General features: G+C 65.2%; 52 protein-coding genes and 1 pseudogene (1 of these 53 running past the window's edge). 37 read left to right on the top strand and 16 right to left on the bottom strand.

Translation table 11 applies throughout. The annotated features are described in order from the left end of the window. The 3 genes from M3I53_RS00265 to M3I53_RS00255 form a co-directional block, all read right to left on the bottom strand. Positions 1 to 262: the start of a septation protein A gene (locus M3I53_RS00265; protein ID WP_254314010.1), read on the bottom strand. The gene continues 272 nt to the left of window position 1, outside the view; 262 of the gene's 534 nt are visible here — the first part of the coding sequence; it begins with the start codon at positions 260 to 262; its stop codon lies off the left edge, out of view. 104 nt (positions 263 to 366) lie between these two features. Next, positions 367 to 786: a peptide-methionine (R)-S-oxide reductase MsrB gene (gene msrB / locus M3I53_RS00260; RefSeq protein WP_042269481.1), complete on the bottom strand. Its 420-nt coding sequence runs from the start codon at positions 784 to 786 to the stop codon at positions 367 to 369. Between the two features lie 50 nt (positions 787 to 836). Beyond that, positions 837 to 2,435 (bottom strand): YdiU family protein, encoded by a 1,599-nt coding sequence (locus M3I53_RS00255; RefSeq protein ID WP_254314009.1) that lies wholly within the window; start codon positions 2,433 to 2,435, stop codon positions 837 to 839. Positions 2,436 to 2,588: 153 nt separating this feature from the next. Between M3I53_RS00255 and M3I53_RS00250 the strand changes: the two genes are divergently transcribed. The 8 genes from M3I53_RS00250 (at position 2,589) to M3I53_RS00215 (ending at position 11,605) form a co-directional block, all read left to right on the top strand. Next, positions 2,589 to 4,277 (top strand): 3-(methylthio)propionyl-CoA ligase, encoded by a 1,689-nt coding sequence (locus tag M3I53_RS00250; protein ID WP_254314008.1) that lies wholly within the window; start codon positions 2,589 to 2,591, stop codon positions 4,275 to 4,277. A gap of 245 nt (positions 4,278 to 4,522) precedes the next feature. After that, on the top strand, positions 4,523 to 6,604 hold the full coding sequence (locus tag M3I53_RS00245) for a 3-hydroxyacyl-CoA dehydrogenase NAD-binding domain-containing protein (RefSeq protein WP_254314007.1): 2,082 nt from the start codon (positions 4,523 to 4,525) through the stop codon (positions 6,602 to 6,604). A 43-nt stretch (positions 6,605 to 6,647) separates the two neighbouring features. Beyond that, the gene (gene pncA, locus M3I53_RS00240) at positions 6,648 to 7,283 is read left to right on the top strand and encodes a bifunctional nicotinamidase/pyrazinamidase (RefSeq protein ID WP_254314006.1); all 636 of its coding nucleotides are present in this window, start codon (positions 6,648 to 6,650) and stop codon (positions 7,281 to 7,283) included. Positions 7,284 to 7,336: 53 nt separating this feature from the next. Beyond that, on the top strand, positions 7,337 to 8,515 hold the full coding sequence (locus M3I53_RS00235; protein WP_254314004.1) for an acetyl-CoA C-acyltransferase: 1,179 nt from the start codon (positions 7,337 to 7,339) through the stop codon (positions 8,513 to 8,515). A gap of 172 nt (positions 8,516 to 8,687) precedes the next feature. Then, positions 8,688 to 8,990, top strand: a complete 303-nt coding sequence (locus tag M3I53_RS00230) for a Dabb family protein (RefSeq protein ID WP_254314368.1) — start codon at positions 8,688 to 8,690, stop codon at positions 8,988 to 8,990. Positions 8,991 to 8,998: 8 nt separating this feature from the next. After that, positions 8,999 to 9,526: a PaaI family thioesterase gene (locus M3I53_RS00225; protein ID WP_302057505.1), complete on the top strand. Its 528-nt coding sequence runs from the start codon at positions 8,999 to 9,001 to the stop codon at positions 9,524 to 9,526. A gap of 110 nt (positions 9,527 to 9,636) precedes the next feature. Further along, positions 9,637 to 10,635 (top strand): NADP-dependent oxidoreductase, encoded by a 999-nt coding sequence (locus M3I53_RS00220; RefSeq protein WP_254314003.1) that lies wholly within the window; start codon positions 9,637 to 9,639, stop codon positions 10,633 to 10,635. Positions 10,636 to 10,723: 88 nt separating this feature from the next. Then, the gene (locus M3I53_RS00215; protein ID WP_254314002.1) at positions 10,724 to 11,605 is read left to right on the top strand and encodes an SDR family oxidoreductase; all 882 of its coding nucleotides are present in this window, start codon (positions 10,724 to 10,726) and stop codon (positions 11,603 to 11,605) included. Between the two features lie 159 nt (positions 11,606 to 11,764). On the opposite strand, the gene M3I53_RS00210 is transcribed toward M3I53_RS00215, so the two are convergent. After that, positions 11,765 to 12,619: an NRDE family protein gene (locus M3I53_RS00210; RefSeq protein ID WP_254314001.1), complete on the bottom strand. Its 855-nt coding sequence runs from the start codon at positions 12,617 to 12,619 to the stop codon at positions 11,765 to 11,767. 91 nt (positions 12,620 to 12,710) lie between these two features. Next, the gene (locus M3I53_RS00205) at positions 12,711 to 13,730 is read right to left on the bottom strand and encodes a folate-binding protein YgfZ (protein ID WP_254314000.1); all 1,020 of its coding nucleotides are present in this window, start codon (positions 13,728 to 13,730) and stop codon (positions 12,711 to 12,713) included. A 77-nt stretch (positions 13,731 to 13,807) separates the two neighbouring features. On the opposite strand from M3I53_RS00205, the gene mltG reads away from it, so the two are divergent. The 9 genes from mltG (at position 13,808) to M3I53_RS00160 (ending at position 23,001) form a co-directional block, all read left to right on the top strand. Further along, positions 13,808 to 14,818, top strand: coding sequence for an endolytic transglycosylase MltG (gene mltG, locus M3I53_RS00200; RefSeq protein WP_254314367.1), 1,011 nt, complete (start codon positions 13,808 to 13,810; stop codon positions 14,816 to 14,818). Next, positions 14,819 to 15,439, top strand: coding sequence for a dTMP kinase (gene tmk, locus M3I53_RS00195; RefSeq protein ID WP_254313999.1), 621 nt, complete (start codon positions 14,819 to 14,821; stop codon positions 15,437 to 15,439). An 88-nt stretch (positions 15,440 to 15,527) separates the two neighbouring features. Next, entirely contained in the window at positions 15,528 to 16,571 is a 1,044-nt protein-coding gene (locus M3I53_RS00190; protein WP_254313998.1) for a DNA polymerase III subunit delta', read from the top strand. A 51-nt stretch (positions 16,572 to 16,622) separates the two neighbouring features. Continuing rightward, complete coding sequence (locus tag M3I53_RS00185) at positions 16,623 to 17,408, top strand: TatD family hydrolase (protein ID WP_254313997.1); 786 nt, start codon at positions 16,623 to 16,625, stop codon at positions 17,406 to 17,408. Positions 17,409 to 17,475: 67 nt separating this feature from the next. Next, complete coding sequence (locus M3I53_RS00180) at positions 17,476 to 18,201, top strand: ankyrin repeat domain-containing protein (protein WP_254313996.1); 726 nt, start codon at positions 17,476 to 17,478, stop codon at positions 18,199 to 18,201. Between the two features lie 85 nt (positions 18,202 to 18,286). Then, entirely contained in the window at positions 18,287 to 18,649 is a 363-nt protein-coding gene (locus M3I53_RS00175; protein ID WP_091995200.1) for a Rap1a/Tai family immunity protein, read from the top strand. 207 nt (positions 18,650 to 18,856) lie between these two features. Continuing rightward, positions 18,857 to 20,194, top strand: a complete 1,338-nt coding sequence (locus M3I53_RS00170) for a mechanosensitive ion channel family protein (protein ID WP_254313995.1) — start codon at positions 18,857 to 18,859, stop codon at positions 20,192 to 20,194. A 45-nt stretch (positions 20,195 to 20,239) separates the two neighbouring features. Then, positions 20,240 to 21,646 (top strand): alpha,alpha-trehalose-phosphate synthase (UDP-forming), encoded by a 1,407-nt coding sequence (gene otsA / locus M3I53_RS00165; RefSeq protein WP_254313994.1) that lies wholly within the window; start codon positions 20,240 to 20,242, stop codon positions 21,644 to 21,646. Between the two features lie 287 nt (positions 21,647 to 21,933). After that, positions 21,934 to 23,001 carry a glycosyltransferase family 4 protein gene (locus M3I53_RS00160; RefSeq protein WP_254313993.1) on the top strand — a complete coding sequence of 356 codons (1,068 nt, stop codon included), beginning with the start codon at positions 21,934 to 21,936 and terminating at the stop codon, positions 22,999 to 23,001. A gap of 23 nt (positions 23,002 to 23,024) precedes the next feature. Here the strand turns inward: M3I53_RS00160 and M3I53_RS00155 are convergent, their stop codons facing one another. The 3 genes from M3I53_RS00155 to M3I53_RS00145 form a co-directional block, all read right to left on the bottom strand. Beyond that, on the bottom strand, positions 23,025 to 23,612 hold the full coding sequence (locus M3I53_RS00155; protein WP_254313991.1) for a YSC84-related protein: 588 nt from the start codon (positions 23,610 to 23,612) through the stop codon (positions 23,025 to 23,027). A gap of 127 nt (positions 23,613 to 23,739) precedes the next feature. Continuing rightward, entirely contained in the window at positions 23,740 to 24,183 is a 444-nt protein-coding gene (locus M3I53_RS00150; protein WP_254313990.1) for a hypothetical protein, read from the bottom strand. Positions 24,184 to 24,490: 307 nt separating this feature from the next. Next, on the bottom strand, positions 24,491 to 24,811 hold the full coding sequence (locus tag M3I53_RS00145) for a PsiF family protein (RefSeq protein ID WP_254313989.1): 321 nt from the start codon (positions 24,809 to 24,811) through the stop codon (positions 24,491 to 24,493). Positions 24,812 to 25,015: 204 nt separating this feature from the next. Between M3I53_RS00145 and M3I53_RS00140 the strand changes: the two genes are divergently transcribed. Beyond that, on the top strand, positions 25,016 to 25,312 hold the full coding sequence (locus tag M3I53_RS00140; protein ID WP_254313988.1) for a YciI-like protein: 297 nt from the start codon (positions 25,016 to 25,018) through the stop codon (positions 25,310 to 25,312). A 52-nt stretch (positions 25,313 to 25,364) separates the two neighbouring features. On the opposite strand, the gene M3I53_RS00135 is transcribed toward M3I53_RS00140, so the two are convergent. Further along, complete coding sequence (locus tag M3I53_RS00135; protein ID WP_254313987.1) at positions 25,365 to 26,030, bottom strand: phosphoribosyltransferase; 666 nt, start codon at positions 26,028 to 26,030, stop codon at positions 25,365 to 25,367. Between the two features lie 260 nt (positions 26,031 to 26,290). Here M3I53_RS00135 and M3I53_RS00130 point away from each other — a divergent pair, with 260 nt between their 5' ends. Then, positions 26,291 to 26,512: a hypothetical protein gene (locus tag M3I53_RS00130; protein ID WP_254313986.1), complete on the top strand. Its 222-nt coding sequence runs from the start codon at positions 26,291 to 26,293 to the stop codon at positions 26,510 to 26,512. 15 nt (positions 26,513 to 26,527) lie between these two features. Here M3I53_RS00130 and M3I53_RS00125 read toward each other — a convergent pair whose 3' ends face one another. Next, positions 26,528 to 27,385 (bottom strand): LysR substrate-binding domain-containing protein, encoded by an 858-nt coding sequence (locus M3I53_RS00125; protein ID WP_254313985.1) that lies wholly within the window; start codon positions 27,383 to 27,385, stop codon positions 26,528 to 26,530. 138 nt (positions 27,386 to 27,523) lie between these two features. Between M3I53_RS00125 and M3I53_RS00120 the strand changes: the two genes are divergently transcribed. Together M3I53_RS00120 and phnX are read left to right on the top strand one after the other, a co-directional pair. Then, positions 27,524 to 28,684, top strand: a complete 1,161-nt coding sequence (locus M3I53_RS00120) for a 2-aminoethylphosphonate--pyruvate transaminase (protein ID WP_254313984.1) — start codon at positions 27,524 to 27,526, stop codon at positions 28,682 to 28,684. A 54-nt stretch (positions 28,685 to 28,738) separates the two neighbouring features. Further along, positions 28,739 to 29,542 carry a phosphonoacetaldehyde hydrolase gene (gene phnX, locus M3I53_RS00115; RefSeq protein ID WP_254313983.1) on the top strand — a complete coding sequence of 268 codons (804 nt, stop codon included), beginning with the start codon at positions 28,739 to 28,741 and terminating at the stop codon, positions 29,540 to 29,542. Positions 29,543 to 29,651: 109 nt separating this feature from the next. On the opposite strand, the gene M3I53_RS00110 is transcribed toward phnX, so the two are convergent. Further along, positions 29,652 to 30,095 (bottom strand): thioesterase family protein, encoded by a 444-nt coding sequence (locus tag M3I53_RS00110; protein ID WP_254313982.1) that lies wholly within the window; start codon positions 30,093 to 30,095, stop codon positions 29,652 to 29,654. A gap of 577 nt (positions 30,096 to 30,672) precedes the next feature. Between M3I53_RS00110 and M3I53_RS00105 the strand changes: the two genes are divergently transcribed. The 5 genes from M3I53_RS00105 to M3I53_RS00085 all read left to right on the top strand — a co-directional run bounded on the left by M3I53_RS00105 (position 30,673) and on the right by M3I53_RS00085 (position 33,431). After that, positions 30,673 to 31,035, top strand: a complete 363-nt coding sequence (locus M3I53_RS00105; protein WP_254313981.1) for a hypothetical protein — start codon at positions 30,673 to 30,675, stop codon at positions 31,033 to 31,035. A gap of 4 nt (positions 31,036 to 31,039) precedes the next feature. Further along, positions 31,040 to 31,612 carry a cupin domain-containing protein gene (locus tag M3I53_RS00100; protein WP_254313980.1) on the top strand — a complete coding sequence of 191 codons (573 nt, stop codon included), beginning with the start codon at positions 31,040 to 31,042 and terminating at the stop codon, positions 31,610 to 31,612. A gap of 70 nt (positions 31,613 to 31,682) precedes the next feature. Next, positions 31,683 to 32,126, top strand: a complete 444-nt coding sequence (locus tag M3I53_RS00095; RefSeq protein WP_254313979.1) for a PRC-barrel domain-containing protein — start codon at positions 31,683 to 31,685, stop codon at positions 32,124 to 32,126. A gap of 138 nt (positions 32,127 to 32,264) precedes the next feature. Further along, complete coding sequence (ppk2, locus tag M3I53_RS00090) at positions 32,265 to 33,086, top strand: polyphosphate kinase 2 (protein WP_254313977.1); 822 nt, start codon at positions 32,265 to 32,267, stop codon at positions 33,084 to 33,086. A gap of 90 nt (positions 33,087 to 33,176) precedes the next feature. Next, positions 33,177 to 33,431 (top strand): RNA-binding protein, encoded by a 255-nt coding sequence (locus M3I53_RS00085; RefSeq protein WP_254313976.1) that lies wholly within the window; start codon positions 33,177 to 33,179, stop codon positions 33,429 to 33,431. A 109-nt stretch (positions 33,432 to 33,540) separates the two neighbouring features. Here the strand turns inward: M3I53_RS00085 and arcC are convergent, their stop codons facing one another. The 4 genes from arcC to arcD all read right to left on the bottom strand — a co-directional run bounded on the left by arcC (position 33,541) and on the right by arcD (position 38,278). Next, on the bottom strand, positions 33,541 to 34,470 hold the full coding sequence (gene arcC / locus M3I53_RS00080; RefSeq protein WP_254313975.1) for a carbamate kinase: 930 nt from the start codon (positions 34,468 to 34,470) through the stop codon (positions 33,541 to 33,543). Between the two features lie 106 nt (positions 34,471 to 34,576). After that, positions 34,577 to 35,587, bottom strand: coding sequence for an ornithine carbamoyltransferase (locus M3I53_RS00075; protein ID WP_254313974.1), 1,011 nt, complete (start codon positions 35,585 to 35,587; stop codon positions 34,577 to 34,579). A 50-nt stretch (positions 35,588 to 35,637) separates the two neighbouring features. Then, complete coding sequence (gene arcA / locus M3I53_RS00070; RefSeq protein WP_375542441.1) at positions 35,638 to 36,897, bottom strand: arginine deiminase; 1,260 nt, start codon at positions 36,895 to 36,897, stop codon at positions 35,638 to 35,640. A 13-nt stretch (positions 36,898 to 36,910) separates the two neighbouring features. Continuing rightward, a complete protein-coding gene (arcD, locus tag M3I53_RS00065; protein WP_254314365.1) occupies positions 36,911 to 38,278 on the bottom strand; it encodes an arginine-ornithine antiporter in 1,368 nt (455 codons plus the stop codon). Positions 38,279 to 38,999: 721 nt separating this feature from the next. Here arcD and M3I53_RS00060 point away from each other — a divergent pair. From M3I53_RS00060 to M3I53_RS00010, 11 genes are all read left to right on the top strand, one after another. Next, positions 39,000 to 40,994, top strand: a complete 1,995-nt coding sequence (locus M3I53_RS00060) for an acetoacetate--CoA ligase (RefSeq protein WP_254313972.1) — start codon at positions 39,000 to 39,002, stop codon at positions 40,992 to 40,994. Between the two features lie 80 nt (positions 40,995 to 41,074). Beyond that, positions 41,075 to 42,079 (top strand): AraC family transcriptional regulator, encoded by a 1,005-nt coding sequence (locus M3I53_RS00055; RefSeq protein WP_254313971.1) that lies wholly within the window; start codon positions 41,075 to 41,077, stop codon positions 42,077 to 42,079. A 218-nt stretch (positions 42,080 to 42,297) separates the two neighbouring features. Then, entirely contained in the window at positions 42,298 to 44,088 is a 1,791-nt protein-coding gene (locus M3I53_RS00050; RefSeq protein ID WP_254313970.1) for an acyl-CoA dehydrogenase, read from the top strand. Positions 44,089 to 44,131: 43 nt separating this feature from the next. Continuing rightward, on the top strand, positions 44,132 to 45,802 hold the full coding sequence (locus M3I53_RS00045; protein ID WP_254313969.1) for an electron transfer flavoprotein-ubiquinone oxidoreductase: 1,671 nt from the start codon (positions 44,132 to 44,134) through the stop codon (positions 45,800 to 45,802). Between the two features lie 807 nt (positions 45,803 to 46,609). Then, the gene (locus M3I53_RS00040; protein ID WP_254313968.1) at positions 46,610 to 46,834 is read left to right on the top strand and encodes a hypothetical protein; all 225 of its coding nucleotides are present in this window, start codon (positions 46,610 to 46,612) and stop codon (positions 46,832 to 46,834) included. A gap of 749 nt (positions 46,835 to 47,583) precedes the next feature. Next, positions 47,584 to 49,056 (top strand): TolC family protein, encoded by a 1,473-nt coding sequence (locus M3I53_RS00035; protein ID WP_254313967.1) that lies wholly within the window; start codon positions 47,584 to 47,586, stop codon positions 49,054 to 49,056. Positions 49,057 to 49,061: 5 nt separating this feature from the next. Continuing rightward, on the top strand, positions 49,062 to 50,201 hold the full coding sequence (locus M3I53_RS00030; protein WP_254313966.1) for an efflux RND transporter periplasmic adaptor subunit: 1,140 nt from the start codon (positions 49,062 to 49,064) through the stop codon (positions 50,199 to 50,201). Beyond that, a complete protein-coding gene (locus tag M3I53_RS00025; protein WP_254313965.1) occupies positions 50,198 to 53,251 on the top strand; it encodes an efflux RND transporter permease subunit in 3,054 nt (1,017 codons plus the stop codon). Before M3I53_RS00030 ends, M3I53_RS00025 begins: the two co-directional genes overlap by 4 nt. Positions 53,252 to 53,556: 305 nt before the next feature. After that, complete coding sequence (locus M3I53_RS00020; protein WP_254313964.1) at positions 53,557 to 54,099, top strand: hypothetical protein; 543 nt, start codon at positions 53,557 to 53,559, stop codon at positions 54,097 to 54,099. A gap of 54 nt (positions 54,100 to 54,153) precedes the next feature. Further along, complete coding sequence (locus M3I53_RS00015; protein WP_302057504.1) at positions 54,154 to 55,278, top strand: porin; 1,125 nt, start codon at positions 54,154 to 54,156, stop codon at positions 55,276 to 55,278. A 244-nt stretch (positions 55,279 to 55,522) separates the two neighbouring features. Continuing rightward, entirely contained in the window at positions 55,523 to 56,563 is a 1,041-nt protein-coding gene (locus M3I53_RS00010; RefSeq protein WP_254313962.1) for a zinc-dependent alcohol dehydrogenase family protein, read from the top strand. Positions 56,564 to 56,684: 121 nt separating this feature from the next. Here M3I53_RS00010 and M3I53_RS00005 read toward each other — a convergent pair. Further along, a pseudogene (locus tag M3I53_RS00005) lies at positions 56,685 to 56,876 on the bottom strand (ISNCY family transposase); the annotation flags it as partial.

The raw sequence follows: 56,876 nt of genomic DNA, 5'->3' as shown, positions 1-56,876 counted from the left end.
CGACCGAGAACGCCCAGTAGAGCACGGTCGGTTTCCACTTGATGAAGGTTTCGTCGTGCAGCATCAGCGTGGCGCCGCCGAACACGACGACGATGCACAGCGAAAGCCACAGCATCGGGTCGACCTTGCGGTGACGGAACGCGACCCAAGCGATCTGCACGAGCGTAGCTCCAATCGCCACGGCCGTAGCCGTAAAGATGCCCCACAGCTTGAAGGCGACGAAAAAGAGGATGATCGGGAACAGATCAAACAGGAATTTCATTATCGGCCTGAGAGTTGACGAATTGAGCCCGGCAAAAGAGGAGGGCACGACGTTGTCAAGGCCGCATTGGGCCCCGCGCGGGGCGCGGGGCTGCCTTGCCAACGTCACTTGGGCTCGAATTGTAGCGCAGCCGAATTGATGCAATACCGAAGGCCCGTCGGGGCCGGACCATCCTCGAACACATGGCCCAGGTGCGCGCCGCAGTTCTTGCAGCGCACCTCGATGCGCAGCATGCCGTGCGTGCGGTCGGTTTTCTCTTCGATCACCTCGCCGTTGATCGGGCGGAAGTAGCTAGGCCAGCCACAGCCCGCGTCGAATTTCGTGTCGGACTCGAAGAGCGGTGTGCCGCAACACACACAGTCATACACGCCGCGATCGAAATGATCCCAGTATTTGCCCGTGAAGGCGCGCTCGGTGGCGGCATGGCGCGTGACCTGATACTGGCCTTCGTCGAGCTGCTCGCGCCATTGCTCGTCGGACTTGTAGCCGGGGTAGGAAGGGGAGTTGTGGTCGTCCTGGCTCATGTCGGGTTCCTGTCGGGTGGGAAACAAGGATCACATAGATGGGGGCGCGCTCAAGAAGAGCAACTGACTTCGAGCGAACTCGCCCAGTCGGGCGGCAGCCCCGCGTACGACGCGTTTTCGGGCTGCTCGTCGAATGGCCGCTCCAGCACCTTGGCGAGCCGCTCCACTTCGCTGAAGTCCTTTTGCGCGGCACGCTCGATCGCCGTTTGCGCGAGGTGATTGCGCAGCACGTATTTCGGATTGGTGCGGTTCATCGCCTCGGCGCGCGCGGCGTCGTCGCGTGTTTCGTCCGTGAGGCGCGCGCGGTAGTCGGCGGCCCACGCGTCGAACGCGGCGCGATCGAGAAAGAGATCGCGCACCGGCGTGTCGCCGCTCGCGTCATGCTTCGAAACGCGCGCGAGATTTCGATACGTGAGCGTGAAATCGGCCCGGTTGGCATGCATGATTTCGAACAGCTTGTTCGCGAGCGCGTCGTCGCCTTCGCGCTCGTGTTCGAGGCCGAGCTTCGCGCGCATGCGCGCTTCGAGCGCGGGCGCGAAGTGCCCCTTGAAGCGTTCGAGCACGCCTTGCGCGTCGGCCACCACACGTTCGCCGCGCTTCTTTTCGTCGGCGATGTCGTAGTGCGCGCCGAACAGCGGCACGAGCGCCTGCGCGAGGCAGAAGAGATTCCAGTACGCGATCTGCGGCTGCATGCGGTACGCGTAGCGGCCCTGCGAATCCGAATGATTGCAGATGTGGTTGGCGTCGAAGCCGTCCATGAAGCCGAACGGACCGTAATCGATCGTGAGGCCGAGGATCGACATGTTGTCGGTATTCATCACGCCGTGGCAGAAGCCCACGGCTTGCCACTCGACCATCAGCGCTGCCGTGGTGCGCACCGCTTCGTCGAGCAGGGCGAGGTATGGGTCGTCGGCTTCGCGCAGTTGCGGATAGAAGCGCGCAATCACGTGGTCGGCGAGCGCGCGCAGCGCGTCCACGTCGTCGTGGGAATAGAAGTGCTCGAAGTGGCCGAAGCGCACGAAGCTCGGCGACACGCGCGTGACGACCGCAGCCGTTTCCATGTCTTCCCGGCGCACGGGCTGGTCGGAGCCGGTCACCGTGAGGGCGCGCGTGGTCGGAATGCCGAGATGATGCATGGCCTCCGAGCACAGGAATTCGCGGATCGACGAGCGCAGCACCGCGCGGCCGTCGCCCATGCGCGAGTAGGGCGTGCGGCCCGCGCCTTTGAGCTGGATCTCGTTGCGCCTGCCCTCGTGCTCGACCTCGCCGAGCGTGAGGGCGCGGCCGTCGCCGAGCTGGCCCGCCCATACGCCGAACTGGTGGCCGGAGTAGACCGTTGCGTACGACATGGCCGAAGGCGAGCGCTCGCGCGTGAAATTCCCGCTGAAGAACGCGGCGAACGCAGGGTCGGCAACGGCGGATGCATCGAGCCCGAGTTGCGCGGCCATGGCCTGCGAGAAGCCGACAACGTAAGGCGCAGGCAGCGGCGCGCCGGGCAGACGCGTGTAAAAGCGTGCGCCGAGCGCGGCGAAGGCGTCTTCGCGCGGCACAATCAGTGCGCGTTCGAAGTCGGCGAGCGGACCGGTGGCGGGCGGGTGCGTAGCGGACGAGCCGCCTTGGGAGTCGGGAGTGCCTGGTGAAAACGACATATTGAGGGCCTGTTGAATAGTCGATATTGTAAGTCCGCACCCGCCGGCGTGCTGGGGCACGTTCGAAGCTTGCCGGCGAGCCAGCCCGATGCGCCAAACACAACGCCAGACAACGCCAGACAAAGCCGATCAAACGCGAGGAGACCGCCACCGATGACTGCGCCGCTGCTGGGACAGATGATGGATGTGCCGCTCACGCTCCCGTCGTTGATTGCGCATGCGGCGCGCCACCATGGCAGCGCGCAGATCGTCTCGCGCCGCGTCGAGGGCGACATTCACCGCTACACCTACCGCGAATGCGAGGTGCGCTCGAAGCAGCTTGCCCAGGCGCTCATTGCGCTGGGCGTGGCGCCGGGCGAGCGCGTCGGCACGCTGGCCTGGAACGGTTACCGGCACCTCGAAGCCTATTTCGGTGTGACCGGATTCGGCGCCGTGTGCCACACCATCAATCCGCGGCTCTTTCCCGAGCAGATCGCGTGGATCGTCAATCACGCCGAAGACCGCTACGTGCTGTTCGACATCACGTTTGCCGCGCTCGTCGACACGCTCGCGCCGCAATGCCCGAGCGTGCGCGGCTGGATCGCGTTGTGCGACGAGTCGCACCGGCCGGCAATGCGCACGGAAGTGCTCTGCTACGAAACGCTGCTCGCCGCGCAGGATGGCCACTTCGCGTGGCCGGAACTCGACGAGCGCAGCGCCTCGAACCTTTGCTACACGTCCGGCACCACGGGCAACCCGAAAGGCGCGCTGTACACGCATCGCTCGTCGGTGCTGCATGCCTATGGCGCGTCGCTGCCCGACGCCATGGGGCTCTGCGCGCGCGATGCGATCTTGCCCGTCGTGCCGATGTTCCATGTGAACGCATGGGGCATTCCGCATGCGGCGCCGCTCACGGGTGCGAAGCTCGTCATGCCCGGCAAGGATCTCGACGGCAAGTCGCTTTACGAACTCATGGAAGCGGAAGGGGTCACCGCTTCGGCCGGCGTGCCCACGGTCTGGCTCGGCTTGCTGGCGTATGTGCGTGCAGCGGGCGTGCGTTTTACCACGCTCCGGCGCACCGTGGTCGGCGGCTCGGCCTGCCCGCCGGCGATCCAACGCGCCTTCGAGGACGACTACGGCGTGCAGACCATCCACGCATGGGGCATGACGGAGATGTCGCCGCTCGGCACGCTCTCGAGGCTCAACTGGGAACAGTCGGAGCGTCCGCGCGAAGCGCAGCAGGCACTGCTCGAAAAGCAGGGGCGCGTGATTTTCGGCGTGGACATGAAGATCGTGGGCGAAGACGGGCGGGAATTGCCGTGGGATGGCGTGACGTTCGGCGACCTGCACGTGCGCGGGCCGTGGGTGATCGACCGTTATTTCCGCCAGGAAAGCGGCTCGCCGCTCGTGGACGGTTGGTTCCCCACGGGCGACGTCGCCACGATCGACCCCGACGGCTTCCTGCACATCACTGATCGCAGCAAGGACGTGATCAAGTCGGGCGGCGAGTGGATCAGCTCGATCGACCTCGAAAACATCGCAGTGGCGCATCCGGCCATCGCGGAGGCCGCGTGCATTGCCTGCGCGCATCCGCGCTGGACCGAGCGCCCGCTCATCGTTGCGGTGAAGAAGCCCGGCGCCGCGGTCACGCGTGAAGAACTGCTCGCATACTTCGAAGGCAAGGTCGCGAAATGGTGGCTGCCCGACGACGCCGTGTTCGTCGACGAATTGCCCCATACGGCGACGGGCAAGCTGCAAAAGCTAAAGCTGCGCGAGCAGTTCCGCGCCTACGTGTTGCCGACCGCGCTCGCCGCGCAGGGCTGTCCGCTCGATCCGGCGCAAGACGCCGCGAAGCGCGGATAAGCCGCCCCGAGCCGCCCGCGCAGCCGCGCAAGGTTCTCCGGCGCAGCCATTTGGCTGCGTTTTTTTTCTTCCGACTTTTACCCTCCGATCCGCCGGATTCGAGTGTTCAGTACAAACCCTGGCGTCCGCAGCGCAGCAAAAAATTGAACGAACGTTCTTTTTTGGGTATTCTGCCTGCTGACCGGGAATGTCGGACAATGAAACCGACGACGCACATCGCGGCCCGCAAGCATGGAGGCAGGCAAATGGCAGTGGACTACACGACTCGCGACGGCGTCGCCGTCATCACGCTCAATAATCCGCCCGTCAACGGCCTCGGGCATTCGACCCGCGCAGGCATTGTCGAGGGCCTCGCGCGCGCCGCTAGCGATCCGGCCGTTGCGGCCATCGTGATCACGGGCGCCGGCAAGGCGTTCTCGGGCGGCGCGGACATCACCGAATTCAACACGCCCAAGGCGATGCAGGAGCCCACGCTCCACACGGTCATCAAGGAAGTCGAAAAGAGCGCGAAGCCGGTCGTGGCCGCGATCCATAGCGTGGCCATGGGCGGCGGTCTCGAACTGGCGCTCGGCGCGCACTACCGTATCGCTGCTCCCGGCGCGCAGATCGCGCTGCCCGAGGTGAAGCTCGGCATTCTGCCGGGCGCGGGGGGCACGCAGCGTCTGCCGCGTGCGATCGGCCTTGAAGCCGCGCTCAACATGATCGTTACGGGCGCGCCGGTGATGAGCGAAAAGCTAGCGAATTCGGGGCTCTTCGACGCCATGGCGCAAGGCGATCTGCTCGACGAGGCAATCGCATTCGCGCGCAAGGCGGCCGACAAGGCGGCCCCGCATCCGCTCGTGCGCAATCGCAAGATCGAACACGCGAACGCCGAAGGCTTCCTGCAGTTCTCGCGCAACACCGTGGGCGCGATGGCGAAGAACTATCCCGCGCCGGTGAAGTGCGTCGACGCCATTGCGGCGGGTGTGAAGCAGGGCTTCGAAAAGGGCCTCGCCTTTGAGCGCGAATGCTTCCTCGAGCTCGTGCAGACGCCGGAAAGCCGCGCGCTGCGCCACGCGTTCTTCGGCGAGCGTGCTGCCAGCAAGACTCCCGATGTGCCGTCGAGCACGCCCACGCGCGACATCCAGAAGGTCGCGGTGATCGGCGCGGGCACGATGGGCGGCGGCATCACGATGAACTTCCTCAACGCGGGCGTGCCGGTCACGCTGCTGGAAACGAAGCAGGAAGCGCTCGATCGCGGCCTCGCCACGATCCGCAAGAACTACGAAGCGCAGGTCAAGAAGGGCAAGCTCACGCAGGAGAAGGTGGAAGCGCGCATGGCGCTCATCAGCCCGACGCTCTCCTACGACGACCTCAAGCAAGCCGATCTCATCATCGAAGCGGTGTTCGAAGAACTCGGCGTGAAGGAGCAGGTATTCAAGCGCCTCGACGAAGTCGCCAAGGCTGGCGCGATACTCGCCTCGAATACCTCGACGCTCGACGTCGACAAGATCGCGGCGTTCACGAAGCGTCCGCAGGACGTGGTGGGTCTGCACTTCTTTAGTCCTGCCAACGTGATGAAGCTGCTCGAAGTCGTGCGCGGCAAGGAAACGGCCAAAGACGTGCTCGCCACCGTCATGCAGGTCGCCAAGAAGATCCGCAAGACGGCCGTGGTTTCGGGCGTGTGCGACGGCTTCATCGGCAACCGCATGATCGAGCAGTACGTGCGTCAGGCGCTCTACATGCTCGAAGAAGGCGCGCTGCCCGCGCAAGTGGACCGGGCAGTCGAGAAGTTCGGCTTCGCGATGGGGCCGTTCCGCATGAGCGACCTGGCCGGCAACGATATCGGCTGGGCCATTCGCAAGCGCCGCTATCAGGAACACCCGGACATGAAGTACTCGAAGATTGCCGATCGTCTCTGCGAGACCGGCCGCTTCGGGCAGAAGACCGGCGCGGGCTGGTACGACTACAAGGCGGGCGAGCGCAACGCCCTGCCTTCGAAGCTCGTCGACGAGATGATCGTGGCGTACTCGAAGGAAGCCGGTGTGGAACGCCGCAAGATCAGCGACGAGGAAATCGTCGAGCGTCTCGTGTTCTCGCTCGTCAACGAAGGCGCGAAGATTCTCGAAGAAGGCATCGCTTCGAAGGCGTCGGACATCGACATGGTCTATCTCACGGGCTACGGCTTCCCGCTGTGGCGTGGCGGCCCGATGCTGTATGCCGACACGGTCGGCCTCTACAACGTCGAGCGCGCGATTCGCCGCTATGCGCAGCAGCGCAATGGCGAGGCGTGGGAAGTCGCGCCTTCGATCGTCGAGCTCGCTGCCACTGGCGGTACGTTCAACTAAGCATCACTTACGGACGCAAGGCGGACGAACAGGCGGACGAACAATGAGAAGCGCAGACGACGTGCTCCTGCTGATCGACCTGCAATACGACTTCATGCCCGGCGGCGCGCTTGCTGTCGCGCGCGGCGATGAAGTCGTGCCGGTTGCGAACCGGCTCGCGCAGGGCTTCAGCCACGTGGTGCTCACGCAGGACTGGCACCCGGCGCAGCACGTATCGTTTGCGGCCAACCACGCGGGGCGGGCGCCGTTCGAGACGACGGCGCTTCCCTACGGTGAGCAGGTGCTGTGGCCCGTGCACTGCGTGCAGGGCACCGAAGGCGCGGCGCTGCATCGCGACCTGGACGTGCCGCATGCGCGCGCGGTGATCCGCAAGGGCCATCACGCCGACGTGGACAGCTACTCCGCGTTTCTCGAAGCCGACCGCAAGACGCCCACGGGCCTCGCGGGTTATCTGCGCGACGTGGGTGTGAAGCGCGTGTACTGCTGCGGCCTCGCGACCGACTATTGCGTGGCGTGGTCCGCGCTCGACGCGCGCGCCGCGGGCTTCGAAACCGTGCTGATCGAAGACGCCTCGCGCGCCATCGACCTGAACGGCTCGCTTGCCGCCGCGTGGCAGCAGTTGCTCGCCGCCGGTGTACAGCGCGCGCAATCGGCCGAGGTGCTGGCACTGTCCGCCTGAACGTCCAATCAAAGACATCCTCTGGATTCAACATTCGTAGTGGGAGACATCGCATGACTGACGCCGTAATCGTATCGACCGCCCGCACGGGCCTCGCCAAATCCTGGAAGGGCGGCTTCAACATGACGCACGGCGCCACGCTCGGCGGCCATGTGACGCAAGCCGCCGTCGAGCGCGCGAAGATCGACCCCGCGCGCGTGGAAGACGTGATCATGGGCTGCGCGAACCCCGAAGGCGCCACGGGCGCGAATATCGCGCGCCAGATCGCGCTGCGTGCGGGCCTGCCCGTGAGCGTGGCGGGCATGACGGTGAACCGCTTCTGTTCTTCCGGACTCCAGACGATCGCGCTTGCCGCGCAACGCGTGATCGCGGGCGAAGGCGACGTGTTCGTCGCGGGCGGGGTGGAATCGATCTCGTGCGTGCAGAACGAGATGAACCGCCACATGGTGGCCGAAGGCTGGCTCAACCAGCACAAGCCCGAAATCTACTGGAGCATGCTGCAAACGGCCGAGAACGTCGCGAAACGCTATGAAATCCCGAAGGATCGCCAGGACGAGTACGGCGTGCAGTCGCAACTGCGCGCGGCGGCCGCGCAGGCAGCCGGTCTCTTCAACGACGAAATCGTGCCGATGACGGTGCTCGCCGGGGTGGCCGACAAGGCCACTGGGCAGCTCGTCACGAAGGAAGTAACGATCGCCGCCGACGAAGGCATTCGCGCCGACACGACGCTCGAAGGCGTTGCGAAGATCCGCACGGCGATGCCGGGCGGCGTCATCACGGCCGGCAACGCGAGCCAGTTCTCGGACGGCGCGAGCGCCTGCGTCGTGATGAACGCGAAAGTCGCGGAACGCGAAGGCCTGCAGCCGCTCGGCATTTTCCGCGGCTTCGCCGTGGCGGGCTGCGAGCCGGACGAGATGGGCATCGGTCCTGTGTTCGCCGTGCCCAAACTGCTCAAGCAGACGGGCCTGAAGGTCGAGGACATCGATCTGTGGGAGCTGAACGAAGCATTCGCGGTGCAGGTGCTGTATTGCCGCGACAAGCTCGGCATTCCCGCCGACCGCCTGAACGTGAACGGCGGCGCGATTGCGGTCGGTCACCCGTATGGCGTGTCGGGCGCGCGCCTCACGGGCCACGCGCTCATCGAAGGCAAGCGCCGCGGCGCGAAGTTCGTCGTGGTGACGATGTGCATCGGCGGCGGGCAGGGTGCTGCCGGCCTCTTCGAAGTCGTCTGACGCCAGGGCGCGGCAGTGGACAGCCGCTGCCGCACTCACCATTTCATCGCTTTCCCGCTGCTCCACGCCCGCCGGGCCGCCCTCGCGCCCGAGCCGCTGCGGGTATCATGACGGCAGTCGGCGCGCGCACAATGCGGCGCCTGTTCCCATGCAGACTGAAAGAGGTGAGTTCGTGATTCGTCATATCGTGATGTGGAAGCTCAAGGAATCGGCCGAAGGCGCGACGCGCGCCGAGAACGTCGTGAAGTTCAAGGCGCTGCTCGAAGGCTGCCGCGATCTCGTCCCTGGCACGCTGCACCTGGAAGTCGGCGTCGCCGGGCCGGGCCTCGCTTCCACGTACGACCTCGTACTCGTTTCCGACTTCGCCGATCAGGCCGCGCTCGACGGCTATCAGGACCACCCCAAACATCTCGTCGTGAAGCAGTTCGCGAAGCTCGTGGTCGAATCGCGCCAGTGCGTGGATTACGCGGTCTGAAACGCATCATGACCGGTACCGCAGATCAACCGCACGGCGGCGGCGCGCCAAAAAGCGAAGACGCTCAAGAACCGCAAACGTCGCTTACGATCATCGAGAGTCCCTTCGTCGAGCATCTCGGCGCGCAACTCGTGAGCGCGCGTGACGGCGCGAGCGAAGTCGTGCTGCCGCTTGCCGAACGGCATCTGAATACATGGGACGTCGCGCACGGCGGCGTCACGATGACGCTCGCCGACATCGCGCTCGCCATGGCGGCGCGCAGCGTCGCCGCCGACGGCGTGGGCGTTGTGACCGTCGAAATGAAAGTGAACTTCATGCAGCCCGGGCGCGGCGAATTGCGCGCCACGGGCCGCGTGCTGCACCGTTCCACCACCATGGCCTATTGCGAAGGCGAGATTCGCGACAGCGAAGGCCATTTCGTCGCCAAGGCGCTCGGCACCTTCAAGTACATGCGCCGGCTTGCGGTGGGCCGCGACGTGACGCGTCAGCGTCTGCGCAGCGACCCCAGCGCACGGCCGGGCCCAAGCGACGGTTAAACGCGCAATCGGGCGCGTGCGAGGGCTTTGCTCGTGCGCACCCGGTTGCTGTTCTCTCGCGCGGCACGCGTGCAACGCCTCGCCGCGCCCAACGAAGCAACACGGACGCCATGACCCAGACCAATCGCCAGATCCTGCTCGCTTCGCGCCCGGAAGGCGCCGCGAGCGTCGATAACTTCCGCCTCGTCAAAACGCCGCTCGCACCGCTCGAAGAGGGTCAGCTGCGCGTGCGCAACCACTACCTCTCGCTCGATCCGTACATGCGCGGGCGCATGAACGACAGCAAGTCTTACGCGGCGCCGCAGCCGCTCGACTCGGTGATGATCGGCGGCACGGTGGGCGAGGTGGTCGAGTCGCGCAACGCGAAGTTCAAAGTCGGCGACAAGGTCGTGGGCATGTTCGGCTGGCAGGAGTTCGGCACCTCGAACGGCAGCGACCTGCATGTCGTCGATACGACGCATGTGCCGCTTTCCGCGTACCTCGGGCCGGTCGGCATGCCGGGCGTCACCGCGTGGTACGGCCTGAATCGCATCATCGAGCCGAAGGCGGGGCAAACCGTCGTCGTGAGCGCGGCGAGCGGCGCGGTGGGCAGCGTGGTCGGCCAGCTTGCGAAGCGCGCGGGCTGCCGCGCGGTAGGTATCGCAGGCGGCGCGGACAAATGCCGCTATGTCGTGGACACGCTCGGTTTCGACGCATGCGTCGATTACAAGGCCGGCAATCTCTATGAGGACCTCAAGGCCGCGACGCCGGACGGCGTCGACGGCTACTTCGAGAACGTCGGCGGCGCGGTGCTCGACGCTACGCTCGCGCGCATGAACGCCTTCGGCCGCATCGCGCTGTGCGGGATGATCGCCGGTTACGACGGCGAGCCGATGCCGCTCAAGTACCCGCAGCTGATGCTCACGCAGCGCCTGCTCGTGCAGGGCTTCATCGTGAGCGAGCACATGGAAGTGTGGCCGCAGGCGCTGACGGAGCTGGGTACGCTGGTCGCGAAGCAGCAGCTCGCGTATCGCGAGACCGTGGCCGACGGGCTCGAGAACGCGCCCAGCGCGTTCCTCGGCATGCTCAAGGGCCAGAACTTCGGCAAGCAGCTCGTCAAGCTGATCTAACTATCCGAACGTGAGCGCAAGCGCCCGGAAAGGGCGCTTCGCTTTTCCGTGCGCAGTATTCACCGCAACCTTCACCGCAGGATTCGCAATGTCCGAACCGTTTGAGTTCGACGGCCGCGTGGCCGTCATCACGGGCGCGGCAAGCGGCTTTGGCCGCGCGTTCGCGCAGCAGGCCGCAGCGCTCGGCATGAAGCTCGTGCTCGCCGATGTCGATCAGACACTGCTCGACGAAACCGTCAATGCATTGCGCGAAGGCGGCGCGCAGGCCATCGGCGTGCGCACCGACGTGCGCGACGCCGCGCAGGTCGACGCACTCGCTAAGGCCGCGCTCGACGCCTATGGCAAGGTCCATCTGCTCTTCAACAACGCGGGTGTCGGCACCGGCGGCTTCGTGTGGGAAAGCAGCGCGAAGGACTGGGACTGGGTGTTCAGCGTGAACGTGATGGGCGTCGCCAATGGCGTGCGCAGCTTCACGCCAGCAATGCTCGCGCAGGGCGAGCGCGCGCATATCGTCAACACCGCTTCGGTGGCGGGGCTGCTTTCGCCGCCCGCCATGGGCGTGTACAACGCGTCCAAGCATGCCGTGGTCTCGCTCACCGAAACGCTCTATCACGACCTGAAGAATGTGACCGACAAGGTGAGCTGCTCGCTGCTGTGTCCGGCCTTCGTGTCGACCGGCATTGCGAACGCCGAGCGCAGCCGCCCCGACGATCTGCGCAACGAAGCGCCGCTCACGCGCTCGCAGCAGGCCGCCGATTTGCAGTTGCAGCGCGCGGTGCGTTCCGGCAAGCTCACGCCCGACGACGTCGCGAAGGCGACATTCGAAGCAGTGCGGGAAGGGCGCTTCTATATCCTCACGCATCCGCAGATTCTTCCATCGGTGAAGCTGCGTCATGAGGACATCGAAACATTGCGCAACCCGACCGATCCGCTCTCGCTCAAACCAGAAGTCAAGAAAGCGCCGCAATAAACGCGGCGCACGGGGGCCGTGCGATGCCACTCACCGCGAAGATCGCAGTCGTGCTCGCGGTAGGGCGCGCGGCCCGTTCGGGTAACCATGTGGGCGCGCGCAGCAATAGGCCGCTCACACGCTGCGCGTGGCGTTCGTCACGGGCGACTGAAAGGCTGCTCAGCCTCGTTCGATCGTAAAGGTCTCGCGGCGCTCGAAAGCGCCCGGGCGGACGACGCGATGCGCGCCGTCGTCGTCGCTGCGCTCCAGTGCTTCCACGTCCAGTAGCGCGCCGCGCAGCGTGACGCGCAGTGCCGTGGTGCCGCGCGTCCCGTAGTCGGGCGTTTCGATGAATGCCGCGGAAAGCGCGCGTTCGCGTTCCAGCGAAATGCCCGTGGCGGGCAACTCTCGGTCGGGCGCGACCTGCGGATCGCGCATCATGTCAACTAGCCGCGCGAGTGGGACTTGCGCGTCGCCGGTGGCGAGCTGCGCGAGTTCCGCGCGCTTGCGTACGAGCTTGGGCCACGGCGTGTCGAGCACGGCATTCGAAATGCCGTGCGTGCCTTCGGGCAGCAAGGCAGGCGCGCGGTCCGCGCGATTGCAGTACCACGCCAGCTCGCGCCGCGTCCACTCGCCGACGATCAGATTGAAGCCGTTGTAGAGATCGCCCGAGCGCGCGATCTCCTCGAGATAGCCGAGCGGCGTATCGGGCAGGCCTTGCGCGCCGGTGAGCCAGCGCGAGACTAGCGTGCCGCGCGTGGGCGCGTCGGGGCGCATGTCGTTCGGCGCGCGATAGTTCGTGAGCGCGGCGAAGCGGCCGCTGCGCGTCATGCCGAGCCACGTGCCGCCGCCGACGAGATCGCGGCCCGCCAGCACGTCCGTTGCCGAGCTGCCAGGCGAGGTGACCTCGTCCGAGGCGTTCCACCAGTGCAGCGGGTCGGCGGTCCGGCGCAGGAACTCGTCGCGGTTGGCCGCTAGCGTGAAAAGCGCGCCGACGCTCGCGCGTGGACGCCAGTCGAAGACGATCAGGCACATGAAACTGGCCCTTGCAGGGTCGGGTCTGGGGCCACGCCCGGGCAACGCGAGGCGCCAGGCGCCTCACGTGAGATGGACGCGGTGCGCAGCGTCAAATTTCGGCCGGCAACGCGTACGGCAGCGGCAACACGCGCAGCGCGGGGCCGTCCGCAGCGCCGAGATGCACGCTGCCCGTTTCGAGCGCGGCAAGCTTGATCTCGGCGAGCAGATCGACGCCGCCCTCGGGCGCGGCGGCGGCGTTCACGACCATTCCGCAGGGCTGGCTCGGGTCGTCCGAATGGAAGAGTTCGGCGCCCGCATGCGCGGCGCCCAGACTCGCGGCCACATTGGCGAGCGCGGTGCGGCGCTTGATCGTGCCGCGATACTGGCTGCGCGCGACGATTTCCTGGCCAGGGTAGCAGCCCTTGCGGAAGTTCACGCCGCCGAGCACGTCGTAGTTGACCATCTGCGGCACGAACTGCTCGCTCACGGCCTGCGTGATCCGCGGCTCGCCCGCGCGAATGTCGAGCCAGTCCCACACCGCCGGCGACACGCGCTTGACCAAACCCTCGAGCTTCGCGAGACGCTCCTGCACCGCTTCCTTCGGGCCGACCCACAGATAACGCAGCACGCCGGCCGCGTCGGGCACCCGGATCAGCGTGCCTGTGGGGTCGTCCACCTTCACGTGCACGCCGTCGGGCAGCGCGTCGAACACGCTCGCGAGCGCGCCGCGTACGTCGCCTGCGAGGCCGACCACGAGCAGCTTGTCGCTGTCGTCGGTGAGCTTGGCCTTCGCGCGCAGCACGAACATCGACAGCCGTTTTTGCACCGGCGCTTGCACGTCCTTCGAAATCAGGAGACGGATCGTGTCGCCGGTCTTCCAGGTGAGGAACGAGGCGAGCAGACGGCCCTTGGGCGAGCAGTAGCCCGCGAGGCGCGCGCCGGCCACGTCGAGATGCTGGACGTCGTTGGTGAGCTGGCTGTGCAGGAAGGTCGCGGCGTCGTCGCCAGTGGCGTCGATCACGCCGAACTGCGGCAGGATCGCGTAGGCGCCGCCTTTCAGAACGGCGTCGAAGTCGGCCGTGGATTCAGGAGCGGAAAGCGTGGAAGCGGGATCGAGCGGTGAGTTCATGGATTCGGGGAACAGTCAATCCTGACTTTAGCGAGGGCAAGCAGTTATTATATGAGGTCCCCCTGAGTCGTGTTTCCATGTCCCTTCTGAAGAAATGCCTTGTTGCCGGCGCCGCGCTAGTCGTGATTGGCGCCGCCGCGGCAGGCGGCGTATGGCGCTGGGCCACCACGCCGCTCGAACTGGCCGCCCCACAGCTCGACGTCACCATCAAGCCGCACAGCACCGTGCGCAGCGTCACCCTGCAATTGCGGCGCGGCGGCGTCCCTGTGCAGACGCAACTTTTCGTGCTCATGACGCGCGTGCTCGGCTTGCAAAGCCAGCTCAAATCGGGCAACTACGAATTCAAGGCGGGCGTTACGCCCTATGAGGTGCTGCAAAAGATGGCGCTCGGCGACGTGAACGAGTCCGCCGCCACCATCATCGAAGGCTGGACCTTCAAGCACATGCGCGCCGAACTCGACGCCAACCCCGCGCTGCGCCACGACACGGCCGGGATGAGCGATGCCGAACTGCTCGCGGCGATCGGCGCGCCGCCCGCGCCGAACGGCAGCGGCGAGGGGCTGTTTTTCCCCGACACCTATCTGTTCGACAAGGGCTCGAGCGACCTCGACGTCTATCGCCGTGCGTACCACCTGATGCAGACGCGCCTGAACGAAGCATGGACCGCGCGCGCGCCTGGCTTGCCGCTGAAGTCGCCCTACGAGGCGCTGACGCTCGCGTCGCTGGTCGAAAAGGAGACGGGACGCGCCGCCGACCGCGCGCTCGTGGCGGCCGTGTTCTCGAACCGCCTGAAAGTGGGCATGCCGCTGCAGACCGATCCGGCCGTGATCTACGGTCTGGGCGACAACTACGCGGGCCATTTGCGCAAGCGCGATCTGCAGTCGGACACTCTTTACAATACCTACCTGCGCCTCGGGTTGCCGCCAACGCCCATTGCGCTGCCGGGCGTCGCGGCGCTCCAGGCGGCGCTCAATCCGGCATCGACGGCTGCGCTGTACTTCGTGGCGCGCGGCGACGGCAGCAGCGTCTTTTCTGACAATCTTGTCGACCACAACAAGGCCGTCGACAAATACATCCGGGGAAATTAAATGGCGCGGGGCCGATTCATCACGTTCGAGGGCATCGACGGCGCGGGCAAGACCACGCATCTCGCCTGGTTTTGCGATCAGCTCGCCCAGAAACTCGCGCCGACGGGCCGTACCGTCGTCATGACGCGCGAGCCCGGCGGCACGCCGCTGGGCGAGTCGATCCGGGAACTCGTGCTGCATCAGCCGATGGACCTCGAAACCGAGGCGCTCCTGATGTTCGCGGCGCGCCGCGAACATCTCGCCAAGGTGATCGAGCCCGCGCTCGCGCGCGGCGACTGGGTGCTGTCCGACCGTTTCAGCGACGCCACCTTCGCCTATCAGGGCGGCGGCCGCGGGCTGCCGCGCGACAAGCTCGAAACGCTGGAGCGCTGGGTGCAGGGCGGTTTCCAGCCCGACCTGACGGTGTTGTTCGACCTGCCGCCCGACACGGCGAGCGAGCGGCGCGGCGCGGCGCGCGAACCCGATCGCTTCGAAAGCGAATCCGACGCGTTCTTCAAGCGCACGCGCACCGAATACCTGCGCCGTGCGGAAGAGGCGCCGTATCGTTTCGCGATCGTCGATTCGTCGCAGGGCATCGAGGCGATTCGCAAAAAACTCGAGGATGTGATCGCAGCGCTTTAATTTCAAGGCGGTATTTGGCGTTCTTTTCAGGACTGCGCGATCTCCATGTGAATCTTGCTAGAGATCGCTTAACCCATTGATTCCGAAGATGATCTATCCCTGGCAAAGCGACGACTGGCAACGCCTGCAGCAACTGCGCAGCCACTGGCCGCATGCGCTCCTGCTGCATGGCCAGGCGGGCATCGGCAAGCTGCAGTTTGCGCAGCATCTGGCGAAGGGGCTGCTCTGCGAAGCGCCTCTGGCGGGCGGCGAGCCGTGCGGCGCCTGTGCAGCGTGCAAATGGTTCGTCCAGGGCAATCATCCGGATTACCGCATCGTCGTGCCCGAGGCATTGGCGGGCGAAATCGGCCCGCCCGGCGACGATGACGCCAAAGCCGACAAGGCTGACAAGGCCGACGGCGAAGAGGGCAAGAAGGGCCGTGCGCCCAGCAAGGAAATTCGCATCGAGCAGGTGCGGGCGCTGCTCGACTTCACGGGCGTGGGCTCGCATCGCGGCGGCCTGCGCGTGGTCGTGCTGTATCCGGCCGAGGCGCTCAACGTCGCCGCCGCCAACGCGCTGCTGAAGACGCTAGAAGAGCCGCCCGCGGGCGTGGTGTTCCTCGTGGTGTCGGCGCGCATCGACCGCCTGCTGCCGACGATCATCAGCCGCTGCCGCCAGTGGCCCATGGGCACGCCCGCGCCCGAAGCTGCCGCGGCCTGGCTCGCGCAGCAGGGCGTGGACGACGCGCCGGCGCTGCTCGCCGAAGCCGGTGGCGCGCCCCTCGCGGCGCTTGCGCTCGCGCACGACGAAAACCGTACGCTGCGCGACTGGACCCTGGCCCAGCTCGCGGCGGGCCCCGCCTGCGACGCCTTCGCGTGCGGCGAGACGCTGCAGAAGCTGCCGGTGCCGCTCGTGCTCGGCTGGCTGCAGCGCTGGGTCTACGATCTGCTTGCCCAACGCACGGCGGGCCGCCCGCGCTACTTCCCGCAGGCCGCCGGCGGCCTCGCGCGCTGCGCCGCGAAGCTCGACGCTGCGGCGCTGGCGCGCTACCTGAAGACGGTCACACGCCAGCGCGCCGTGGAAAACCATCCGCTGAATGCGCGCCTCGTGTTCGAGGAACTCTTTCTCGGCTATCGTGAACTGTTCGCCTGACGGGCGCTGACGCACCCGATCAGGCCTGAATCTTCCATCGCAGGACCACTCATGTTTGTCGATTCACATTGCCACATCAATTTCGAGGGCCTCGGCGACCGCCTCCCGCAGGTGCTCGAGAACATGCGCGAGAACGCCGTCACCCACGCGCTGTGCGTCTCGGTGGACCTCGAAACGCTGCCTTCGGTGCTCGACATCGCGAGCCGCTACGAGAACGTCTACGCGTCGGTGGGCGTGCATCCCGATCACGAGCACATGCGCGAGCCGAGCGTGGCCGAACTGGTCGAGCTGGCCGGGCACCCGAAGGTGGTGGCGATCGGTGAAACGGGGCTCGATTACTATCGCCTGGGCGAGCGGACGATCGCCGACATGGAATGGCAGCGCGAGCGCTTTCGCACGCACATTCGAGCGGCGCACGCCACGGGCAAGCCGCTCATCGTCCATACGCGAGCCGCTTCGGACGATACCCTGCGCATCATGGAAGAAGAGCGCGCGGGCGAGCCGGGCGGCGTGATGCATTGTTTCACGGAGCCGTGGGCGATAGCCGAGCGCGCGCTCGCGCAGAATTTTTACATCTCGCTTTCGGGCATTGTGACGTTCAAGAGCGCAACCGACGTGCAGGAAGTGTCGCGCCGTGTGCCGATCGAGCGCCTTTTGATCGAAACCGATTCGCCATACCTCGCGCCGGTGCCATTTCGTGGCAAACCCAATGAACCTGCGTACGTGAGCCATGTCGGAAGATTCATTGCGCAGCAACGCGGACTGCCGGACGCCGAACTTGGCGCTGTCACCACGCAGAATTTTTTCCGGCTCTTCAAGATCCAGCCACCGGCCTGAATCGCGAACCGCATGCTGTCAATTGTATTGAATATCAACGAGATAGCAGATAACGTTAAGGCTTGACATGAACTTGAAACCGCTTCCGCACGCCACAAACCCTGTCCGCCGTACTGCCGCCGCGCTCGTGCTCGGCGTCGCCGCCACCTTGTTCGGCGCCGCGGCGCACGCCGCGCCGCTCGACTCGCTCATCAAGAGCGTCAAGTTCGACGACGACAAGGGCGTGCAAAAAGCGCTCGCGCAGGGCATGGACCCGAACGCCACCGACGACCAAGGCATGCCGCTCCTCGTGCTGGCCGCGCGCGAGAAGTCCGACAAGGTCGGGGCGCTGCTGCTCGACAACCCGAAGACGAACATCGCCGCCGAAGACCGCGCAGGCGAAAACGCGCTGATGCTTGCCTCGCTCAACGGCGACGTGGACTTCGTGAAGCTCCTGATCACCAAGGGCGCCGAGGTCAACAAGAAGGGCTGGACGCCGCTGCACTACGCCGCCGCGAACGGCAATGACGACGTCGCGAAGCTGCTGATCGGCTATTCGGCCGACGTCAACGCGCTGTCGCCCAACGGTACGACGCCGCTCATGATGGCCGCGCGCGGCGACCATCTCACTACTCTCCAGATGCTGCTCGAGCACGGCGCGACGCTTGGCGCGAAGAACCAGATCGGCATGACGGCGCTCGATTTCGCGCGCCAGTACAAGGCGCCGGACGCGATCAAGGACCTCACGGCGCGCATGACCCAGGCCGGCCTCTCCACGGCGAGCCCGGCAGCGCCGCAAAACAGTGCAAAATAATGGGGATAAAGACGGCCGCACTGGACCAACGCGGCCGCCCGGCGGCGCTCGATGCGCCGCTCCCCATGACAATTCAAGGAGAACCATGCTGCGGGTTCTGATCTGTGCGGGCGCGATGGCGTTGCCGCTCTCCGCTTTCGCATTCACGGCAAGCGACCTCAACCGGCTCTGCACCAAGACCGATGTGGCTTCGCGCAGCGCGTGCGCTGCCTATATCGAAGGTGCCGCGGACGGCATCTTCAACACCATCGACGCCATCGGCGGCACTACCGGACCGCGCGTGGGTCAATACTTCTGCCTGCCGCCCGATGCTCGTTCGGCGCAACTCACCGACGCGGTGCGCAAGTACATCGCCGACAACCCGAACGTGGCCGGCTACAACGCCAGCACTGCCATTTCGCTCGGGCTCGGCAAGGCGTTTCCCTGCAAGACCGGCAACGGCGGTTGAAGCCGCCGGGGTTCGAGTCGTAATCCGTAGTCCGTAGTTAGACATAGCGACAAACACGGCGCGGCACCGAACTGCCGCCGCGCCGTTCATCTTCGAGGCCGCGGCGAGGCCAGCTGTCACTTTCGCCGCAGCCGTCCGCGGGCCTGCGCCCGTGCCGTTTCCAAGCGTCGCCCTTTGCTCAGGATGCTCAGGAGGAACTGGCCGCAGATGCCGACACTCGACGATCTTTCCCATTTCACCGACGCGCCGCTGCACGACTGGCTCGGCACGTTGTTCATGAGCGCGCTCGCGCTCGTTTTCGCGTTCGGCCTGCACTGGGTCGGCGGCCGCGTCTTGCTGCGCATCGCGCGCCCCTATCCGCGGGTCAGCATGTTTCTGCGCTATATCCGCAAGCCGGCGCTCGCCGTGCTCGCGATCCTCGCGATCGAATTCGTCTGGTGGCAGGCGCCCGATACGCTCAGGCACATCAGCGGGCTGCGCGAGCTGTGCGCGTTCGCGTTGATCGCCGCGATCACCTGGCTTTCGGTGCGCTGCGCGGCGGCGATCGGCGAGGCCATCATCGCCGCCCATCCGCTCGACATCGCCGACAACCTCCAGGCCCGCCGCATCCACACCCAGGCCCGCGTGCTCGCGCGCACGGTGATGGTGCTCATCATCATCGTGGGCGTGGGCGCGGCGCTCATGACCTTCCCGAACGTGAGGCAGATCGGCGCGAGCCTGCTGGCTTCGGCCGGGGTTGCCGGTCTTGTCGCCGGTATCGCGGCACGCCCCGTGCTAGGCAATCTGATTGCCGGTCTGCAGATCGCGCTCTCCCAGCCCATCCGGCTCGACGACGTGGTCGTAATCCAGGGAGAGTGGGGGCGCATCGAGGAAATTACCGGCACCTATGTTTCGGTGCGAATCTGGGACCAGCGGCGGCTCATCGTGCCGCTGCAGTGGTTCATCGAGAATCCGTTCGCGAACTGGACGCGCAGCAGCTCGCAGATCATCGGCACGGTGTTTCTGTGGCTCGACTACCGCATGCCGCTCGCGCCGCTGCGCGAAGCGCTCGCGCGCATCGTCGACGGTGCGCCCGAATGGGACCGCCGCGTGCAGGTTTTACAGGTCACCGACGCCAACGAGCGCGCGATGCAGGTTCGCGTGCTGGTGAGTTCGCGCGACTCCGGCCTGAACTTCGATTTGCGCTGCCGCGTGCGCGAAGGGCTGCTCGATTTCGTCAACGAGCACTATCCGCAGTTCCTGCCTCGCGCGCGCGCCGAAGTTTCCGCGGAGCTCGAAAGCAGTACCGGTGAACTGCCGTCCTTCGTGCGTCGTCCCGTGCGGCAGGCGGCGGCGAGCACGGCGGCCCATACCGAGGCGGATCCCGTGACGGGCACGCGCGTGCCGGGAGACGGCGAGGAGCTCGAGACGCACCGCCCGGCGCGGCCACACGAAGCGTCGGCGCCTAAGGCGTCGGAAGCGGCCAGGGGAGCGGACGCAGCGCAGTCTGCGCGAGCCAATGACGCCCGCGAGCCGGCGACCGAAAGCCGCCGCGACAATGGTTGATAACCGCTGATAGCGGTCGAGAGGGAAAGGAGGAGGAACAGCAAGATGAGCAGACTGATAGTCGTCTCGAACCGCGTCGCGACGCCGACTGAAACCAAGGGCTCGGCGGGCGGCCTCGCAGTCGGCGTATTCGGCGCGCTGAAGGACGCGGGCGGCGTGTGGTTCGGCTGGAGCGGCGACGTGGTGAGCGAGACGGTGGCGAACGCGGGGCCGACGCTCGTCGAAGAAGGCCACGTCACCTTTGCGACTGTCGGCCTCACACGCAAGGACTACGATCAGTACTACCGCGGATTCTCGAACGCCACGCTCTGGCCGGTCTTCCACTACCGCAACGACCTCGCGCGCTACGAGCGCGACGAATATGCGGGCTACCGCCGCGTGAACGCGTGGCTCGCGCACAAGCTCATGAAGCTGATCCACCCGGACGACAACATCTGGGTCCACGACTATCACCTGATTCCGTTCGCCGAGGCGCTGCGCTCGGAAGGCGTGCGCAACCGCATCGGCTTCTTCCTGCATATTCCGTTTCCTTCGCCGCAGGTGCTGCAGACCATTCCGCCCCACGACGAACTCGTCAGGTCGCTGTGCTGTTACGACCTGCTAGGCTTCCAGACCCAGAACGACCAGCAGGCGTTTCACGACTACATTGCGCGCGAGGCGCGCGGCAAGGTCAGCGAGAGCGCAGAGAATCCAGAGCACGGCGAGGTCGAGGGGTATGGCCGCAAGCTGCGCACGGGGGTCTACCGCATCGGCGTGTTTCCGGACGAGATCGCCGAGCAGGCCGCGCGTTACGAAAGCCGCCAGCACGTGCTCGACCTCAAGCAAAGTCTGGAGGGGCGCAAGCTCATCATGAGCGTGGACCGGCTCGACTATTCGAAGGGACTCGTCGAGCGTTTCCATGCGTTCGAGCAGTTGCTGGAAACGTCGCCCGAATGGCGCGGCAAGGTCACGCTCGTGCAGATCGCGCCGCCCACACGCTCGGATGTCGCGAGCTACAAGGTGATACGCGAGGAGCTGGAGCGTGAGGCCGGGCGCATCAACGGGCGCTACTCTGGCCTCGATTACACGCCGATCCGCTATCTGAGCCAGCAGTACGACCGCTGGAAACTGATGTCGCTCTTTCGCGAGTCGCAGATCGGTTATGTGACGCCCCTGCACGACGGCATGAACCTGGTCGCCAAGGAATACGTGGCCGCGCAGAATCCCAGCGATCCGGGCGTGCTCGTGCTGTCGATCTTCGCGGGCGCGGCGGCCGAACTCACGGGCGCATTGCTCGTGAATCCTCATGATGCTGCCGGCATGTCGGAGGCGCTGGAACACGCGCTCTCGATGCCGCTCGAAGAGCGCCAGGCGCGCTACCAGACCAACATGGAGGCGCTCAGACGCAACGATCTCGGCGTCTGGCGAGACACCTTCCTGCGCGACCTCGCAGCGGTCCCCCAGCAACGCTGATGGAGAGTCGGTCGTGCTCGAACGGCGGCTCGGCGCGACCGGGTTCGCCCAACCAGACGCGCTCGACCTGCCGGCCTGGAAATGGGCCGCCAGATAGCCCGGTAGGGCAAACGCAGGGGTTGTTTCGGCATGTAACACCGTATAGAAATTGAAAGACGGCCGGCACGCGCGCCCGGCTTGACGAATAATGGGCTGATTGCTGCGTCGCCGATGGCCGCCCGGACCTGGCTTAGAATGACCAGCACCGCAAGAACGGGCAACGTGGCCCCGATTCCTGGAGACACACGATGAGAATTGCGCAGATCGCCCCGCTGACCGAATCGGTCCCGCCGAAGCTCTATGGCGGCACCGAGCGCGTCGTGTCGTATATCACCGAAGCGCTGGTCGAACTCGGGCACGACGTCACGCTGTTCGCGAGCGGCGATTCGCTCACGAGCGCGAAGCTCGAGCCGGTTTGGCCACGCGCGCTGCGGCTCGACCCCGGCATCCGCGACCGCATCGCTCCGCATATGCTTCTCATGGAAATGGTGCGCCGTCAGGCCGACAAGTTCGACGTGTTGCATTTCCATATGGACTACTACTCGTTTTCGGTGTTCAAGCGCCAGGAAACGCCGTTCGTGACGACGCTGCACGGCCGTCTGGACCTGCCCGAGCAGCAGCCGGTCTTCGATACGTTCAACACCGCGCCAGTGATTTCGATCTCGAATGCGCAGCGCCAGCCGATGCCGCAGGCGCGCTGGCTGCGCACGGTCTACCACGGCCTGCCCGGGACGCTTTACACGCCGCAGCCGGTGGAGCAGCGCTATCTGGCGTTTCTAGGCCGTATTTCGCCGGAAAAACGAGTCGACACGGCGATACGCATTGCCGGGCGCTGTGGGCTGCCCATCCGGATCGCCGCGAAGGTCGACGAAGCCGACCGCGAGTATTTCGAGCGCGACATCAAGCCGTTGCTTGCGCTGCCGCACGTCGAGTACGTGGGCGAGATCAACGACAGCCAGAAGGCCGAATTCCTCTCCGGCGCCCATGCGCTGCTGTTTCCGATCGACTGGCCGGAGCCGTTCGGCCTCGTCATGATCGAGGCGATGGCGTGCGGCACGCCCGTGATCGCGTTCAATCGCGGCGCGGTGCCCGAGGTGGTGGAAGATGGCGTGACGGGCTTTATCGTCGAGGACGAAATCGGCGCCGTGGCGGCGGTGAACCGCATCGTTCGCGTTCCGCGCGCCGGCGTGCGGCACCGCTTCGAAGAGCGTTTCACCTCGCACCGCATGGCGCAAGAGTACGTGCAGGCGTACGAGGCGGTGATTCGCGCGAACAAGCGCTCGCGCTTCAAGGTGATCGATACGTCCGCGAGCTGAGCGCGCGGACGTTCGCGCTGCGCTTAGAGGTCGAGTCTCGTGATCTTCGTGCCGCCCAGCGAGAGGTCGCCGATCAGCCCGCTGTTGGTGAGCACGAAGACTTGCACGGGTTTGGTGGCCGTGGTGGTGTCGATCGAGCCGTTCGCGCCGACCTTCACGAGCGCGACCGATGCGTCGCCGCCTGCCGACCAGCCGCTCGAATTGCGGAATTTCGCCAGCGCGTCTTCGGTCATGAAAAGATAGATGACGGACTTCGACTGCACGCCGAGCGTTGCGCCGACCGAAGCCGACGACGTGCTGTAGAAGCCAACCGTGCTGCCGCCCACCCGCAGCGCGCCGTCGCCGTGTTCGCCGCCGACGCCGATGCCGGCCTGGATCACACGCGGAAACACGAGAATGCCGCGAGCCTTGCCGACCAGCTCTCGCGAGCCCGGCACGGTCTGATAGAGGCGCGAGAGGGTGGCGTCGACGTCGGAGTTGATCGACTGGGCGCGCGATGCGTTGGTCGCGGCACTGGGTGCCTGGCTGCCCGTGGTGGTGCAGCCCGAGAGTGCCGCGACGCCGACGGCAATTGCGACAGAAGCCTTCAAAAGCAAGCGAGATGCGGTCATCTTGTTCTCCGTTCTTGTTTCCGGGCGCCGCGATGTCACGGCGTCCCGTCGTTATACCCGAACGTCCCCACCCGCACTTTGAGGCTGCGCAGCACAAACGCTGCGCGCTGGAGCATGCACGACAGCGCTAGCGCTCCGGCACTGGCTTGGCCGTGGGCCGCCGCAGGGCGCGCTTCACGCCGCCGATCAGCACGCCGATCGCAAGCAGCACCGCAGCGGGCACGACCCAGTAACCGACGAATGCGTGCCACAGGTAGCCCGCGAGCGTCGTGCGCCGAACGGCGTATTCGTCGCGCGCTTCCTGCTGCCGCTGCGCATTCGCCGCGAGCACCGAGGCGGGGCAGCCGGCCGCACGGGCGGTTTCGGGCGTGCCGTGGCAGCGCAGCGGGGCGCCGGCGTGGCGCTCTGCGTCGGTGAAGGTCCAGGAGGTCAGCGCGCGCTGCAGATCCGCGCGGTTATACGCCATCTCATCTTGAACCTCGCGCACCGCGACGATCATCACCGGCACGAGCCAGAAGGTGATCACCATGAGCCAGCGGCGAAACCAGCGGTTCTTGTGTCTCCATGCCATCTGCGCCTCCGTTCGATGCCTTGGCATCAACGTCAACGCGGCAGCCCGATGGCTAATGGGTGATTGCGCGGGGAGGGGCCGCCGCTGCAGCCATCATAGGAGAAAAACGGCGCGCCCGAATGCGGGTAATGACGCAAATCCGCGCAAACCTGCACGATCTCGCATACGTCGACGAATGATTCGCACAACAGAAGACGCCGGCGCTGCAACGCACAAAACCGGCGCAAAAAAATGCGCCGCAGCAAAGGCTGCGGCGCGGATCCTGCGAGTACAAACGGGTGCGGGAAAGTGCCCGAACGCGTTTCGCTCAGCTCTTCGTCGAGAGGCACGTCTTCATGAATGCCTTGCGATCGTCGCCCTTCTTGTCGCCGGCCTGGGCGTTGCACGCCTTCATGCGCTCCTGCTGGGTCATAGTCGGAGCAGGCGCGCCGGCAGCCGAAAGGCACTGCTTCATGAATGCCTTGCGATCGTCGCCTTTCTTCTCGCCGGCCTGGGCATTGCATGCCTTCATCTTGTTCTGCTGGCTGTTCGCCGCCGGCGCCGAAGCGGGTGCGGCGGTCTGTGCGAACGCCGGCGCGGCCAGCACGCCGCCCAGCACGATTGCGGCAATGACGGATTGCATTTTCATCGTTCACTCCCTTGACTTTGGACGTTCTCAGTTGACGTGCGGCCAGCCGTAAAGTCCGGTGCGCCTCGCGCGCGCCGCCATTATGGCAAAGCCGCCATTAAAACGACGCAGCCATGGGTTCGGTTGACGCGCGCGCTGCTGCACAATGTTCGCTATCGGCCGTCGACCCCATCCGAAGCGGCCGCAACAATACGGAGAAGGCCCATGCATTACCTCTTGATGTACGAACTCGCAGACGACTACCTCGAACGCCGTACCGAACACCGGAGCGCGCATCTGAAGCTTGCATGGGCCGCCGTCGAGCGCGGCGAGCTGCTGCTAGCGGGTGCGATTGCCGATCCCGTCGACAATGCGCTGCTGCTTTTCCAGGGCGACAGCCCGGCCGCCGCCGAAGCGTTCGCGCGCGCCGACCCGTATGTGCTCTCGGGGCTCGTGAAGCATTGGCGCGTGCGGCCCTGGCAGACGGTGGTGGGTGAAGCGGCGTCGAATCCGGTGCGATAGGGCGCGACGGCAGCGGCTGTGGCAGCGGCGGCACGACCGGCGCGGCCCGGATCTAGACCTCGCCGTTCGCGTCGTCAGCCGCCGCTCGAGCCAACAGGTCGCGCACGGTGTCGTCGCTGACCTGATCGAAGTCGAGATAGAACTGGCCGACGCTGTAGAACGCCTCGGGCATACGCGCACAGACGAATTCGTCCACGGTCCCGCCGAGCCGGTCCTGCGAGCCCGCGGGGGCGACCGGCAGCGCCGCGACGATGCGCGCGGGGCCCAGCGTGGCGAGCGCGAGCGCCGCTGCCTTGAGCGACGCGCCAGTGGCCATGCCGTCGTCGACGACGACCGCCACACGGCCCGCCACCGCAAGCGGCGCACGCTCGCCGCGATAGCGCGCCTCGCGCCGGCCAAGCTCGATGCGCGCGAGCGCCATGGCACTCTGCAACTGGGCTTCGCTCACGCCGGCGCTGCGCACGAGCGCGCTGTCCACGTACTGCGCGCCGTTCGACGACAGCGCGCCCATGGCGAGCTCCGGCTGCCACGGCAGGCCGAGTTTGCACACGGGCAAGACATCGAGCGGCACCTGCAGCGCCTTCGCGACTTCATAGGCTACCGGCACGCCGCCGCGCGGGAGCGCGAGCACGATGACGTCGCGTCTGCCCGCGTAGGCCGAGAGCGGGCCGGCAAGCCAACGGCCTGCCTCGCGGCGATCGCTAAAGGGGCGTTCCATGAAGAGGTCCTCCCATCTCGTTGCCAGGCAAATGGCGGCGCAACGATGCGTTCAGTTTGCCACTCGCGGCCATACGCTGCTGTAAAAGAGGCACCCCGCCGGCCTCCACGAAGCGGCGCATTGCGCGAGCGGGCGCGCATGCCACGGCGCGCGCGATCCAATGCGGGGCGGCCCTCATTTGCATACGCGGATTTCTCGTTTGGCGCGCGCGTGTCGCCTCGCTACGATGAAGTCGCTCCCGCCACCGACGAGGTCTCGCCATGTCCGAATCCGCCTCCTTCAAGCCGCGCGTCGTCGAACCCGTCGTGCCCGACGCGCCCGACGGCCTCGGGCTCGCCGTCGAGCTGTGGCTCGCGCGCCCGGTCGACGGCATCGCGGGCCAGGCGCTGCGCATTCACCTGCGCCACGGCGCGCGCATGGAGCAGGCCGAAACGCTGCGCGATCTGCTCCACGCCGTCGGCACAGCTATCGTGGTGTCCTGACGGCCGCACCGCCGCTCAATCGAGCGAAGTGGCAAAGAGCGCGTCGAGCAGATTCGACGAGGACGTGTCGGCGAGGCGCGTGAGCGATTCGACCATACGCACCTGGCAGTCCACGAGCGGCAGCATGCGAATGCGCCGCGACTCGCCGAATTCCGCGTGCGCGATCACACCCACGCCCACGCCCTGCGCTATCGCGGTTTGCAGCGCCTCGCGGCCGTCCACGTAGAGCACGGGCTGGACCTGCAGTCCTTTACGCACGAGTTCGGCTTCGAGCAACTGTTGCGTAACCGAATGCGTTTCGCGAAACACCATGGGCTCGCACACGAGTTCCTCGTAAGTCATACGGCGCTTTTTCGCCGCGGGGCTCTCGGCGGGCACGACCGCGACCAGCGGTTCCTCGCGCAGCACCCGCACCTGTAGCCGGCTGTGCACCTGGCGCGCGGCCGTGATGGCGGCGTCGGCCTCGCTCGCGAGAACGCGGCGCATGCATTCGGTCGCGTTCGCGATCGACAGCTTGATCACGACCCCCGGATAGCGCCGCCTGAACGCGCCGATCAGCTTGATGGCGAGATCGGGCGCATCGGCGGCGAGGGCGAGTTCGCCGGATTCGAGCGCGCCTGCCGCTTCGAGCAGCCGCCGCGCGTCGCGTTCGCACCCCACCATCTGACGCGTTACCGCGAAGAGTCGCCGCCCCAGTTCCGTGAGCTCGACACCGCGAGGCCCGCGCTCGAACAGTTTGACCCCGAAATCCTGTTCGAGCCGCCGCACATGGTCCGACACGGCCGGCTGCGTGAGCGAGAGTGCCTGCGCGGCGCGTGAAAACCCGCCGTGCTCGGCGACCGCGTGAAAAGCACGCAACTGTGCGTATTGCATGTCGAAGGACTCCGGCGACAAGGGTGAAAACCGTCGATAAGCTCAGCTTATACCGACATCAATTATATCGATTTTACCGATGGTGAGCACTGCGCTACCGTATCGGAATTGACTGTCCCGACGCGCACTGGAGCCCGCATGACGATCCCCGCCGAGCCGTATCTCCTGACCCCCGGACCGCTTACCACTGCGGCTTCGACCAAGGCCGCGATGCAGCGCGACTGGGGCTCGTGGGACGCCGACTTCCGTGCCATGACCGCGCACTTGCGCGCCGCGCTGCTGCGGATCGCGGGCGACGAGCGGGGTGAATACGATTGCGTGCCGTTGCAGGGCAGCGGCAGCTATTGCGTCGAGGCGATGCTCGGCAGTTTCGTGCCGCGCGACGGCCACGCGCTCGTGCTCGCCAACGGCGCATACGGCAAGCGCATCGCCACGACGCTGCGCTACCTGGGCCGCCAGCACACCGTCCACGACACCGGCGACTACCTGCCGCCGCGCGCCGAAGCCGTCGAGCAGCTGCTGATCGCGAACCCGGGCATCACGCACGTCGTCGTCGTGCACTGCGAGACCAGCTCGGGCATTCTGAACCCGATCGAAGCAATCGCGGCCGTGACGGCCCGCCAGGGGCGCCGGCTCCTGGTCGACTCGATGAGCGCGTTCGGCGCTGTGCCGCTCGACGTGCGCACGCTGCCCTGCGACGCGTTCGTTTCCTCGGCCAACAAGTGCATCGAGGGCGTGCCGGGCTTCGGCTTCGTGATCGCGAAAAAAGCAGTCCTGAATAACGCAAAGGGCGTGAGCCACTCGCTCGCGCTCGATATCTACGATCAGTGGGACGTCATGAACCGCACCGGCCAGTGGCGCTTCACGCCGCCCACGCACGCGGTGGCCGCGTTCATCGAGGCGCTGCGCCTGCATGCGCTCGAAGGCGGTCAGCCGGGGCGTCTCGCGCGCTATGCGCGCAACCGCGACGTGCTCGTCGAAGGCATGGGCGGGCTCGGTTTCGAGCCGCTGCTGACCGAAGCCTGGCGCTCGCCCATCATCGTCACGTTCTTTTCGCCGGCCGATCCCGCATTCGACTTCGCGCGCTTCTACGAACTGATGAAGACGCAGGGTTTCATCATCTATCCGGGCAAGCTGACGAGCGTGGAGAGCTTTCGCATCGGCTGCATCGGCGCACTCGACGAGACTGTCATGCGCCGCGTCGTAGCTGCGTGCGGCGAAGCGCTGCGCACGCTCGGCGTGGCAAGCGCTGCACCCGCGCCGGTCGACCTCGGCGCACGCGAAGCGCTTGTCGCTTGATGCGCATAGATCGTCAAGACTCCAAACCATCGATTTTTTAGCAGGACGCATTCAATGAAACACGTCAAGGCAGTGATCTTCGACTGGGCCGGCACCGTGGTCGACTACGGCTCGCGCGCGCCAATGGGCGCCTTCGTCGAGACCTTCGAGCAATTCGGCGTGCCGATCACGATCGAGGAGGCGCGAGGCCCGATGGGCATGGCCAAGCGTCCGCACATCGCGGCGCTGATGGCGCTGCCGCGCATCGCGGCGGCATGGCAAGCGCACTACGGCCACGCGCCGGGCGAAGCCGATATCGACGCCGTGTACGACGTCTTCGTGCCGAAGAACGTCGCGGTGGCCGCGCAGTACAGCGACGTGATCCCGGGCGTGGCGTCCGTGACTGCCGCGCTTCGGGCCGATGGCGTACGCATCGGCTCGACCACGGGCTACACGCGCGAGATCATCGACCAGATCGTGCCGGGCGCGAAGGCGCAGGGTTTCGATCCGGACAGCATTGTCTGCACGGGCGACACGCCCGAGGGCCGGCCTTCGCCGTACATGATTTACCGCACGCTGCCGCAGCTCGGCGTTTGGCTCGCGCGCGACGCGATCAAGGTGGACGACACCGAAGTCGGCATCGAGGAGGGCATTAATGGCGGGACGTGGGCGGTGGGTGTCGCAGTGAGCGGCAACGCATTCGGCTTGACCGAGGAAGAAGTCCGCGCGCTGGCGCCCGAAGAATTCGCGCGCCGCCGCGCCGCGGCCGCGGAACGCCTGCGTGCGGCGGGCGCGCACTATGTGATCGACAGCGTCGCCGACCTGCTGCCCGTCGTGAACGAGATTGAAGCGCGGCTGGCCCGTGGAGAGCGGCCCTGAGTCCAGCTGTAGGGCATTGAGCGGGACGTTGCCAGGATCGCGCAGGCGGCCTCGCCCCTTGCGTGACCATGGGCGCCCCTGCCATTGGCCGCCCGGAGCGAACCGCGACTTAGCCGAGCGTATTGACCTGCGGAAACTTGTCGCGGAAGGCCTGCGGCATCGGCACGACCTTTTTCGCTTCGTAGTCGAAGAACACGAAGCCCGATTTCGCCATGGCGATGAGCGCGCCATCGGCCGGCCGCATGATGCGGAAGATGATGTCGCCGCCGTACCTGTTGAAATCCATGATGCCCACTTCGAAGCACAGCGCGTCGCGCGCGTAGGCTTCGGCGCGATAGGTCGTGGCGAGGTCGGTAACGATGATGCTCGTGTGCGCGTCCTTCATGTCCTCGATGCCCGCGTCGAAGAGAAAACGCGCGCGCGCCTCGGAAATCATCGAGATCATCGAATCGTTGGCGAGATGATTAGCGGAATTGATGTCGGTGACGCGCACCGTGAGGTGCGTCGAGTAATAGAACTGGTCTTCGGGAAAATTGAGCTCGATGCGGGCCATGATGCGGTGAGAGAAATGGGGACGGGCGGCGTCACTGGAGCCGTGCGCGGCGTTGGCGCTTCGCGTTGAGCAGACCGCGTCTCGGCGCAAAAGAAGAGAGGCGATGCGGCGCGAACGCATCATGCCGAGCCACCGGCTGAGCGCTGCCGCATCATGGTGGCTCGGGAGCGCTAGCGCAGCCGCTCGGGTGGCGCTTCAGGCGGCGGATCGCCTTCCGGAACGGGGGGTGGCTCGGGGTCCGGCACCGCAGGAGGTGGCGTACGATGCGGATTTTCAGGCTCCTCTGTCGGCAGATGAGCCTCGGGACCGCAGGGAACACGAGCACTGAGCGCAATAGTCGGATGCATAGACCTCTCCGGGATATGCGAAGCGAGCCCCTGATAGGGCGCCGCAGCCCCTCGGCCCCGCCTGCGCGAATCGATTTGCCCGGATGGTCGCAAACGCCGTGCCCTGCAGCGAAAGCCAGGGGCCGGTACGCGGGTTGCTGCTCCTTATTGGGCAGGGGACCTGCGCGGTCAGCTCGCGTCGACGTCGCGGTGTCCTCGCACCCGTCTCCCATCGTGATGAAGGAGGACCGATGATCAGCCACACCCCATCGACGAAGGATTTCATGGCCGGCACGCTGGCGCTGGCACTCGTCCTGGAAGGAGCAGGGACCGGCGCGGCGCTCGCGCAGGACAACACCGGCGCGGATCGGCCGACCACGGCGCCCGCCACGGAATCGAGCGGGGCGAAGGCCAACGGCGTTTATCCCGCGCCGACCCAGGGCGTCGAGCAAGGTGTGCCCGCCAGCACAGGCGCACCGACCGCGCGAACGACGCATTCCTCAAAACACACACCGCATCACGCGAAAAAGCCTGTAAAGGGCGCGGCAAAAGAAACGACAAACGGCGCGGCGAGCGCGTCGGCCGCGGCGGGCGGCAGCGATGCGAGGGAGTAAGACGATGCACGAAAATCGCGCTTTTCACCTTCCGCGCCATCTGCGCGAAAGCCGCCCGGCCCAACGCGAAAGCGGCGTCGAAACTTTCCACCTCGCCGCACACGGCTGGGTGCCGAACAACGCCCGGCTTCCAGTCATCGTCTATCGGCGCGCGCTGGCGCCGGGCGTGCAGGATCTGGCACGCGCGTTCAACGACCGCTTCGAGGCGAACGGCTGGCCGGTGCAATGGCTCGACGGCGTATTCGACTATCACCATTTCCACTCCACGGCGCATGAGGTGCTGGGCGTATTCGCCGGCACCGCCGAACTGATTCTTGGCGGCCCGGGCGGGCGTGTGCTGCGCCTGCATGCCGGGGACGCGCTGCTGCTGCCGGCCGGCACCGGTCATTGCCTCCTGTCGCTGGCCGGCGGCTTTCGGGTGGCGGGCGGCTATCCGCGCGGGCAGCAGTGGGACATCCGCCGCGACGCGCTCACGCCGGCGGAGTTGCGCGCCATGCAGGCGCTGCCATATCCGGCGAGCGATCCCCTTTACGGCGAACGTGGGCCGCTGATCGAGCACTGGCTCGCGCAGGGGTGAGCGCCCCGGGCACAGCGCTTGCATTCACGCGGTGTTCGCCGTGCATTCGCACGAGGGAGAGGGGAATACCATGACGACACAATCGAATCGCCCGCTGAGTACGCGTGAGCTGCCTTGCCGCCGCGCCTTTGCGCTCGTCGTCGCGTTCGCGTGCACGTTCGGCTGTGCGCTGGGCGTGCCGTCTGCCGCGCTCGCGCAGGGCGCGCCGCAATCGATCGCCGTGCAGCGCATGGCGACGGTGCAGTCGGGCACCGGCTTTCGCGCCTCGAAGCTCGTAGGCTCCGACGTCTACGACAATAGCGGCAGCAAGATCGGGGCGATCGACGACATCGTGCTCGAGTCGCCTAACCAGGGCGCGTTCGCGATTCTCTCCGTGGGCGGCTTCCTCGGTCTGGGCAAGCATCTCGTGGCCGTGCCGTTCAACGACCTGCGCATCGACCGCAAACAGATCGTGCTGCAGGTCGACAAGGACCAACTCAAGGCCATGCCCGAGTTCAACTACGCGCACGAATGACGCGCCAGTACGGCAAGTGTGTTTGCCGGAGGTCAAGACGGTCAGTGCCTGAGTCTAAAGTCTTATTGCGCGCCCCTCGTCCACACACCATAGTGGATAGATGCCTCGTGTGAGGCGTCTGAAGCGGGGAGCGATTCAATGGCGAAGAAAGAGGAAGTCAAGGCCGCGAGCGCAGAGATGCCGACGGAAAAGCTCAGCGAAAAGGCCTATCAAAAGGAACTGGAGCGCCTGCATGGCGAACTCGTTCGTTTGCAGGAGTGGGTGGTCCAGCAGCGCCTCAGGGTATGCATCCTGTTCGAAGGCCGCGACGGTGCAGGCAAGGGCGGCACGATCAAGGCGCTTACCGAGCGGGTCAGCCCGCGCGTGTTTCGCGTATTCGCGCTGCCTGCGCCCACGGAGCGCGAGAAGTCGCAAATGTACTTCCAGCGCTACCTGCCGCTGCTGCCCGCTGCGGGCGAAATCGTCGTGTTCGACCGCAGCTGGTACAACCGTGCGGGCGTGGAGCGCGTGATGGGCTTTTGCACGGCGGAACAGGCAACGGAATTCCTGCGCGGCGTGCCGCTCATCGAACGCGCCATCATCGACTCGGGCACGATCCTCATCAAGTTCTGGCTCGAAGTGAGCCAGAAAGAGCAGACCCGCCGCCTCGAAGGGCGCATCAATGACCCGCGCAAGATCTGGAAGCTTTCGCCCATGGACCTCCTGTCGTATAGCCGCTGGTACGACTATTCACGCGCGCGCGACGAGATGTTCGACATGACGGATACGCACGAATCCCCATGGTTCGTTGTCCGATCCGATGACAAGAAGCGCGCGCGTCTGAACGTTATCAGCCATATTTTGAACACCATTCCGTATAAAACGCTGCCGCGCGAGAAGGTCACGCTGCCCGAGCGCCAGAAGCCACAAGGCTACCGCGAGCCGGACTATCCTTACCGCTACGTGCAGGAGAGGTACTGAGCGGCATCGCGTCCGATCCGGCGCAGCTTGTCGTCGCACCGGATCAAACCACACTATCATCACGATTGAACGCTCACGAGAGGTTAGACCATGGCCGAGCTGCTGCTAGGTAATATCGACGAACACGTCACGGACGCCGAAATCAACGAATTTCTGGAGCGCTACGGTTTTCCGCCGTACGACGCGATTCAGCGCATCGAGGGGGCCGGTCGTCCCGGCGCGCTGCTCACCTTCCACGCCGCGAGCGAGGAGGGGCTGCGTAGATTGCAAGGCCGCATTAACAATCTGTTCTGGCGCGAGCACACCATCAGCGCTCAGGTCATGCCGCCGGCACGCGAGGAATAGGCGGCCACGCAAACACACAACAGGGCGCGCACCGCGGCTTCTCAACTGCGGTGCGCGCTCTGCATTTTCAGACGCCGTTTGGGCCGCCCTCGAACCGTAAAGGGCCGCCTCAGTAGAAGATCAAGCCAGGCCGCTGCGTGCTCACGCGCGTACCCGCCTTGCCCTGGGTAATCGCCACGATATCGGCCAGCGCGCCGATCACCGCATCCTTGCCGGTGTGGCGGGCGAACTCCGCGGCCGCCATGACCTTCGGTCCCATCGATCCGGCCGCGAAACCGAGCTTCTCGAGTTCGTCGGGATGCGCGCTCGCAATCGCCTTTTGTGACGGCTTGCTCCAGTCGATGTACGTGGCGTTCACATCGGTGGCGATAATGAGCACGTCGGCCTCCAACTCCTGCGCGAGAAGGGCCGAGCACAGATCCTTGTCGATCACGGCCTCCACGCCGCCCAGCTTGTGGCCTTCGCCATAGAGCGTCGGAATACCGCCGCCGCCCGCGCAAATCACGATCGTGCCGCGCTCCAGCAGCCATTTCACGGGGCGGATCTCGAAGATGTGCTTCGGCCGCGGGCTCGCCACGACACGGCGGAACTTGTCACCGTCCGGAGCGATGGCCCAGCCGCGCTCGGCGGCGAGCTTCTCCGCCTGCTCCTTCGTGTAGACCGGCCCGATCGGCTTGCTCGGATGCCGGAACGCCGGATCGTTCGCGTCCACTTCGACCTGGGTGAGGATGGTGGCGAAAGGCACTTCGTACGGCAGGAGATTGCCGAGTTCCTGCTCGATCATGTAGCCGATCATGCCCTCGGTCTGCGCGCCGAGTACGTCGAGCGGATAGCCGGGCACGTCCTTGTAGGCCTCGCCCTGAAGCGCGAGCAGGCCGACCTGCGGCCCGTTGCCATGTGCGATCACCAGTTCGTTGCCCTGCGCGATCTGCGCGATCTGAGTGGCCGCGAGGCGCACGTTCTCGCGCTGGTTCTCCGCCGTCATCGGCTCGCCGCGACGCAGCAGCGCGTTGCCGCCAAGCGCAATCACGATTCGCATGTCTGACTCCCAAGGTGGTGCGTGTCGGTGAAGCGGGGCGCATGCACCGCGTTGCCGGGTAAGCAACCCGGCCGCGCGGCGCAGGCGCGCCCTCGAGCGGTGGGGCTCAAATGTCGGCGAGCGTCGAAACGAGAATCGCCTTGATCGTGTGCATGCGGTTTTCCGCCTGTTCGAAAGCCAGATTCAGCGGCGACTCGAACACTTCCTCCGTGACCTCGACGCCGCCCTTGAGCTCCGGATACTTGTCGGCGATCTGCTTGCCGATCACCGTCTCGCTATTGTGGAAGGCGGGCAGGCAGTGCATGAAGCGCGTATGCGGCGTGCCGCTCGCCTTCATGAGCGGCATGTTCACCTGATAGGGCAGCAGCGCCTTGATGCGTTCGCCCCACGCTTCCATGGGCTCGCCCATCGAGACCCACACGTCGGTGTGCACGAAATCCACGTCCTTGACGGCGGCCTTGGGGTCCGCGGTCAGCAGGATGCGTGCACCGCTTTCCTCGGCGAACTTCTTGCAGTCCGCCACGAGATCGTCGTGCGGCCAGAGCGACTTCGGCGCCGCGATGCGCACGTCCATGCCGAGCTTCGCGCCAATCAGCAGCAACGAGTTGCCCATGTTGTTGCGGGCGTCGCCGAGATACGCGTAGCTGATCTGCGTGAGCGGCTTGTCCGAATGCTCGCGCATGGTGAGCACGTCGGCGAGCATCTGCGTGGGATGGTATTCGTCGGTGAGACCGTTGAACACCGGCACGCCCGCGAACTTCGCCAGTTCCTCGACGATCTCCTGCCTGAAGCCGCGATACTCGATCGCGTCGTACATGCGGCCCAGCACGCGCGCTGTGTCCTTCATGCTTTCCTTGTGGCCGATCTGCGATGAGTTCGGGTCGATGTAGGTGACGTTCGCGCCCTGGTCGTAGGCAGCGACTTCGAACGCGCAGCGCGTGCGCGTGGAGGTCTTTTCGAAGATCAGCGCAATGTTGACGCCCTTCAGGTGCTGCTGCTCGGTCCCCGTGTACTTGGCGCGCTTTAAGTCGCGCGAGAGGTCGAGCAGATAACGCAGCTCGCGGGTGCTGTGGTGCATCAGACTAAGCAGGCTGCGGTTGCGCAGGTTGAAAGCCATGTCGTTTCTCCGTTGCGGATGCAGTGGGAATGCGAGTAAGCGGGCGACGCTCAGAGATCGACGGCGTCGCGCACGATCGGGCAAGTCATGCAGTGGCCGCCGCCGCGCCCGCGGCCCAGTTCGCTCGCCGTGATCGTGATGACCTCCACGCCGGCCTTGCGCAGCAGCGTATTCGTATAGGTGTTGCGGTCGTACCCGATCACGACGCCGGGCTCGACGCACACCACGTTGTTGCCGTCGTCCCATTGCTCGCGCTCGGCGGCGAACGCGTTGCCGCCGGTCTCGACGATGCGCAGGCTCTTCAAACCCAGCGCTTCGGCCACGACGTCCACGAAGGGCTTTTCTTCGCGGCGCAGGTCGAGCTTCGACGGGCTCTTGTCGTCGGGGCGAATCGAGAACGGCACGATCTCGTTGACCACTTCGGGGAAGATCGTCACGAGGTCGCGGTCGCAGAAGCTGAACACCGTGTCGAGGTGCATTGCCGCGCGCGACTTGGGCAGCCCCGCCACGACGATGCGCTCGGCGCCGCCCTTAGCGAATATGTTCTGCGCGAGACGGCCGATCGCCTGGCGGCTGGTGCGCTCGCCCATGCCGATCAGCACGACCCCGTTGCCGATCGGCATGACATCGCCGCCTTCGAGCGTTGCCGCGCCGTGGTCCTCGTCGGGGTCGCCGTACCACACCTGAAAGTCCTTGCCCGCGAACTCGGGGTGATAGCGGTAGATGGCCGTGGTGAGCAGCGTTTCCTGCCGGCGCGCCGGCCAGTACATTGGGTTCAGCGATACGCCGCCGTAGATCCAGCAGGTGGTGTCGCGCGTGAAGGTGCTGTTGGGCAGCGGCGCGAGCACGAAGCTCGAATAGCCCAGATAACGGCGAAATTCCTTGAGGATCTTGCTTTGTTCGGTATCCGGAATATCTTCGGCCACCACGCCGCCAATGAGGAATTCTGCGGTTTTGCGTGGCTCGAGCCCTTCGAGCCAGCTGCGCACCTCGCCGGCGAGCGACACGCCCACGGTCTCGGGGCGAACCTTGCGATCGAGGATGTACTTGAGCCCTTCGGCGTGCCGCACCGTTTCCGTGAGCAGATTGTGCATTTCGAGGACCTCCACGCCGCGCTCGCGCATCTTCGTCACGAAGTCGAAGTGGTCGCGCTTTGCCTGGCTGACCCAGATCACGTCGTCGTAAAGCAGCTCGTCGCAGTTGCTGGGGGTGAGGCGTTGATGCGCGAGACCCGGCGCGCACACCATGACCTTGCGCAGCTTGCCTGCCTCGGAATTGACGCCGAAGGCGACAGTGTCCGTACTCATCATGAGACTCCTCGAATCAGAGGGTGAGAAAGCCCTTGTACAGGCCGAAAGCCGCCAGCAATGCGCCAATCAGCACAGCGGCGAAAACGAACTTCTCGATGTTGGTGAACACGGGCTGGCCGACCTCGCGTTTCGCGCGTGCGAACAGCACGATGCCCGGCGCGTAGAGCAACGCGGAGAGCAGCACGTATTTGAGCCCGCCGGCGTAAATCAGCCAGACCGCGTAAATCACGGCAATTCCCGCGATGACGAGGTCCTTGTTGCGCTCGCCGCTGTCCGATTCATACGTTTCGCCGCGTAGCGCGAGCAGGAACGCGTAGGCTGCCGACCAGAAGTAGGGCAGCAGGATCATCGAGGTCGCGAGATAGATGAGCGAGAGATACGTGCCCTTCGAGAACAGCGTGATGACGAGGAAGATCTGCACCATGCCGTTCGTGAGCCACAGCGCGTTCGCCGGCACGTGTTTCGCGTTTTCCTTGCGCAGGAAGTTTGGCATCGTGTGGTCGCGCGCGGCCGAAAAGATGATTTCGGCGCACAGCAGCACCCACGAGAGCAGTGCGCCCGCGAGCGACACGACGAGCCCGACGCTGATCAGAATCGCGCCCCAGTGGCCGACCACGTTTTCGAGCACGCCCGCCATCGAGGGGTTCTGCAGGGCCGCGAGCTTCGGCTGCGTGAGCACACCGAGCGAAAGGATGTTCACGAGTACGAGCAGGAGCAGCACACCGACGAAACCGATCACCGTGGCCTTGCCGACATCACTGCGCTTTTCCGCGCGCGCAGAGAAAATGCTCGCGCCTTCAATGCCGATGAACACCCACACCGTCACGAGCATCATGTTGCGGACCTGGTTCGTCACGCTGCCGAGCTTGGGATTCATTTGTCCCCAGAAGTCGGCCGTGAAGGTGCTGGAGCGGAACGCAAACACGCAGATGATGATGAAGAGGCACAGCGGCACCAGCTTCGCGACAGTGGTGATCTGGTTGACGATCGCGGCTTCCTTGATGCCCCGCAGCACGAGAAAGTGCAGCGCCCAGAGCAGCACCGAGGCGCAGATGATGGAGATCGGCGTGTTGCCCTCGCCGAACACCGGGAAGAAGTAGCCGAGTGTGCTGAACAGGAGAACGAAGTAGCCGACGTTGCCGAGCCACGCGCTGATCCAGTAGCCCCAGGCCGAGCCGAAGCCCATGTAGTCGCCGAAGCCGGCTTTCGCGAAGGCGTAGACGCCGCCGTCGAGTTCGGGCTTGCGGATAGCCAGCGACTGGAACACGAACGCCAGCATGAGCATGCCGACCGCGGTGATCGCCCAGCCGATCAGCACCGCACCAGCGTCGGCGCTGGCCGCCATGTTTTGCGGCAGGGAAAAGATACCGCCGCCCACCATCGAGCCCACGACGAGGGCGGTGAGCGCACCGAGGCGCAGCTTGTTGACAGAGGCTGGGGTGGCGGCGCTATCGGGCTTGGCAGCGGGGTGAGGCGTAGACGTCGATTCGGACATGCGCGATCTCCTGTACGAGCCGGCTGGGTTGCAGATCTCGCGCTGCGCGCGAGCCCATCAACATGCTTGTGCCTGAATCTGCAGCGCGGATCGCATGCCGCGAGAGCGGAACCCGTGCCGCTACGCGCTCAATCTGATAGGGCGCGCGTAAAATGACAATAAGACCTTGGTCCGATAGGGAGACGCAAATCGGCGGGAATTGGGAAAATTAAAGGCGTCAGTGGATTGCAGTTTTATGACGGGCCTTATGCCTGTTGCGTACGGGAATGGGCCGCATGCCGGAATTTTCCGGTAAAAAAGGCATTGCGCGGCGCAAGGTAAATTAACGGTTCGATCTATTGTCCAGGACAACCGGCATGTGAATTTCGACTTATCTTAGATTAAATCGGGAAGCAATATATTGATCGCGCGTAAGTGTTCAATTACCGCCTTTATTCGAAATATTGGAAATGATCACAACGTGACAGGTCATTGCGCGCGACGTTAACGGACATAGTCGTCGGCAAAACGCGATTGGAAACCTTCCACTGGTTTCCCTGAATTGTCCGAGGCGCACCGGCTCCGGCACCATCAGGTCAACCGAATCCGCACGAGCCAACGCAACGAGATGAACGAAACCGTTTCCGCATCCGCTCCGGCCTGGACGCCGGCGCGAGAGCAGGTCGAATCAGCGCGCATCACCCGGTTCATGAAATGGCTCGGCGAGACGCGCGGTCTCGCGTTCGACGACTACGACGCGCTTTGGCGCTGGTCCGTCGAGGACATCGACGCTTTCTGGTGCGCGCTCTGGGACTGGGCTCAGATTCCCTCGCGCGAGCCGCGCGGCGTGGCGCTCGCCGATGCGGCGATGCCCGGCGCACGCTGGTTTCCCGGTGTCGAATTGAACTACGTCGAGCGGGCCTTTCAGCTCGCGAGCGACACGCGGCCGGCGATCGTTTCACGCAGCGAGAGTGGCCCCATGGCGGGGCGCACGCGAGAATTGAGCTGGGCGGAGCTGCGCCGCCAGGTCGCGGCTTGCGCGGCCACGCTGCGACGCATGGGCGTTGCGCGCGGCGACCGCGTGGCGGCCTTTATGCCGAACACGCCCGAAACCGTCGTGGCATTTCTCGCCACGGCGAGCGTGGGCGCGATCTGGTCCGTGTGCTCACCCGACATGGGGCCGCTCGCGGTACTCGACCGCTTCCGGCAGATCGAACCGAAGGTGCTGTTCGCCGTGGACGGCTACCGCTACGGCGGCAAGCCGCACGACCGGCGCGAGCTCATTCACCATCTGCTGCGCGAACTACCGAGCGCGGCGCACCTCGTGTTCGTCCCTCAGCTCGACCCGGCTGCCGACGCGAAGGCGTACCCGCAGGCCACGGCATGGCGCGACGCCATCGCTGGCAACGTCCCGCTGCAGATCGAACACGTGCCGTTCGATCATCCGCTGTGGATCGTCTATTCGTCGGGCACGACGGGCATGCCCAAGGCCATCGTGCATTCGCATGGCGGCATCGTGGTGGAGCACGTGAAGCTCACGGCGCTGCATCTCGACCTGAGCCCTGGCGACCGTTTCCACTGGTACGCCAGCACGAACTGGATCATGTGGAACTGCCAGGTGGGCGGCCTGCTCGCGGGCGCGACCCTCTGCCTTTACGACGGCAGCCCGACGTATCCCGACGCGCAGGCGCTGTGGCGCTTCGTGGGCGAGACGGGCGTCACGTTCTTCGGCGCGGGGGCGGCGTATTTCCAGGGGTGCCTGAAGGCCGGTGTCGAGCCGCGCGCGGCGGCCGATCTCTCGCGCCTGCGCGCGGTCGGCTCGACCGGCTCCCCGCTGCCGCCCGAAGCGTATGCGTGGATACTCGAGCGGGTGGGACCGGTCTGGATCGACGCGATTTCGGGTGGCACCGACTTCGCGGGCTGCTTTCTCGCCGGCGTGCCGATCTTGCCGGTCTATCTCGGCGAAATGCAGTGCCGGTGCCTTGGCGCGCGCGTCGAGGCATTCGATGAAGCCGGGCACGCGCGCATCGACGAGGTCGGCGAACTCGTGTGCACCGCGCCCATGCCTTCGATGCCGCTTTACTTCTGGCGCGACGAAGCGAACCGGCGCTACCGGGAAAGCTACTTCGACATGTTTCCTGGGATCTGGCGCCACGGCGACTGGCTGCGCGTCACGGCCCGCGGCGGCGCGGTCATCTACGGACGCTCGGACGCCACCATCAACCGCCACGGCATCCGCATGGGCACGAGCGAGCTGTATCGCGCGGTGGAGTCTGTGCCCGAGGTGCTCGACAGCCTCGTGGTCGATCTGGAGTACCTGGGGCGCAGCTCGTCGATGCCGCTCTTCGTGGTGTTGCGCCCCGGTGTCGATTTGAGCGACGCGCTCGCACAGCGCATTCGCGCGCGCGTGCGCGAGGCGCTCTCGGCGCGCCATGTGCCCGATGAGATCCACCAGGTACAGGCCGTTCCGCGCACGCTATCGGGCAAGAAGATGGAGGTGCCGATCAAGCGGCTTCTGCTCGGGCAGCCGCTCGATAAGGTGGCCAATCCGGACACCATGGCCAATCCGGAAAGTCTCGCGTGGTTTGCGGCGTTTGCGAGGACGAGAGGCGGGGCAGCGTGATTCCGGCCGCGCCGATTTAAAATGGCGCCCAGGACCGACGCCGATGTCTGTCCGTTTCCGCGGCCTTCCATCGTCCATGCATGCCATCGCCTAGCGCCACCGTTCCCATCTCGCTCGTCAACGGCTTTCTCGCCGGCGCGGGCGCCGAGCCCAGCGTGATTCGCCGCTATCTCAACGAGGCGGGCATCGCGCTGGAACTGCTCGCCAAGCCCGGTGGCCGCGTGACGGAAGAGCAGTTTTCCACGCTCTACCAGACGCTCGCCATCGAACTCGATGACGAGATGCCCGGCATTTTCAGCCGGCCGCTGCGCAGCGGCACGCTCAAGTTTCTCTGCCTGAGCCTGCTCGATGCGCGCAACCTCGAGACGGCGCTGCATCGCTTCGATCAGTTCTTCCATATCGTGCTCGACGATTTCCGGCTCGAATCGCGCCGCCAGGGGCTCGTGGCCCAGGTGGCATTACGCGCCAATCCGGCGTATGGCGCGATCGGGACACTCGGGCAGGAGTTGACGCTCAAGCTCGCGCATGGCGTGTCGTCCTGGCTGATCGGCCAGCGTATTCCGCTCCTGCAGGTCGATTTCGCCTGCGCGCAGCCGCCGCACGCGCTCGATCACCGCTATTTCTTCTCGGGTCCCGTGCGCTTTGGCTGCGAAGCCACGCTGATGCGCTTCAGCGCGGCCTATCTCGACATGCCGATCCGGCAGAGCAAGCGCAACCTGCGCGTGTTTCTCGCGCGCTCGCCCGGCGACTGGATCTTCGAGACCTTCAGTGAGCAGCTCGTGAGCCACAACGTGCGTCAGTACCTCGCCGCGCAACTGCCCGATCTGCCGACCATCGAAGCGGCGGCCGACAGCCTGCACTGCTCTGTGCGCACGCTGTGCCGGCGCCTCGCCGCCGAGGAGACAACGTTCCAGGCGCTCAAGGACGAACTGCGCCGCGACGTGGCGATCCAGCGCCTCACCGACACCCAGGACACGATCGCGGCCATTGGCGGCGATCTGGGTTTCGACGACCCCAGCGCCTTTCACCGCGCCTTCCGCCACTGGACGGGCAGTACGCCCGGCACCTACCGCCGCCGCGGCTGAGCGCCTGAGCGCGCACGTACTTCGTATGACTCACCGCGACGGGTGGGCTTAGCCGCCGCTAGCGTGGCCAGAATTGTCACCATATGGTCCGGTTTGGACAGTGGTTTCGCGACCCATTGACGCTACGATCCGTCCTGTACAGCCGCAAGGTGGCCACCCAGGAAGCCCGGCCCGGCGGCGCATCCATTTTGACCCCTGAGTGACTCGAAGGACCGATCATGAGCTACAACGCCCCCGTCAAGGACATGCTGTTCGTGCTGAAAGAGCTGGCCGGCATTGACGCCGTCGCGACCCTGCCGGGTTTCGAAGACGCTGGTTTCGACACTGCGCAGGCCGTGCTCGACGAGTGCGCGAAGCTCTCCGGCGAAGTCATCGCGCCGCTGAACGTGGAAGGCGACCGCGTGCCCAGCAGCTGGCGCGACGGCGAGGTAACGGCGACGCCCGGCTTCGCAGGAGCGTTCCGCCAGTATGTCGAGGGCGGCTGGCAGGGTCTGCAGCATCCGTCCGAATTCGGCGGCCAGGCGCTGCCCAAGCTCATCGCGACGCCTTGCATCGAAATGCTCAACGCGGCGAACCTTTCGTTCGCGCTGTGCCCGCTACTCACCGACGGCGCCATCGAGGCGCTGCTCACCGCCGGCAGCGACGAGCTGAAGGCGCGCTACGTCCCGAAGCTCATCTCCGGCGACTGGACCGGCACGATGAACCTCACCGAGCCGCAGGCCGGCTCCGACCTCGCACTGGTTCGCTCGCGCGCCGAACCGCAGGGCGACGGCACGTACAAGGTCTTCGGCACGAAGATCTTCATCACGTGGGGCGAGCACGACATGGCGGAGAACATCGTTCACCTCGTGCTGGCGCGCACGCCGGGCGCGCCCGAAGGCGTGAAAGGCATCTCGCTCTTCGTCGTGCCGAAGTTCCTCGTCAACGACGACGGCTCGCTCGGCGCGCGCAACGACGTGCATTGCGTATCGATCGAACACAAGCTCGGCATCAAGGCGAGCCCGACGGCCGTGCTCCAGTACGGCGACCACGGCGGCGCGATCGGTTACCTCGTGGGCGAGGAGAATCGCGGCCTCGAATACATGTTCATCATGATGAACGCGGCGCGCTTTGGCGTGGGCATGCAGGGCGTCGGCGTGGCGCAGAGCGCGTATCAGAAGGCTGTGGCGTACGCAAAGGAGCGTGTACAGAGCCGCCCCGTAGACGGCTCGCTCAAGCAGTCGGCAACCATCATCCACCATCCGGACGTGCGCCGCATGCTCGCCTCGATGCGCGCGATGACCGAGGGCGCACGCTCGCTCGCGTATGTCGCGGCCGCCCATAGCGACCATGCTCACTACCACGCCGACCCGGAAGTGCGCGCGCGCAATCTCGCGATCTACGAATTCCTCGTGCCGATCGTGAAGGGCTGGAGTACCGAAATGGTCAACGAGGTGACGAGCCTTGGCGTCCAGGTGCATGGCGGCATGGGCTTCATCGAAGAAACGGGCGCGGCCCAGTACTACCGCGATGCGCGCATTCTCGCTATCTACGAAGGCACCACGGCGATCCAGGCGAACGACCTGGTGGGCCGCAAGACGGTGCGCGACGGCGGCGCGGTTGCGAAGGCGCTGATTGGCGAGATCGCTCGGACTGCTGAGGAACTGGGCCAGGCCGGCAGTGCCGCGGCGGCATCGATGCGCGAGCAGCTGGAGAAGGGCGCGCGCGCACTGGCGAATGTCGTCGATTACGTGGTTGCGAACGTCAAGCGCGACCCGAACGCGGTGTTCGCGGGCAGCGTGCCGTATCTGAAGCTCGCGGGCATCGTGCTGTGCGGCTGGCAAATGGCGCGCGCGCTGCTCGTGGCGCAACGCGAACTCGCGAACGACGCCGAGTTTTACAGCGCGAAGATCGCGATCGCGCAGTTCTACGCCGAGCACATTCTCGCGCAGGCGGGCGGTCTCGAGACGTCGATCCTGGCCGCAAAGGGCGACGCCGGCGTGCTCGCACTGAGCGAAGCGCAGTTTTGATCGGGCGACTCAGAGCGCCCAGTTAGCAAGCAAGGAAGAGGGTATGTCGTCGATTGATCTGATTGCACAGTACGGCCCACGCGAGTCGATGGAATACGACGTGGTGATCGTCGGTGGCGGTCCCGCCGGGCTGTCTGCCGCGATCCGCCTGAAGCAGCTGGCCGCGGAAAAAGGCGCTGAAATCGGTGTCTGCGTGCTGGAGAAAGGCTCGGAAATCGGGGCGCATATCCTCTCGGGCGCGGTCATGGATCCGCGTGCCCTGAACGAGCTGATTCCGGACTGGAAAGAGCAAGGCGCGCCGCTTAACGTGCCGGTGACCGGGGACAAGTTCCTTTTTCTTTCCGAAACGGGGGCTAAGGCTGTGCCGAACTGGGCACTGCCCGACAACTTCAAGAACCACAGCAACTACGTCATCAGCCTCGCCAACGTCACGCGCTGGCTGGGCCAGCAGGCCGAGGCGCTGGGCGTGGAAATCTTCCCCGGCTTTCCTGCTGCCGAAGTGCTCTACAACGACGACGGTTCCGTGAAGGGCGTCGCCACCGGCAACATGGGTGTCGGCAAGGACGGCGAGCCCACCGAGAACTTCCAGCTCGGCATGGAGCTGCATGCGAAGTACACGCTGTTCTGCGAAGGTTGTCGCGGGCACCTGGGCCGTCAGCTGAACGAGAAGTTCAAGCTCGGCAAGGATTCGGATCCGCAGGTCTACGGCATCGGCATCAAGGAACTGTGGGAGATCGATCCCGCGAAGCACCAGCCGGGTCTCGTGATCCACACCGCCGGATGGCCTCTCGAATCCGATACGTACGGCGGCTCGTTCCTGTACCACATCGACAACAACCAGGTGATGGTGGGTTTTGTCGTGGGTCTCGCGTACCAGAACCCGTATCTCTCGCCGTTCGAGGAATTCCAGCGCTACAAGACGCACCCGGAAATCCGCAAGTACCTCGAAGGCGGCAAGCGCGTCTCGTATGGTGCGCGCGCGATCACGGCAGGCGGCCTGATGTCGCTGCCCAAGCTCGTGTTCCCGGGCGGCGCGCTCGTGGGCGACGACGCGGGCTTTTTGAACGCCTCGCGCATCAAGGGCAGCCACGCGGCGATCAAGACCGGCATGCTGGCCGCGGACGCGGCATTCGAAGCCGTGCAGGCAGGCCGCCAGAGCGACGAGCTCGGGGCCTATCCGGAAGCGTTCAGGCAGTCGTGGCTGTACACGGAGCTGTACAAGGCGCGCAACTTCAAGCAGTGGATGAGCAAGGGCCTGTACCTGGGCACGCTGATGGTGGGCATCGAGCAGAAGCTGCTGGGCGGCAATGTGCCGTGGACGCTGCACCACCAGCATCGCGATCACGAAATGCTCAAGCCCGCTTCGCAGTGCAGGCCGATCGAGTATCCGAAGCCCGATGGCAAGCTCACATTCGATCGTCTGTCTTCGGTGTTCGTCTCGAACACGAACCACGAAGAGAACCAGCCTGCGCACCTCACGCTCAAGGACATGACGGTGCCGGTCGGCATCAATCTCGCGACTTACGCAGGACCCGAGGCGCGTTTCTGCCCCGCAGGCGTCTACGAGTTCGTGAGAGACGATCAAGAAGATCGCCTGCAGATCAACGCGCAGAACTGCGTGCACTGCAAGACCTGCGATATCAAGGACCCGACGCAGAACATCGTGTGGGTCACGCCGGAAGGTGGTGGCGGCCCGAATTATCCGAACATGTAAACACCGATCGACGACTTTCCCGGTTTTCCGGTGCGTGCCGTCAATGCGGCTTGTGGCAGGCGGGGCGAACTGCGCCTTCCCTGCCATTTTTTACGCCCGCGAATTCCAGTACGTGCCGTTGAGGCACGCCAGGCTCTCGCCGGTGGCGAGGCTCATCTGCCCGAGATCGTCCTCACCGATGCCGCCGCGCGAACAGAACACATCTACGGCGCGTCGAGGTTCCGCGAGCGTGGCGCGCGGGCGCGCGAGGCTCTTATCCCGCCCCTGGCCCAGCCGTTCGATGCGCGTGCAGCCCGTTCGAGCAGTCGTTATGCGAGGGAAGCACGAGCACGTCGACGGGCACTTTGCTGAGCAGCTTGTCGAACGAGGCGTACCACTGGGCATCGCGTTCGCGTCGGGCTCGATCGGATAGACCGAAACGTTCGATGAGATGCCAGCGTACGCCCGGCGCAATCTCCGCGGCCGAGCCGGGCACGGGAAGAACCGCGTCGGGACAGCGCAGCGCTGATCGTGCACCTATTGGACGCGACATCGGGCGTACTGTCGAGGACGGCTTCGGGGCGTGCGCTCATGCTTCAGTGCGCAAAGGGACAGGGCGCGTGAGACGCTGCGCTGCCGCACGCCTGGTTTACTTTTGTTTCGCTTGTTGCTTCTGGTTGCCGCCTGTTTCCCTTTGTTGCCCGATGGCGACGCCCAATCGCGTAGCATCGCACCTCAAAGTCGATATTTATTGCGCCGCAACAAAATGGTGCCTACACTGACCAATGTCTGCCGGCTGCCTCGACGTTTCGCAAAGGAGGGCGTGACATGACGAATCGATCTACAACATTGCATGCATCTCTGAAGCTGCACGTCTTCGAACAGGAAGGCGGGTGGCATTGGGGCATCACCATCCCTCGCAGCGCGGGTAGCGGCTTCAGGCTCATCGCTTACAGCGAAACGACCTTTCACGGCGAGAGCGAAGCGCTGCGCGATGGCAGCCGCGCGCTCGAAAATCTTCCGGAAGACGCGGCGCTCGCGTTCGCACCCTGAAACGGCGCGTATCAACGACAAGCACATTCACCAAAGTCTCTTCACCGCACATGCGGTAGTTGAACTCGTGCGTGGCCCCCCGGCGTGTGATGCTCCTAGCGTTCCTGTTTGAGCAGCGTGAAGGGCGTGCCAAATTCGGCGCGTCGTCAGGCAATGAGACACGGCGGGTCGTGCCAAACGTCGTACGCGCGCACGGGCAGCTCGACTTGCGTGATGTCTCCTACGATCCACGAAACGCGATTTGCGCGTTCGCCCACTCGCGTTTTGAGACGCTTGCAGGCGCCACCATGACGTTGCGGGCGCTCTGACATGGCCGCCTGTGGCGCGTTTTTGAAGCGCAGAGTTTTCTTGTACAAACGAACTATTTTGATAAGAAAAGTTATCTTACCCGTCTGGTCTTCAGAAGACAGCCTGCGTTGGGAAAGGTTTCTTCGTACCTCGCCCCACCCGTTGGCGGCCAGCCTGGAAGAGGTCTTCGAAAGGAATTTGTCCGCGATGAGCGCGCGTATCTGGAAGTCAGAATGCGGGCGATTTTCGAAAGCGGAGTGCAACTCGGCGCTGAGCGCATCGCCTGTCTGACGGCGAAGCGGCCTTAGAGACCGGATGCGAACGCCTGCTTAAGCATTGCATAAGCGTTAACCCTGCAGAATGCGCAGCATGCCTGCCGCAACGCCACCAACGTATGGTGCTTGCGCTCAGGTCCATGCTCGCGCATTCATGCTGCGCGGGATTGGCTCGAGGAGTTCATATTGTCCAGCCCGCAGTCTCGCGCGATGTATCCGCGCGTCTTTCACTTCAACATCCCGAGTCGCGCGTGCGCCACGCTCGTCGCCTTCGCATCGGGCACCGCACTGCTTGCCGGTTGCGCAAGCTACAAGGCGCAGCCATTGGCTACGGGACCTTCGTTGACCACGCAGGATGCGCTCGCACGGGTGCAGATCGATCCCGCGAAAATGCCGTTGCCCGAGCTTGCGGCACATCGCTTCGATCCGTCGAACGGCTTCGACATCGAAGACGTTGCGATGCTGGCCGTCGCTAATAATCCCGACCTGAAACTTGCGCGTGACGATCTGGGGATTGCACAAGCGCAGGCGTTTTCAGCAGGACTCTTACCGGATCCGCAGGTGAGCATCTCCAGCGACTATCCCGGCGCTGTTGGGTTGTCGCGCGCGTTCAGCTACGGCCTGAGCATGGATGTGATGGCGATTGTCACGCGTAGCGCGAACACGAAGTCCGCCAACGCCACGGTTCGCAAGACCGATCTCGGTCTGCTCTGGCAGGAATGGCAGGTCGTGGCGCAGGCGAAGCAGCTGTACGTGAGAGCGCGCTTTCAGGATGAGGTGTTTCCGCTGCTCGAGCAGCAGACGGCGCTCGCCCGCACGCGTTACGAACGCACCGCGCACGCGGCGAGCGAGCACAATATGACGGCGGACGGCGTCACCGCGTCGCTTACCGCCTACGAGGACGCCCGCAAGCAATACACAGACATGCTGCACGCGCGCGAGCAGACGCACCATGACCTCAATGCGCTGCTCGGCCTCGCGCCCGACACGACGCTGACGCTCACTGGCGACACTGCAGTCACGCCGATGCCCGATGGCACGCTCGACGCCGCCGTCGCGAAGCTGGCGCAGCGCCGTCCCGACCTGATCGCGCTGCAGGCCGGCTACGAGGCGCAGGAGCAGAAGTACCGCGCCGCGATCCTCAATCAGTTCCCTAGTCTTTCGGTGGGCTTTACGCGCCAGCGCGACACTTCGGAAATCTACACGAGCGGCTTCGCGATCAACCTCACCCTGCCGGTCTTCAACCGCAATCGCGGCAATATCGCCATCGAGCAGGCCACGCGACAGCGTCTCGCCGACGAATACCAGACACGGCTGAACGCGGCTTACGCCGATATCGCCCACCTGCGCGCAGACAGCGCGATTGCTGCGCATCAACTCGATCAGTATGACGCTGCGCTGCCGGGGCTCGAGCGTGCCGCCGCGCAGGCGCGCGACGCCTACGCGGCGCGCAACATCGTGCTCGGCCAGTACGTCGACGCGCAAAGCGCTGCGCTCGCGCGTCGCATCGATGCCGCCACTGCGCGCGAAGCGCTAGCCGAGCAACGCATCGGTCTCCAGGCGCTGCTCGGCAGCGCGATCCCCGATCCTGATCAGTCTCCGTCCGCGCGAGGCGCCACTGCTGAAAGCGCGCTCAACAATACCATCGTTGCACGTTGATCTCTATGACTGAGCACCGCTTTCTTTCCGGCACGCGCACGCGTGTCGCCGTCTGCGCACTTGGCGCAGCGGCCGCGCTCGCCGCTGGCGCAGCGCTTTTTGCACCGCATGCGGCACGTGCAGATGACGCCGCCGCTTCGGGCAGCACGCCTGCGCCATCCGCCGCCGTGCAGGTCGTGCAGGCGACGCGCCAGCCGGTCGCCCAAACTGTCGTCGCGTATGGCGCGGTCGCCTCTGCGGCCTCCAACGCCACGACCATCAGCCTTCCGTATCTCGCCCGCGTGACGCGCGTGCTCGTGCAGCCCGGCCAGACCGTCGCGAAGGGCGCTGCGCTCTTCATCGTGCAAGCCGATCCAAACGCCGTAATCGCGTATACGCAGGCACAAAGCGCAGCGACACTCGCACGTGGCGAACTCGCGCGCACCGGCTCGCTCTTTCACGACGGTCTCGCCACGCAATCGCAGCTCGCCGCGGCGCAAAAAGCGTTGGATGACGCACAGCAGGCGCTCGCTGCGCAGCAAGCAACGGGCATTGCGCCGGGTTCGAAAACGATCGCGGCGCCGGTGGCCGGCGTCATCGGGCAGCTTGCCGCGGTGGCGGGCGACCGGATCCAGGCGGGCACGGCACTCGCCCAGGTCGTTGCATCGAATGGCTCCGCGGACAATGCCGCGAACATCTCGCTGGGCGTCGAACCGGCCGACGCGCTCACGCTGCGCCCCGGAGATCGTGTGGTGCTGCGCCCTCTGTCCGCCTCGCTCGGTTCGCAGCGTTCGCAAGGGCGCATCGTGCTCGTCGGCGCAGCCATCGACGCGCAGAGCCAGCTCGTGAACGTGAGTGCGAACGTGCCGCTCGCGGGCACCGCGTTCCTGCCGGGGACGCGCGTGCGGGCCGACATCGACACGCAGGCCGGCACGTGGTGGAACGTGCCGCGCGCCGCGGTGCTGCACGACGCGAAGGGCAGCTATGTATTTCAGGTCGCATCGAACAGCAAGGCGCACCGCGTCGATGTGAACGTGAAAGTCGAGCAAGGCGATACCTACGGCGTGGATGGTGCGCTCGACGCATCGCGCCCGCTCGTCGTCGTTGGCAACTACGAACTCGAAGACGGCATGGCCGTGCGCGTGGCGAAGGGCGGCGCGCGATGACGTTCAGCCAGTGGATGCAGCGCCACCGTCGTTCGCTGCTGTTCGTGATCGGGCTTGCGGCGCTTGCCGGTGCGCTCACCGCGTTGCGTCTGCCGATCTCGCTTTTTCCGAACGTTTCCTTTCCTCGCGCCGTGATCTCGCTCGACGCGGGCGACCGTCCGGCCGAACAGATGGCGACGCTCGTCACCATGCCGGTGGAAGAGGCGTTGCGGCGCGTGCCGAACGTGCGCGACGTGGAATCCCGCACGAGCCGGGGCGCAGCAGAAATTTCGCTGAATTTCGACTGGGGCACGGACATGGCGCAAGCCACGTTGCAGGCGCAGTCGGCCATTGCCGAGATCCTCGCGACGCTGCCCCCCGGCACCAGCATGCAGGTGCGGCGGATGGACCCGACTGTGTTTCCGGTGCTCGCATACAGCCTGACGTCGTCGCGCTTGTCGCTCTCGCAGCTCTACGACCTCGCCCAGTTCCAGTTGCGTCCGCTGCTTTCTTCCGTCGCGGGCGTGGCGCGCGTGGACGTGACGGGCGGGGCGCGCGACGAACTCGAAGTTGCCGTCGATCCCGCGCGCCTCGCGACGTACAAGCTCTCGGTCGCCGATATCTCCCGCGCGATCGGCGCGGGCAACGTGCTGATGGCCACCGGGCGCATCGAGGACCACGACAAGCTTTTTCTCGTCGTGGCGAATTCCGCTTTCAGCGGGCTCGATACGCTGAAAAACGTGGTTGTGTCCTCCGCAGGCGCGACGCAGATCCGCCTGCGCGACGTGGCTACTGTCACCCAGGGGACCGTGCCGCAATGGATCCGCGTGACCGCCGATGGTCAGGACGCCGTGCTGATCAACGTCTACCAGCAGCCCGGCGCGAACAGCGTGGCGATGGCGCAGGCGATTCGCGCGCGCCTGAAGGACTTTGGCCCGCAGATGCCTCACGGTGTGACGCTCTCGAACTGGTACGACCAGAGCGAGCTCGTGATCGCCTCGGCCACCAGCGTACGCGATGCCATCATGATTGGCGTGGTGCTCGCGGCGCTCACGCTATTCGTATTTCTGCGCAACACGAAGATCACGCTCATCGCCGTGGCGCTCGTGCCCATCGTGATGGCTGCGACCATTCTGCTGCTCGACGTGTTTGGCATGGGCTTCAACATCATGACGCTCGGCGGGATGGCGGCGGCGGTGGGACTCGTGATCGACGATGCAATCGTGATGATCGAGCACATCGCGCGGCGTATGCGCGAAGCCGGCGCACATGCGTTTCATGGCCGCGTGATGAGTGCGGCTCTCGAATTCACGCGGCCGCTCGCCGGCTCTTCCGCGGCAACGCTCATCATCTTCGTGCCGCTGGCGTTTCTCTCGGGCGTAACCGGAGCGTTCTTCAAGGCGCTTTCGGTGACGATGGCGAGCGCGCTCTTTATTTCGTTCCTCGTCACGTGGCTCGCCATCCCGATTCTCTGCGATCGCTGGCTCACGGCGAAAGATGCCGAGGAGCATCGCGAAACGCGCTTCGCCGCATGGCTCAACAGTGCCTATGCGCGGCTCGTCTCGCGCGTGAGCGCGCGGCCCCTGTGGGTGCTCGCGCTCGTGGTTCCGCTTGCGCTGCTTTCGGCGCTCGCGTTTACGCGGGTCGGGAGCGGCTTCATGCCGTCGATGGACGAGGGCGGTTTCGTGCTCGACTATCACACGCAGCCGGGCACTTCGATCACCGAGACCGATCGACTGATGCAACAAATCGAAGCGATCATTCGCGCGAACCCGAATGTGGCGACGTATTCACGCCGCACCGGCGCCGGACTTGGCGGCGACCTGAACGAGCCGAACAAGGGGGACTTCTTCGTGCGCCTGAAGTCGGGTAGCCGCGAACCGATCGACACGGTGATGGAGGAGATCCGTTCGCAGATCGAAACAAACGTGCCGGGTGTAAGCGTGGAGCTTGCGCAGTTGATGGAGGACCTGATCGGCGACCTCACGGCGGTTCCGCAGCCCGTGCAGATCAAGATCTACTCGGACGACTCTCATGTGCTCGACACGACCGCCAGGCGTGTGGCCGCACGCATCGGCAATATTGGCGGCATCGTCGACGTGAACGACGGCATCAATCCAGCCGGCGATGCCATCGATCTGCGCATCCGGCCCGACGCCGCGGCTGCCGAGGGCATGGACCCGCAAGCAGTCGCGCAGCAGGTCTCGGATCTGCTGGACGGCAACGTGGCGACGCAGTTCCAGAACGGCCCCAAGACGGTTGGTGTGCGCGTGCGGGCGCAAGGTGCGCTGCAAATGACGGACACCGAACTCGCGCGCCTGCCGTTGCGCGCGCCGGATGGGCACGTCTTCGCGCTTTCACGCGTTGCCGACCCGGTGCACGTGAGCGGCCAGCCCGAGATCAGTCGCGACAACCTCAAGCGCATGGTAGCGGTGACGGCGCGCATCGATGGGCGGGACCTCGGCTCGACCATTGCCGACGTGCAGCGCGTGCTCGCCGATCCCGCGCTCCTGCCAACGGGCGTCTACTACGAACTTGGCGGCTTGTACCAGCAACAGCAGATCGCCTTCAAGGGGCTGCTCGCGGTGTTCGGCGCTGCCGTGGCGCTGGTGTTCGGCCTGCTGCTTTTCCTCTACGAGCGCTTTCGCGTGGCCCTCGCGGTGATGGCGATGCCGTTGCTCGCCACCGGCGCGGTTTTCATCGGACTGTGGGTGACGGGGATCGAACTTAACATCTCCGCGATGATGGGCATGACGATGATCGTCGGCATCGTGACGGAGGTCGCGATCTTCTATGTTTCCGAGTTTCAGGGGCTCGTACGCGACGAAGGCGTGCCGCTCGAGGAGGCGTTGCAGGCCGCCGGCCGCAACCGCCTGCGGCCCATCGCGATGACGACCATCGCAGCCATTCTCGCGCTGCTGCCGCTTGCCTTCGCGATAGGCCAAGGTTCCGCGATGCAGCAACCGCTCGCCGTCGCGATCATCTCCGGCTTGATCGTGCAGATGCCGCTCGTGCTGCTGGTGCTGCCCGTGCTGCTGCGCCTCCTGCTTCGAGTAAAAGGGGAGAGGTGAGTGGCCGCAGTTGCAGCGCGTTTGCATACCTGGCGTTGCGAAGTCGTTTCCTCCGTATCGATTTCTCTTATCGGCGATCGGGTCTGCAAGCCGGTCTGCCGGCCTCCCGCAGTGGACCGATGAATTGCGCCTGGCCTTGTCCAGCTTGGCGCTGCGCTGCTCATCGCGAGCCACGGGCACGCCTTGCGCGCGCTTTCTTGCCCCTGAGCGCCTCTCGCCTGCTGTTAACCCGATGTAGTTTTCCGCAAGCCCCGTTTCTATCCTGGCGAAAAGCATTTCGTGCAGTACGACAGGAGGAGACGGCGATGAGCGGCAATGCAAACGTAGGTGAGGGCGGGTATCAAGGGACGAGAACGGAAATCGACGGCAAGCCGTCGCTGGGGGCAATCTTGCGCGCCGGCGTGGCCGGGGGCTTGACGGGCGCGGTGATCATCTGGATTTATGAGGCACTTATCTGGGTCGGCGCCCAGCATCTCATGCCGCTTGCGGGCATCCCCCGCAACGCGACCGGCCTCGTGTTCGGCAAGGGCGTCCAGGACTCACTCGGCATCTGGGCGTATTTCCTCGGGACTGCCATCCATTTCTTCTTCGCCATGGCGTGGGGCGTGCTGTTCGCCGCGATCTGGCCGTATTTCCGCCGCCGCGGCTACGAAGCCACATTCGTCGCGCTCTTTTACGCGATTCTGGCGTGGATCGTCATGCATGTGGCGATCAGCATCGCGTCCGACAACCATCCCAATTATTACGACCCGGTCGTCATTATCGGCGGTTTCATGTCGCACTTTTGCTTCACCGTGCCGCTCGCACTCGTGGTGAAGCGCATGCTCGCGACCGACCGCGCAAGCTGACAGCTTCAGGTCAGCAACGAACTATCAAGAAGTCAACAACAGGGGAAAGTGACGATGTCGTTAAATAGAGGATTCCTTATCTTATCGGCGATCACCGCGGCCGTCGTCGCCAGCACACCGGCGATGGCACAATCGTCGGTGACGCTCTATGGCGTGCTGGACGTGTTCGCCGGCTACCAGAACACGAAAGTCGACGGCAAGACCACGTCGCTCGCCGTGCTCGGCAATAACGGCTTGATGACGAGCCGGTGGGGCTTGCGCGGCGCGGAGGACATAGGCGGCGGATACCGCGTGAACTTCGCGCTGGAGAGCGGCTTTGATCCGGGTACGGGCAAGCTGCAGAACAGCTATCGGTTCTTCGATCGCCAGGCGTGGGTCGGTGTGGGCGGTGGCTTCGGTGAGGTGCGCTTCGGCCGGCAGAACACGCCGATGTTCGCCTGGAGCGGCAATATGGACGCCTTCAGCGCGGCGACCTACGCCTCGGGCTACAACAACTTTGCGAACTGGCTGGCGCGCGTCGATAACGACATTGCGTGGATTTCACCCAAGTTCGTGGGGACCCAGGTCGAGCTGCATTATTCGGTGGGCGGCCAGCCCGGCACGCTCGCAGGCAATGCCGTGTATCAGGCTGGCGTGCAGACCACCCAGGGCCCGGTCTATCTCGCGCTTGCCTATTTGAACGCGGCGAATGCCGCGGCGTCCAACCGTGTGCAGGAATTCATGGCGGGCGGCAATCTCGACTACGGGTGGGGACACATTTATGTCGGCTATTTCCGCGCCAACGACGTCATTTCCGCGACCACCGGCAATGCGCTCAGCAATCCGGCGGGCAAATACGACCCGACGGCCGGGCCGGTTGGGAATACGGCAGGCGACTGGCACAGCACGTACTCGCTTTCGGCCGACTACCGCTTCACGCCGTTCTTGAGTGTGGGCACCGGCGCCGCGTACACGAAGGACAGCACGCATCTCGGCAACGACGCCCTGCAATACGGGGCGATCGTCAACTACGATCTCTCCAAGGGGACGCGGCTTTACGGCACGATTTCCGAATTGAGGAACTACGGCACCGCGCAGTTCAAGATGGCGGGCGCCAGCATTACGACGGGTTCGTTCCTCACGCCGGGACCCGGTCAGAGCGAGTTCGGCGTGCAGGTCGGTATCCGGCATCTGTTCTAGCGTTTGAGAGAGCGCAAGAAACCAATGCTTAACGCATGAAAATCCATGCCATCGCTTCGAAGCCATCGCACATTGAACTACGATCAAGAATGCAAGGGCGATGTCGTCGTTATTTCGATTTACGGTGGCTCCCTGTGAATCGAAATATGCAAACCTTGCAGGGCACGACGGACTCGCCGCGCGCGCGGACCGAAAGGAGGGCGCCCGGCGAGCCGGCGTATTTCCGGTTGTCGATGGAGGAACCATGAAAGCACTGGTCTATAACGGCCCGGGCAAGTTCGCACTCGAAACGCGGCCAATGCCCGCCTTGCAGGGACCCGGCGACGCCGTGGTCAAGATCTCGAAGACGACGATCTGCGGCACCGATCTCCACATTCTCAAGGGCGACGTGCCGAGTTGCGAGCCGGGCCGCATTCTCGGTCACGAAGGCGTGGGCGTCGTGCATGAAATCGGCAGTGGCGTCTCGACGTTGAAAGTCGGCGATCACGTGCTCGTCTCGTGCATCTCGAGCTGCGGGCAGTGCGAGTACTGCCGGCGCGGCATGTATTCGCACTGCGAAACAGGCGGCTGGATTCTCGGAAATCGCATCGACGGCACGCAGGCCGAATACGTGCGTACTCCGCACGCGCAAACGAGCCTCTACCGGATTCCCGACGGCCTCGACGAAGCCGCGCTCGTGATGCTCTCGGACATCCTGCCGACGGGCTTCGAATGCGGCGTGCTCAACGGCAAGGTCGAACCCGGCAGCACGGTGGCCATTGTCGGCTCAGGGCCGATCGGGCTGGCCGCGCTGCTGACCGCGCAGTTTTATTCGCCCGCGCAGATCATCATGATCGATATGGACCCCAACCGTCTGGAATGCGCGAAGAAGTTCGGCGCGACGGCGTGCATCGATCCGCGCGCCGGCGACGCCGTGGACGCGGTGATGAAACTCACGGATGGCGTAGGCGTGGATTGCGCCATGGAGGCTGTTGGCGTGCCTGCGACGTTCGAACTGTGCCAGCAGATCGTGGCGCCGGGAGGCGTGATTGCGAACATCGGCGTGCATGGCGTGCCGGCGTCGCTTTTCCTCGATAAGCTCTGGGACCGCAACGTCGCAATCACAACGCGGCTCGTCGACACAGTGAGCACGCCCATGCTGCTCAAGACCGTCCGCGCCGGACGGATCGACCCGACCCGGCTGATCACGCACCGGTTTGCGTTCGACGACATGCCCAAGGCGTATGAGACGTTTTCGCAGGCGTCCAGCACGCAGGCGTTGAAGGTGATTGTCGAAATGCGGTGATGCGTCGGATACGAATGTTTGCGAACATGAATGTCAAAGCCATTTTCAGATGTCCGCTTCCCGACCAAGTTCAAGTGTCCGCTTTTGCGGGGTTCAGGTTTTGTCTTTCACGGGTTGCAGCTCACGCAGTGTCGAAGATCGGATCATGAACGGGCAGGGCATTCGCCCCTGTTCCATTAACGCCTGCTGATCGATGACCTGGTTTGCGCTGGGCCTGCGAAGGCTGCTTTTGCCCGGCCAGGTCGACGATCACCTGCTCGATGTCGGCCTGTGTAAATTCGCGTTGCTTCTTCCTGCGCGCGTGGCCTTGCTT

Source organism: Paraburkholderia sp. CNPSo 3272 (assembly GCF_024206495.1).
GTDB lineage: Bacteria > Pseudomonadota > Gammaproteobacteria > Burkholderiales > Burkholderiaceae > Paraburkholderia.
Note: the sequence above shows the minus strand (reverse complement) of the source record. Positions and strands in the feature narration are given on the sequence as shown.

Bases quoted from the DNA above. Each gene is read 5' to 3' on its own strand.
- msrB (WP_042269481.1), bottom strand. From the start codon at position 786: ATGAGCCAGGACGACCACAACTCCCCTTCCTACCCCGGCTACAAGTCC.
- M3I53_RS00255 (WP_254314009.1), bottom strand. From the start codon at position 2,435: ATGTCGTTTTCACCAGGCACTCCCGACTCCCAAGGCGGCTCGTCCGCT.
- M3I53_RS00250 (WP_254314008.1), top strand. From the start codon at position 2,589: ATGACTGCGCCGCTGCTGGGACAGATGATGGATGTGCCGCTCACGCTC.
- M3I53_RS00245 (WP_254314007.1), top strand. From the start codon at position 4,523: ATGGCAGTGGACTACACGACTCGCGACGGCGTCGCCGTCATCACGCTC.
- pncA (WP_254314006.1), top strand. From the start codon at position 6,648: ATGAGAAGCGCAGACGACGTGCTCCTGCTGATCGACCTGCAATACGAC.
- M3I53_RS00235 (WP_254314004.1), top strand. From the start codon at position 7,337: ATGACTGACGCCGTAATCGTATCGACCGCCCGCACGGGCCTCGCCAAA.
- M3I53_RS00225 (WP_302057505.1), top strand. From the start codon at position 8,999: ATGACCGGTACCGCAGATCAACCGCACGGCGGCGGCGCGCCAAAAAGC.
- M3I53_RS00220 (WP_254314003.1), top strand. From the start codon at position 9,637: ATGACCCAGACCAATCGCCAGATCCTGCTCGCTTCGCGCCCGGAAGGC.
- M3I53_RS00215 (WP_254314002.1), top strand. From the start codon at position 10,724: ATGTCCGAACCGTTTGAGTTCGACGGCCGCGTGGCCGTCATCACGGGC.
- M3I53_RS00210 (WP_254314001.1), bottom strand. From the start codon at position 12,619: ATGTGCCTGATCGTCTTCGACTGGCGTCCACGCGCGAGCGTCGGCGCG.
- M3I53_RS00205 (WP_254314000.1), bottom strand. From the start codon at position 13,730: ATGAACTCACCGCTCGATCCCGCTTCCACGCTTTCCGCTCCTGAATCC.
- mltG (WP_254314367.1), top strand. From the start codon at position 13,808: ATGTCCCTTCTGAAGAAATGCCTTGTTGCCGGCGCCGCGCTAGTCGTG.
- tmk (WP_254313999.1), top strand. From the start codon at position 14,819: ATGGCGCGGGGCCGATTCATCACGTTCGAGGGCATCGACGGCGCGGGC.
- M3I53_RS00190 (WP_254313998.1), top strand. From the start codon at position 15,528: ATGATCTATCCCTGGCAAAGCGACGACTGGCAACGCCTGCAGCAACTG.
- M3I53_RS00185 (WP_254313997.1), top strand. From the start codon at position 16,623: ATGTTTGTCGATTCACATTGCCACATCAATTTCGAGGGCCTCGGCGAC.
- M3I53_RS00180 (WP_254313996.1), top strand. From the start codon at position 17,476: ATGAACTTGAAACCGCTTCCGCACGCCACAAACCCTGTCCGCCGTACT.
- M3I53_RS00175 (WP_091995200.1), top strand. From the start codon at position 18,287: ATGCTGCGGGTTCTGATCTGTGCGGGCGCGATGGCGTTGCCGCTCTCC.
- M3I53_RS00170 (WP_254313995.1), top strand. From the start codon at position 18,857: ATGCCGACACTCGACGATCTTTCCCATTTCACCGACGCGCCGCTGCAC.
- otsA (WP_254313994.1), top strand. From the start codon at position 20,240: ATGAGCAGACTGATAGTCGTCTCGAACCGCGTCGCGACGCCGACTGAA.
- M3I53_RS00160 (WP_254313993.1), top strand. From the start codon at position 21,934: ATGAGAATTGCGCAGATCGCCCCGCTGACCGAATCGGTCCCGCCGAAG.
- M3I53_RS00155 (WP_254313991.1), bottom strand. From the start codon at position 23,612: ATGACCGCATCTCGCTTGCTTTTGAAGGCTTCTGTCGCAATTGCCGTC.
- M3I53_RS00150 (WP_254313990.1), bottom strand. From the start codon at position 24,183: ATGGCATGGAGACACAAGAACCGCTGGTTTCGCCGCTGGCTCATGGTG.
- M3I53_RS00145 (WP_254313989.1), bottom strand. From the start codon at position 24,811: ATGAAAATGCAATCCGTCATTGCCGCAATCGTGCTGGGCGGCGTGCTG.
- M3I53_RS00140 (WP_254313988.1), top strand. From the start codon at position 25,016: ATGCATTACCTCTTGATGTACGAACTCGCAGACGACTACCTCGAACGC.
- M3I53_RS00135 (WP_254313987.1), bottom strand. From the start codon at position 26,030: ATGGAACGCCCCTTTAGCGATCGCCGCGAGGCAGGCCGTTGGCTTGCC.
- M3I53_RS00130 (WP_254313986.1), top strand. From the start codon at position 26,291: ATGTCCGAATCCGCCTCCTTCAAGCCGCGCGTCGTCGAACCCGTCGTG.
- M3I53_RS00125 (WP_254313985.1), bottom strand. From the start codon at position 27,385: ATGCAATACGCACAGTTGCGTGCTTTTCACGCGGTCGCCGAGCACGGC.
- M3I53_RS00120 (WP_254313984.1), top strand. From the start codon at position 27,524: ATGACGATCCCCGCCGAGCCGTATCTCCTGACCCCCGGACCGCTTACC.
- phnX (WP_254313983.1), top strand. From the start codon at position 28,739: ATGAAACACGTCAAGGCAGTGATCTTCGACTGGGCCGGCACCGTGGTC.
- M3I53_RS00110 (WP_254313982.1), bottom strand. From the start codon at position 30,095: ATGGCCCGCATCGAGCTCAATTTTCCCGAAGACCAGTTCTATTACTCG.
- M3I53_RS00105 (WP_254313981.1), top strand. From the start codon at position 30,673: ATGATCAGCCACACCCCATCGACGAAGGATTTCATGGCCGGCACGCTG.
- M3I53_RS00100 (WP_254313980.1), top strand. From the start codon at position 31,040: ATGCACGAAAATCGCGCTTTTCACCTTCCGCGCCATCTGCGCGAAAGC.
- M3I53_RS00095 (WP_254313979.1), top strand. From the start codon at position 31,683: ATGACGACACAATCGAATCGCCCGCTGAGTACGCGTGAGCTGCCTTGC.
- ppk2 (WP_254313977.1), top strand. From the start codon at position 32,265: ATGGCGAAGAAAGAGGAAGTCAAGGCCGCGAGCGCAGAGATGCCGACG.
- M3I53_RS00085 (WP_254313976.1), top strand. From the start codon at position 33,177: ATGGCCGAGCTGCTGCTAGGTAATATCGACGAACACGTCACGGACGCC.
- arcC (WP_254313975.1), bottom strand. From the start codon at position 34,470: ATGCGAATCGTGATTGCGCTTGGCGGCAACGCGCTGCTGCGTCGCGGC.
- M3I53_RS00075 (WP_254313974.1), bottom strand. From the start codon at position 35,587: ATGGCTTTCAACCTGCGCAACCGCAGCCTGCTTAGTCTGATGCACCAC.
- arcA (WP_375542441.1), bottom strand. From the start codon at position 36,897: ATGATGAGTACGGACACTGTCGCCTTCGGCGTCAATTCCGAGGCAGGC.
- arcD (WP_254314365.1), bottom strand. From the start codon at position 38,278: ATGGTGGGCGGCGGTATCTTTTCCCTGCCGCAAAACATGGCGGCCAGC.
- M3I53_RS00060 (WP_254313972.1), top strand. From the start codon at position 39,000: ATGAACGAAACCGTTTCCGCATCCGCTCCGGCCTGGACGCCGGCGCGA.
- M3I53_RS00055 (WP_254313971.1), top strand. From the start codon at position 41,075: ATGCCATCGCCTAGCGCCACCGTTCCCATCTCGCTCGTCAACGGCTTT.
- M3I53_RS00050 (WP_254313970.1), top strand. From the start codon at position 42,298: ATGAGCTACAACGCCCCCGTCAAGGACATGCTGTTCGTGCTGAAAGAG.
- M3I53_RS00045 (WP_254313969.1), top strand. From the start codon at position 44,132: ATGTCGTCGATTGATCTGATTGCACAGTACGGCCCACGCGAGTCGATG.
- M3I53_RS00040 (WP_254313968.1), top strand. From the start codon at position 46,610: ATGACGAATCGATCTACAACATTGCATGCATCTCTGAAGCTGCACGTC.
- M3I53_RS00030 (WP_254313966.1), top strand. From the start codon at position 49,062: ATGACTGAGCACCGCTTTCTTTCCGGCACGCGCACGCGTGTCGCCGTC.
- M3I53_RS00025 (WP_254313965.1), top strand. From the start codon at position 50,198: ATGACGTTCAGCCAGTGGATGCAGCGCCACCGTCGTTCGCTGCTGTTC.
- M3I53_RS00020 (WP_254313964.1), top strand. From the start codon at position 53,557: ATGAGCGGCAATGCAAACGTAGGTGAGGGCGGGTATCAAGGGACGAGA.
- M3I53_RS00015 (WP_302057504.1), top strand. From the start codon at position 54,154: ATGTCGTTAAATAGAGGATTCCTTATCTTATCGGCGATCACCGCGGCC.
- M3I53_RS00010 (WP_254313962.1), top strand. From the start codon at position 55,523: ATGAAAGCACTGGTCTATAACGGCCCGGGCAAGTTCGCACTCGAAACG.